Origin of the sequence: Variovorax flavidus (assembly GCF_030317145.1) — a bacterium.
Classification (GTDB): Bacteria; Pseudomonadota; Gammaproteobacteria; order Burkholderiales; family Burkholderiaceae_C; genus Variovorax; species Variovorax flavidus.
In genome coordinates this window covers 1-48172 of record NZ_JASZYE010000017.1, presented here as the reverse complement: position 1 = coordinate 48172, position 48172 = coordinate 1, and the positions used below count along the sequence as shown (strand labels likewise).

Genomic DNA, 48172 nt, shown 5'->3' with positions numbered 1-48172 from the left:
CGTCTTCCAGTCCGCGCCGTTCACCGGGCGACGAACTCAGGGAAACGGCGGCGAGATCCGGGAGCCGTCACTCGCCCCCGAAACCATCAGTCGATGGGCTCGGAATCTAGGAACCCGGTAGCTCTGATGAAAGGGAAAACCAAATGAGCAAAGCAGTGAGATTCACGTCGACGGAAGACCCGCGCTACTGCGTGGAGGGGCGGACTCATGACCCGCGAACGGCGCAGGGGAGCGGCGGGGATTGCGTAACCGACTACCAGCCGGTTCAAGCCAAGGGCGAGGCGGAGCGTCTGGCGCGGGAATACCACCGTCGCGGTCTGTGGGTGGAGATCTACAGCCAGGTCACAAAGGAGCTTCTGGCCGGGCCATTCGATCCGGATGAGCCGATGCCTTCTTATGTCATCGGCGGTTGAGCAATTCGAACAGGGAGAAAACAATCATGTGTGAACAAAACGAGCTCGTCACCGCCTCTCTGGTGGCCGACGACAGCCGCCTCGATTTCCTGCCTTTCCACTTTGGCACCCGTCACATGTTGCGCGGTGAGGCCATGGTCTACGGCTGGATGCGGCTTCTGTGCAAGGCCTATGACGGCGGGTACTGGAACTTCTATACGTTGAGCAATGGCGGCTTCTACATGGCCCCGGATTTCAAGGGCCCGATGCGGTTGGAGGTCGATGGAAACGGCTTTCGGGGCAATGTGTCTGCGGATGCGGCCGGCGTGATCGTGACGTTGTTTGCGCTGTGCTACCTCGCTGAGGAACTCTACGGCACGGATGGCGCGGATGCGGTTGTCGAGAACTACCATCGTCTGCGTGAGTTCGTGGACGGTCATCGAGAGGCCCGGGCGATCTTCCGCGCGATCGACTGATCCATCGCTTCCCCGCCTGCTGCGGCAGGCTGCCCGGCCGCTGTAATGACTTCGGCCGGGCACCGCGCCGCATGGGGCCGTACGGCGCGGCATCGTGCGGGCATCTGAAGTGCGCCGCGGCCTTGCCGCGGCGAGTCCTCGCAGTCTCGATACCTTCGAGACTACGGGCTTGAACCGACCGACGCCTGCTAGCACTGCGCTGAGTCTTTGAGACCACGTCGAAAGCAAGGCTTAGGTAGCGGTCGGTTGCCAAAGCCGCAGAATGAACAGGCGATGGTCCAGATTTGGCAGGGCTGGCCGTGCGGGCCGTCCTAGGGCGGAGTCGCCGGAGCAGACGATTCCACGGAGGCTTGAATCTGCACGGGCGACGGGATCACCTGAGGAGCAACGAGATGGCCGAGCCAACAAGCAACTCCCGCACGGCCATTCTGGTCGCCATCATTGGAGTTCTAGGGGTGCTGGGGTCCGCTCTCATAGCGAACTGGGAGAAGATATTTCCTTCCTCTCGCGGGCGCGAGAGCGCGGCTGTGTCGCCACGGGAGGCCAATGTTGTCCTCCTCGGCGCACCCGTCCCGGTGGAACCGAAATGCGGCGAGGTCATTGCCGCTCCGAAGGACGACAACCTTCTTTCCTTGCGATGGTCCAAGGTGGAGAAGGCCTCGACCTATAGCGTGGAGGTCGATTGCTTCGGCTGCGGCGGACGCCAGTGGTTCAGCGCTTCTGGAGTTCCGTGGCACGTTCGCGATGGGCTCGGTTTGCGCATCCCGCTTTACTCCAGCAGCATCTACAAGGAACTGCGCAAAGAAGGGGGAAGCGCTCTCCGTTGGCGCGTCTGGGGCGTAGACCAGGACGGCAAACCTGGACGGAAGAGCGACTGGTGCCAGATCGCATTCACCGGCGGGCAGGCGGCGGTTCGTCCCTAAGCCAGGTCAAAGGCTTCCGGTCCGCCTCGCTTGGGCAGTTCGAGAAGAGGGTGAGCGCTCGGCCCTTGGGAGCCGAGAAGGTGCAAGACGTTCCATCGGCACGCGATGATGCCTCGCTGACTTCGCGTGGTGCCGCTACGAACTTCCCCCTGTCTTTCCACGCCGGCGAACAGCTGCGCCGTAGCCGCCGAATCCGTCGGCTTCGCGGATGGCCTGAACGGACCGGGTTGTTCGCTCCAGGCCTTTCCAGTCCGCCATCGACATGCCTGCGACGCCATCGGACGGCGGGCGGAGGCCTTCAGCTTCCGTGGATGCCATCGTGGCCTCGGAGTAGCAATCGCGGTGGATCGGCTGCACCTGAAAAAGCGGCTTCATCCTCGATAGAACGATGTCGTGGTCCGTTGCCAGCAACTTGATATTGACGAAGAGCGGGCAGGGCTTGAATTGGTCAGTCTCGACCAGCCCCTCGTAGACCATGTAGGAGCTCGGCGGATCCACGTTGGCAAGCGGACGTGCCAGAACGCTCCAGTTCTCGGCGGTGCTGACGAATATTCCGGACCACACTTGCACGATGCCTGGCACGAACAATGAAGACATGAAGGGGATCCTCCAGCCCTTCATCGGTTCCGGAGCGTGTTCATCCCAATAGTCGGCGAACTCATCGCCCAGGTAGACGCTGGAGAGAGGATGCCATCTGCCGGAGTCATCCATGTACAGGGCCTCGTGGCCGTCCCATCGGAGGGTCGCATCGATCGGAGGAAAGATATACCAGCCGAAGGAGGCTGCCGACCGCATGGCCTCGCAATACTGGAACGCTGCTGTTGGAAGGGCGCCCAGACCCGTTTTGTCGCCGCGCATGGGAGGGAGCGTTGGCGTGAAGGCCCGGTGGAAGGTAACGATCTTCGCTGCATCAGTGACTGCGGGGGTGCCGGTGACGTCCTCCATCCGTTTGCTCCTCGGTTCTGAAACGAAGCAGGCCGCAGCGGTCGCTGCGGCCCGGACGATCTGATCTGACTTACCTTGACGTGGTGCCACGCGCCATGTGACGCAAAACACTGGGCGATATGGCGCCGCCGCCGAACTGGCGGGTCGGCTTCGCGGTCGAAGCACTCTTGCGTTGGTGGGCGACGACGCTGGGAGCGATGGATCCGCCTCCGAACTGTCGTGATGGACGCGGGATCGCTGGTGGCTGCGATTTGCGCACGTGAGCAAGGACGCTGGGAGAGATATAGCCGCCGCCGAATTGCTTGGTAAGCATCATGTGGACCTCGTGGCTCGAGACACGGGAGCGGCCAATCCAACGAACCACTCTCAGGTTGACCGCTGGTATGTGGCACGCCGCCACATCGAGGCAGTGTGCGACTCGATCCTCAGCGCTGTCAACCGTCCGCCGTAGCCGCTTGTGTGGGAGGTGCGGTGCGACTCTTCCGCATCAGGTACCAGATCAACGGCACCAGTGCGCTAAGGCAGGAGTACGCAATGAAGATGGCTCCGCGACTCGCCTGAATCGCAGCTCCGTGAACCACAGGTCCGGTTGCTGCACCGAGCATGATGGCTGCTGTCAGCCAAGGTCCCGCGACTTGGGGCGCGACGATCACGACCTCGGCTTGGAACCTCGCGCTCATGACGTTGAGTGACACTTCCCAAACGATGATGCCGGCAAAGAATACAACGACGCTGGGTGCGTTGAACACGACGGCGATGGCGGCTGCGCATCCGGCTCCCCCGAGGGCCAGCAATGCTGTCGCCGGCTTCTTGCTCGGCGGCTTGCTCGAGATATGGAAGAGCAGGATTCCCGACGCGAGCTTCGCCAAAGCGATCGCCCACACGATCCCGCCGATCGCGAGCCCTTTCTGGACCGCGATGAACATGGTGTATGCCCAGAATCCTGGCTGTCCCACGAAAAGCAGGAAGGTGGCCGCGAGCCCTGAGGCGGCCCGCTGCATCGAGGATCGATCGCGGCCGGGGGTGCCCACCGCCTTGCGTGGGACTGCCGGAGCGGTTCGAATGAGCGCCAAGCCACATCCGCACACTGCGAGAAAGGTAATGCCGAGTACGAGTACCAGCGAGTGGTATGAGATGGCCGAAGGAAAGAGCTGCAGCGAGACGATCGTGATTGTCGCGAGCCAAAGGATGCATGCGAGCCTGAGGGAGAAGGCGGCTCGCGGATCGGTCGCGTTGGCGCTTGCCGTTGCGCCCAGGAATGCGAAGGACCCACACGCCAGGCCGATGGCGAACCAGCTCGGAAGAATTGCCGCTGCCACGCCGAGCGAGGCGATTCCCAATGCGCAAAGCACGAGGACGACGGCGATCAACGCCTGGCGCCCGCTGAGCCCGAGCAAGCCGAGGGCCGGCAGCGCGAGGGACGAGACCAATTGTCCGCAAAGGAATGCGGCACCCACCCAACCTACGGCGGCGGGTCCCATGACACCATCGGCCGACAGGGTAGCCACCAGAACGGGGAGGACGTGCAGGGGGAGGCTGCCAGCAGCGGAGAGGAGGCTCGCTCCGACGATGTGGGGTTGAACGCGAGGCATCGTGAGATCTCCCTGGACCGCCGTGGCGACGAGTGGTGATGTCGGCTTTCCTGTTCCCTGGCCCAGCGCATCTATACGCTCAACGCCTGTCCGTGTCATCCCCGTTCCGGGTTCTTGCGGCGGTTTCGGACGAATGAGTTGTAGGGCCGGCCTTGCAATGGGATGGCTGCTGCGCTCGGAGGCAGTTCGGAAGCGCGGAGCGTTTGAGTCGGGCGATGGCTTCGCAACTGCGGACGGCCACCGACCAGGGCGTCTCCCGTGCCGGGCCGCGCTGTCGTGATTCGCATCGAGCCCTTCGGTCTCGCCCCTGCGGGCTTCCATCGCTGACGCCTCCGCGCCGATGGCGCTGCGCCCTTCGGTTGCCTGCGCGCTGCGCTTGCTCTGGCTAGGCGGCCTGCGGCCGCTGGGGCGCTCGCCGCGCGGCGGTTTCGGGTGCGTGTGACGGATGCGCCGTGCTCTCCGTTTCCCTGAGGGGGATCGACGCCTTGTCGCCCGAGGTGCCGTAGTCGAGGTTGACCTTGGTCATGTCGAAAGCCATCTCGGTCTGGCCGGATCCGGCCCGCGTCGAGTTGGCACCGCCGCCATACATGTGGCCGGCGACAAGGACGTCACCGGCAAGACCTACACGGTCAATCAGGCGGTGGCGATGGTCAAGCAGGCCTCAGGCGCGGTGGACGGCGAGGGCTACAAGACCGTCGCACTGGCCCCCTATGGCAACCAGGTCAAGGCGCTCCGGAACGAAGGCTTGGAAGCGCATACCTTGGCGAGCTTTTTGAACATCAAGGACAAGCTGATCGACGACCGGACCATCATCGTGCTGGACGAATCGGGCGGGGGCTCTTTGCCTCCCTTGTTGTCTTCTTGAGTGGAATGGCGAGACTGATCTGTTGGTCCCTGTTCTTTTGATTCATTAAAATTCCCTGGTGTTATTGGTTTGGTGGTTTCAAAGTGATGATGATTTCTTTGGCGTTCGGACAACTCTCCTGTATGAAGTGAACGACGAGATCCAGTCGCTTCCAGAACTTGGTTTCTCCGAGGTAGGTGACGATTCGGTAGACCTTTTTCTGCGTCGGAACCCGAATCTGCATAGACCACCAACGGCGGTTCGACCTCGTGGCTGCGACCAGATGGACTGCGTATTCGAGCGGGGTTTCGCCTATCCGCGTCAGTTCTTTCTTGGTCAGGGTGAGCATATTCACTTGGTTGAGGCGCAGGTGATCGGCCGAGCAAACTGTGTTGAGGTGACTAGTTGGTTTTGCCGATCAATTAATTGATGAGCGACACGCGATTCGGCTTGGATGAGACCATGCGTCAGACGTCCGCTCAACTGAAATTGCAATCAATTTCCATTGACGTGGCTTTTGACCAAAGTTCACTATTCAAATTAATTGGCACTAAAAGCGTTTCATAAAAGGGGCGGTTCAAAAGGGTTGAGTGCTTTAGGCGACCGGGAGACGGCGCGCCTGAAGCGCTCGTCGTCGATCGGGCGCTGCCCGTGTGCATGCGTCGACATGGGACTTCCGGCTCTGTGCGATCGTCCTGGCCGTGGTGGACCTGGTCGCTTCTGGTCCACCGAGCGGGCGGCACTACTCCGTGAGGCGCACCGCAAGGATCCGGCGTCGCCCGCGGATGCACTCCGCTTCCGCAGCTGAAGTCCAGTCTGGGGCGACGCCAAGTGAATACCTGTGGTCGGCGCGTACGGAGTCAAAACGGCGGGCGGGCACAAAGTGCTCGCGATGCGACGAACAGGTCAGCGGTTCCAGAAAGACGAGCAGCTCACCCGCCGACTCTGTCGCTCAGAAGTCGAGCCGTGGGTTGAAGCAACATGGTCGAGATTGCCACCGACGGAAATCGAGAGTGGTCGCAACGATGAATTGTCCGAGCGGTACGACAAGTCGGCGCAACCCGGCGATCAACGTGAAATCAAACGCCTCAATCGGCTCATTGCAAATGAGCGAGGAGGGCGGCCCCTTGAACGCGAATGGCCGCGAGGCCTCAAAACTCAAGGAGCAGGAAGTTCGCCAGTCTGGCTGCGGATGGATGCATCGGCGCCCCCTTCGACCAACGCGAGCCACATCGCCGCTCTCGCGCTTTCGGTCGGGCGGGGGCAGCATCGGGCCGTAGCTCGCGAGGCGGATGTCGTGCAGCGGCGTCCGCCCTACGCCATCACGAATGTTGGGATCTGCACCCGCGGCCAGCAATGCCTTGACTGCGGATCGACTGAAGGAACGAACCGCGCTGTGCAGCGCAGTCCTACCGGCCCCGTCGCGCGCATTCAGATCAACGCCGTTGGATCGGAGGAATTGCAAGTCTTCTCCGCTTGCGCGTTCGGCTGCGCAAATGGTCCACGCCTGCTGCTCGGGCGATCGAAGGGTTGGCAAGATCTGGCGGATGGGAATCTTCTGCAGAATTTCCTTCCGTGCGATCTCCGACATCTTCCACGCGGAGACGCACCATGCGCGGGACGCAAAGCTGCGCACCCGCGGATCGTTGGCGTCCAGCTGGGTACGTGCTGTTTCGAATACCGCCTTCGCGAAAGGCGTGCCAAACGCGGAAGCCAATAGCGCCGAGGACGCATCTGCAGACAGGGCCGCGGGGTCTTCCAGCTTCAGGAGGGCGCCCAGCAGGTCATCGTCCCTTTGGCGAACGGCGACCATCCGATACTGCTGCAGAAAACGCGCGCGCAAAGCCCCGTCCACCACGGACGGCAGAAACTGGAGCGGCGTCATCGTGTCCCATTGATCGGGACGCTCTCTCAATCGGGGCGGCTTTGCGTTGGGCAAGGAATCCAGGTGCCACGTCCACATCGGATTGAACCCGTGGCCCTCCAATGGCTGCGAAGGGAGGCCCATGTAGTACACCTCCACGCGTCGCTGCTGGCCGTCACTTAGGCTGGCATCAGGCTGGGTTGATCCTTTGCCTTCGATGGCGATTCGCGTCGGTGAAACTCCCAGTTGAATCAGGTGAAATCTCACGGCCGCGGCACGCTGCTCGCCGAGCGCCCCCGCCTCGGACTCGCTTGAATGGGCATGTCCCGTCACCATGACCGCTTGCAGCTCGCTATCGCCAACACTGTCGACCAGTTGGCGCAGCCTTTGGAGTTCCTGCGCCGTGACGACCGTGCTGTTACTGGCGAAGTGAATATCCGCCCATTCTGTCCGATTGATGGTGAAGGCAAATGCTATGCCGCAAGCGTTGCTTGCGATGACCAAAGAGGCCAGCACTCGCATCAATCGATTCAGTCGCGTACGGGACGGAGCACTTTGTAGAAGCGAAGTGACCGGCAAAAGGTTCTCGGGCAGCCGCAGCAGTTGCATGAGCGTGGGGGACGCAAAGACGGAAAACGCCGATTTCAGTTGATGGCGTGCCTTGGATCTTCGCTGGTGGTGCCGCGTCTCGCTTCTATCGGAGCAGATAAGCCTGCGGCCGGCCGAAAACTCCTGCCAGAAAGCCCGGAGAACGGCCGCAAGTCTTCGGCTCAGGCTTTTTTCGCGAGATCCTGAAGGGTCTTGCCGCTGTCGATGGCGGCCTTGAGCCACCGTGGCTTCGGGCCGCGACCGGTCCACGAGTTGCCCGCGCCGTCGCTGTAGATGACCTTCGAAGGTGCGCGCTTGGCTTTCTTGGCCGCAGCCGATTTCGACTTGATGCTCGAACCAGCTCGGAACTCGTCGATCGAGCGTCCTGCACCCAGGGCGTCGCGCAGCCAACGCGGACGCGGCCCGCGGCCCGACCACACATTGCCGGCGCCATCGCTGAACTGTGCAGAGGATTTTGCAGGCTTCTTTCCTGTGCCTTTGCTCGATACGGAGTCGAGGCCCAGATGGGCGGCGGTCAGGCCGTAGTGCGCAATCGCGACCTTGATGCGGTCGACGACTCCTTTGATCTCGCTATTGCGCAACGCATCAGCCTGGCGTTGGAGTTGCTCGATCTGCTTTTGAAGTTGCTTGTAGGTTTGTGCCATTGCTTGCGTTCTTTTCAGTTGAGATTGAAGGAGGTCTGCGCCTCCTTGGGGCCTGATTCTGCCAGTCCGGATGTGAAAAAGGATGATTTGACAAGAAGTCCGCTCATTGGCTTTCCAAATATCCCCTTGCAACGCTACTGTTACTGACAATCTTCACAAGTTCGTCACGCGCCCTCAGGCAACGTCCATTGGGCTGGCCACGACGTGCTTGTAGCGATCCATCACCGCCACCTCGACGCCTAACCAGCGAGCCACTTCGGTCGGCGCGGTTCCGCGTCGCAGTTGCCGCAGCGCGAAAGTGTGTCGAAGCTTGAAGGTTCCTCCTTCGCTGCCATCGAGACCTGCATCCGCGAGTAGCTGCCTTGTTGCCGCGTAATGGGACTGCTTGCTCCAGGGCTTGCCCGTCGCCGTAGACGGGAAGAGCATGTCGCCTGGAATCTTTCGCTCCGAGCGCACCTGGAGCCAGTGCTGCAGAAGTTCGCCGGCCCAAGGCGCAATCGGCGTCTCGCGCGCCGGCGAGTTACCGCTGGCGGGTATCGAAATTTTCCAGGGTAGGTTGCGCATGCGGCCACCACGCGAGATCGGCGAACTCAAAGTCAGCGCGCGCACCTCTGCGGGTGTCAGCCCGCCACCCAGATGCAGTGCCACCGCAACACGATTCCGAAGCTCCTGCCACGTGAATGCTGTGTGCGCATCGCGACGTGCGCCGGTGACACCCGGGCGAGGGCGCGCGTTGGACAGGAACGCAATCAGGGTTTTGGCCTCGGCCACTGAAAGAAATTCCGGCAACGGGTCGCCGCTGGCTGCTTCCGAATAACGTACATGGGGGTTCTCGGCAAGCCAATCCGAGGCTGCCGTATTCGGTTGTTCGTCCGACTGCGCTGCGTGGTGGCGCAGTACTCGGTCGATCATTCGCAACAGTCGAAGGGCGTGTCGGGGGGTGAGGGAGAGGTCCGCGCTTTTCATGCCGAAGCGGGCAGCCTGAAACGCCTGCAGATCCTGCACGTCAAGCGACTCCAGCGTGACAGGTGGTGATTGGGCAAGGCACCAGCCCATGAAGCCGCGCCACATCTCTCGATACACCTCGATCGATCCCGGTTGCCGCAGAGCGCCGGTCCCGCGCTGGTCGGCGAGCCACGCATCGAAGGCATCACGCAGATCTTGCTGCGCAGGGATTTCGTCAAAAAGGGAGAGGGTCGTAGACATCAATAAATATACTAACGGACGAGGTGGCCGTTTTCAAGTCTCCCTTTGCTATGCGAATTTTGATCGGGCGAGACGGGTACCGGTGCGTCTAGCGAATATGTTTCCCGTTAGTATATTTATTGGGTTGGCGGTCAAGGCACCGCGCGGGCAGTGCGGCTGCAAAGAGGGAGCGCGCGCGTAGTTTTCGAGAAGACAAGCCGCGGAGACTTCGCGTTCTGGAGACGCCCTCCGATTGCCTAGACAGGGACACGCGCAACCAAAGAACTAGAGAGGTGAGCCTGAGCACTCACCCTATGAGATTCGGGACAGGCCTCAGTCGGCAATAGATGTGGCGGTAGCCAGTCTTCCAGATCTTGTCCAGCAGACCAGCGTGCCCGCACGCTGTCTGGAGAGTTGGATACCGTCAGGTGTCACCGATGGTCTCTGTCGTCATGTCCGCGGCCGGGGCCATCACGATCATCCTGGTGGTCCCAGTCATTGTTGCGCACCGATGCGCAGACGAAATTGGCGGCATCTTCGATGCTGCCGTGCCCCACATAGCGCGTCTGGGTGGGATATGCGCAGATCGGCCGCGTGCGCGCTGGCCACGGCGTATCGGCGGGAGCGGTGCCGATCAGAGCTGTCGGACCGTGTCCGTGCTCAACCCATTTGACAAGTGCACCAAAGGCGTCGAATTGCGACGTGGCATAGCCGCCGCCGCAGTGGTTCATGCCAGGGACCACGAACAGGCGAGCGAACTGCTGCGTCTCGCGCACTCCGTCGAAGCGGTCGATCAGGTCGCGGTACCAACCGACGTGGTATTTGGACGAAAAGACCGGGTCAGCTTGGCCGCTGTAGACGATCAGCTTGCTCCCGCTGGCGCGGAAGCGGCGGTAATCGGTCGAACCGGTGCCCATGAAATCCATGGCCGACCGAGAAAAGATGCCGCTGCGGGCGTAGATCTTCGAGGCGTCTACATCCATGTTGAAACTGAGCAGCCACGGCATGAACGCGTCATTGAGGCCCGGCAGGCCCGGCACCGGCCCTGCGGTCGTGATGACCGTGCCTGGATAGCCAGGATTGCCGGCGGTCTGCGAATTGGGTGGCGTGGTGAAGACGAACGGCAATGCCGAGCCGCCCAGTGTCGTATTGAGCGACGTATTGCCGGGGCCCGGAAAGACTGGGCCGATCTTCCAGGCACGCCACCCGGGTGCGGCGATGCCTGGATCCCAGAACCAACCGGCGTAGAGCGCTCGGCCCTTCGAGTCCTTGGCACCGCCAAACACCTTCTTCAGCGCAGTGACCTGAGGGCCGGAAAGGAATCCCGAACCCTGCGGACCGAGCGTCTGAGGATCGAAGCGGCAAGCCTCGGGGTTGGACACGATGCCATCGACGAGCCCGTCCTTCGCGTCGCATTCCTTGAGGATCGCATCGCTGACCGCACTCAACTCCGCAGGGGTGAATGACGTTGCAAGGTCGGGATTGCCGAAGGGCGTCAGCGCGCGCGCTGCACCGGCAAATGCCTGAGTGTCCCAAGCCTCGGCAACCGCAGCCTTGGGCAGATCCATGCCGGGGTTGCCGGCGATGATGCCGTCGAAGATGTCGGGATAGCGTTGCGAGAACATCAACCCCTCGCGCCCGCCCTCCGAGCAGCCTTCGAAGTAGGAGTACCTGATCTTCTGACGATAGTACGCACGCGTGATCGCCTTGGCGGCCTGCGCAACTCGCCCAGGTCCGTCGTAGCCGTAGTCGATGCGCGCCTGTGGATCGAATCCGAACTCGGCATTGCCAGCGACTGCGGAGATGTTTGTTGCGTTGTCATGCCCGCTGTCTGTGGAAACGACGGCATAGCCTTGACCGAGTTGCGGCGCATCGGCGCCTCCCAGGTTGCCGTCAAGTCCACCACCACCTTGGTAGTAGAAGCGCTCATTCCACGTCGTGGGCATGCGCAGATGAAATTTGACTGCGTAGGTCTGGCCGTCGGCCCCGGTGTGCTGGCCGATGCTGCCGAGCACCTCGCAGTGCTCAGGCAAGGTTGAGGTTGCCTGGTTGATCACGGCGCTCGAGATCGTCGCGCCTTCAATCGACTGATTGAGCAAGGCGTTGCACGCGATGGGCGTGGCCGCATGACTGTACGCAGTAGCTCCCAGCAGGAGCAGGGCGAGGGGCGCCGGGAGTCGATCTTTGAGCTTCATCCACGTCTCCTGTTGTTGTATTGGAGAAATGCGCACGCAGTTCTTTTTTATAACCATATCGCGCTTCCCCGCAAGTGGTGTTTCCGATCTTGCTGCGGACGCCTTGAAAGGGCCGGCAAGCCTCTGCCCAATCGCGCTTGTTCGCCATCCTCGGAAACCGAGGATGCACATACACGTTTCTTCTTTGGCCCAACCTGGCGTCGCTCCTACGATTTCAGGTTGATCCACTGCTTGGCTCCCCAATGGTCACGGCCTGCGCCTTTGCCTCTCCTTCTCATACTGAAACTCCAGCTGGTTGGATGTCGCACTTGCGGCGTGGATTGGTGCTTCTGACCGCGGCATTGGTGGTGCTCCTGACGGCCAACCCCGCCGCCGCAGAAGGCCGCGTACGCATCGTCGACCAGTTTGGCTTGACATCGCTCCTCTGGCACGTTGCGCGCGCCGAGGGCTTCATTCAGAAACAAGGCCGCGCGCAGGGCTTGGAGATCGCTGTCGAATGGTCACGGCTGTCCGGCGGCAGTGCAGTCAATGAGGCCTTGTTGTCGGGTGCGGTCGACGTGGCGCACATCGGCGTCGGCCCCACCCTGCTGCTGTGGGACCGCACGCTGGGAAAACAGAACTTCAAGGCCTTCGCCGCGCTCGGCACGATGCCGCAGTATTTGCTGAGCAACCGAGCCGATGTGAAGAGCATCCGCGATCTCGGCGAAAAGGACCGCATCGCTGTGGTGTCCACTTCTTCGCAGCAGGCGCGCACGCTACAGATGGCTGCCGCACAGACCTTCGGCTTCGAGCAGTTTGCGCGCTTCGACAACTTGCTGGTGACGCTGCCGCACACCGAAGCTATGGCAGTACTGGCCTCCGGCAAGGGCGGCGTTACCGCACATTTCTCGAACGCACCCTTCCAGTATCAACAGCGCAAGACCCCTGGCGTGCACGTGATCCTCAACTCCTATGACGTGATGGGGGGACCATCGTCGTCCGTGTTGGCGGTGACGTCGGAGAAGTTCCGGCGTGACAACCCGAAAACCTATACCGCGGTGAAGGCCGCGCTGGCCGACGCGGCTCAGTTCGTGCGCGCGAACAAGCGCCGTGCAGCCGAAATCTACCTCGAGGCCGAGGATTCCAAAGTGCCACTGGCCGACATCCTGGCCTTCCTGGACGATCCCGAGATCGCCTACGACGTCGTGCCGCAGAACACCGAGCGACTCGGGCACTTCCTGCACAAGGTCAAGGTGCTGAAGAACGAGCCCACGACATGGAAGAGCTACTTCTTCGATGACGTGCACCAGATGCCAGGCAGTTGAAGCTGGCAAATTGAAAGACGACTCATGAACGCAATCCTCTCGGCGCGCCCTGCAGCGTCGCTCCCCCAAGAACTGAAGGACGACATCGATCTGCGTCCGCTCACCGGCCACATCGGCGCCGAGATCCACGGGCTGGATCTGCGCCGCGCATTGGGAGCGCCTACCGTTGCCGCCATCCGTGCCGCGCTGCGCCAGTGGAAGGTGGTGTTCTTTCGGGACCAGGTGCTCACACATGCCGAGCATGTGGCCTTCGCGCGGCAGTTCGGAGAGCCCACCATCGGCCATCCGGTGTACGGCTATGTCGAGGGTCACCCGCAGGTGTATTCAGTCGGCCGCAACCGTTTCCAGTCGCGGCACGAAGGCGAGCAGCTGATTCGGCCGTGGACGGGCTGGCACACGGACGTCACAGCCGCCGTGAATCCACCGGCTGCGTCGATCCTGCGCGGTGTGGTGATTCCGCCCTATGGTGGAGACACGCAATGGACCAACCTGGTGCAGGCCTATTCCGGCTTGTCGCCGACCTTGCGCGCCTTTGTCGATGGTTTGCGCGGCATCCACCGCTTTGCACCGCCTGAAGGCCAGAACGCGACCGACGAATTCTTGCGCAAGAACAGGTCTCGCCCCTTGGTCAGCGAGCATCCGCTCGTACGCGTGCATCCCGAGAGTGGTGAACGGGCGCTGTACGTGAGTCCGCTCTTTTTGCAGACAGTCACCGGGTTGACGCCACGCGAAAGCCGCCAACTGCTCGAGCTGCTGTTCGAGCATGTGGTGCGGCCCGAGTACACCGTGCGCTTCCGCTGGCAGGAGGGAAGCCTCGCATTCTGGGACAACAACAGCACGGCTCACTTGGCGCCCCGTGACATCTACGACCTGGAGTTCGACCGCCAGCTTTACCGCGTGACGCTCAAGGGCGAGATTCCATTCGGTGTAGACGGCACTCGCTCCACCGCGATCGAAGGCGAGCCACTGGAGGCCTACGAGTAAAGCCTGAGCGCCCTCATGAGTGGCACACCAGTCCATCCTTGAGTTGCGCGATCTCCAGGCGCAGATTGCCTCCACGTGCAATGCGCGCGCGGTCCAGCGTGCCATCGGCTTCCCAGCGACGAAGCGCGGCCGAGAGGTAGTCGCGAGAGGCGGCGTCACCCTCCGGCAACCGTGCGCCGGCAGCGTCGGCGGCTTCGAGAGAAGTCACCAGCGGCCGATAGAAGCGCCACTCCTCGTCTCGCAGCAGGCGATCCAGCACCTCGACGTCTTCCACCAGCGCCGCGCATTCCCCAGCCATGAATGCCGATACCGCATGCACCCCCGAGGGATACCGCCGAGGAATCGCGCCGTAGCGCGATTCCACCGTGCGGGCATAGCTCGAGCCTTCGCTGGCGCACACCGTGGTGCCCCGCAGCGCGGCCTTGTCCTGGATACGGCCCTTGCGCAGCGTCACGACCATACCGTTGCCCGGGCTGTAGTCGCCCGGTGCGACGGCCACGCCGTCCACGTCCTGAAACTCCGGCACGCCGGCGAAGAGCACGTCAACGTCGCCCTGGCGCAATGCGGGCGCCTGCGCCTCCGGCGCCAGGCCTACGACCTCCAGCCGGACGCCCAGCGATGCCGCAAGCGCAGCGGCCAGAGTCGCATCGAAACTGTCGGGCTCGGGGGGTGTAGGCGCTTCCGGCGGTGCAGGCCGCGGATAGCGGCGGACGCCCACGCGCAGCACGCCACGCGCGACCGCTCGATCCAGGACAGGGCCATGCGGCAAAGCGGAGAGAGGCGGCTCACTCCGCAAGGCCGCCGCCCCCGCCGCTGCGGCTACCAGCGCCGCGACCGCAAGACTGGCGTGCGGCAGCCAGCGTCTCTTGTTCAGCCCGGGCGTTGTGCGCTTCGATGCCGTCTCAATCATCGAGGCTCAATCCCTTGCGCCAGCGCAGCAGCCGGGCTTCCAGCAAGGCCAGCAGGTAGTTGAGCAGCAGGCCCAGCACTGCCAGCAACAGGATGCCGCTGTACATGGTTGGGATCTGGAAGGTCTCTTGTGAGTTCAGGGTCAGGAAGCCCAGACCCGAATGCGCCCCGATCATCTCGGCCGCCACGAGCGCAGTAATGCAGTACGCACCCGCCAGCCGCACGCCGGTGAAGATGGACGGCAGCGCCGCGGGCAGCACCACCTTGAAGAAGATGAAGCGCTGCGAAGCGCCCATCGACAGGGCCGAGTTGACCAGCAGCCGGTCGACCTGCTTGACGCCACTGATCGTGCTCAGCAGCACCGGCCAGAAAGAGGCCCAGAAGATGATTGCGACCTTGGACAGTTCGCCGATGCCCAGGAACAGGATGAACACCGGGAACAGCGCGAAGGCCGAGGTCTGACGGAACAACTGGAGGACCGGGTCGACGATGTTCTCGAGCCTCCGCCATCCGCCCATCAGCAGTCCGAGCGTCACCCCGGCAGCGATGGCGAGCAACAGGCCCCAAAGGGAGCGTTGGAGGCTCGCGGCGATGTGTTTCCAGAGCTGCCCGTCGAGGCCGAGTTGGACGATGGTCTTCAGCACGGCGGAGGGCGGGCTCAGATACGCATCGCTCACCAGGCCCAAGCGGGGCAGTGCTTCCCACAACGCGAGGAAGATCAGGATGCCAAGTCCCCGCTCGACGACGCGGCCGAAGCGCAGCCGGCGGGCGAGAGCAGTGATGGGTGACCGTGCAGGGAGACTCCGTGACGGCGCAACGGCCTCGAGCGTCCCTTGGTCATGGATGGGGTCGACGGCGCTCACACAACCCCCTGCAGTGCGCGAACAGGAGCTGGTGTTGTCGAGCGCGCGGGAGCGGGCTGCACGCCGAACTGCACTTCGTCCTTCAGCACCTCCCACGCACGCTGGCGCAGCGCGACGAATTCTGCAGAGTTGCGGATCTCGTTCGACCGCGGCCGCGCGAGCGAAACGTCGATGATGTCCTTGATCCGACCGGGGCGCTGCGTCATGACGGCGACACGGTCCGAAAGATAGATGGCCTCGTCGAGGCTGTGCGTGATGAAGACGATGGTCTTGCGATCCTGTTCCCAGATGCGCAGCAATTCGGTCTGCAGGATCTCTCGGGTTTGAGCGTCGAGCGCGGCGAAAGGCTCGTCCATCAGCAGCACGTCCGGCTGGTAGGCCAGCGAGCGCGCAATCGCCACGCGCTGCTTCATACCGCCAGAGAGCTCGTGCGGAAAGCTGTGGCCGAAGCCCTGCAGGCCGACGCGCTCCAGGTATTCCTGCGCGGTTCGACGCCGTTCCTCGCGGCCGACGCCGCGAATCTCCAGTCCGACTGCAATGTTGTCGAGCACGGTGCGCCACGGGAACAGCGCGTAGCCTTGGAACACAACGCCCTGGTTCTGGTTGATGCCCGCGAGTTCCTTTCCGCCGATCCTGATGCGTCCACCGGTGCGCGCCGTCAGTCCTGCCAGGATGCTCAGGAAGGTCGACTTGCCGCAACCCGACGGGCCGAGCACCGAGAGGAACTCGCCTTCTCGAACATCGAGGTCGAAACCCCGCAATACCGACACACGCTCCTGCGAGCCGCGCGCGGGAAAATCCATTCGCACGTCCCGCGCCGAGATCTTGACCGTCATCGTCGGCTCTCGGGTCAAGCCTTCGCCGGCTTGGCGACGAAGGGGTTGAACTCGTTGGTATAGACGTCCTTGATCGCGACCTTGCCCTCGGGAATCTTGCCCTCGGACTGCAGGATGTCGATGTAGTACTGGATCGGTGGCTCCGTCACGACCAGGTCCTCCACGTAGGCATAGCGGTCGACGTTCTCGATCGCCATGTTGATGCGCTTGGACACCAGCCTGCGTGCCTCTTCCGGATTCGCATTGACCCAGTTGCCGGCCTTGGCCAGGGCCACGACGACATCGCGCACCGCCTCGGGGTGCTCCCGGATGAACTTGCCATGCGCGCTGTACGGTGCCATGCCGCCCAAGCCGCCGTCGAGGTCGTAGTCGCTCCACAACCGCACCAACTGCTCGGCATGATCGGCGCGGCCGGAGAAGGGTGCATGGATGATCGCCAGATCGGTATTGCCCGTGACCAGCGTTTGCTCGGCCTGCTCGTCCGGGATGACGAGGAAGTTGATCTTGTTCACGTCCACGCCCTTTTCGCGCAGGTACTTCTTGGTCACGAACTCCGCGCACGCGCCGAAGCTGTTGAAGCCGATCGTCTTGCCCTCCAGATCCTTGGGTGTGCGGATGCCGGAGTCCTTGCGCACGAAGTACTTCATGTGCGGCGCTTCCTCGAGCGTCTTGCCGCCGGCCGCAACGACCTTCAGGTCGGCGCCCGACGCGATCGCGGAGATCACCAGCGGCACCATGCGCGAGCCGAAGTCGATCTCGCCGGTGCCCACCAGCGGGATGATCTGAGGCGCGGCGATCTTGCCGACGTATTCGGGCCGCGTGTTCGTGCCTTCGAAGTAGCCGAGCTCATCGGCCAGGTAGATGAGGTCGAATGAGGGGTTGTTGGGATACTTGAATGCCACCTTGTCGCCGGTCTTCCCGACAACCGCGGGGCCGCCCGCGGCGGAAGCGCTCGTGCTCTCCGTGCGCGAGCAGGCGGCGAGTGCGAGGCCGCCGGCGCCGACGGCAACCAGCGACGCCAGCGATCCCAGGGCGCGACGGCGCGACGTCAGCGCGGCCAAAGAGGAGAGGTTCGTGTTTTGTAGAGCCATGAAGAATCCTTGGTGGCGACTGCGCCAATGACGAAGTCGGCGATCGTAGGAACCACCCGGGTCATCGACAACGAAGGATTCCGAACATCGATATGTGGCGAATCGCGACGCCGCCGCATCAGGCGTCGTTCACGCGCCAGCTGTCCAGGCTGAAATCGCGATCGATCAGTTTCTCGGCCAACAGGAAACTCTTGACTTCAGCGAGCAGCGCTATGCCTTCGGCCGGATACGCGGCCTCGGGAAACTGCGAGAGGGGATGCGAGACCTTGACCACATCGAGCGGAAAGCCGGTGGCTTCGGCATGGAAGGCGTAGTAGGCCTCCTTGTCGCGCTGGATGTCCGCGAGCGCCGAGCGGCGCGCTCGGGTCCACGCCGCGGCCAGTCCAGGCCTTGCTTGCAGCACCTTGTCCGAAGCGACGATCACCGAAGTCCCACGCAGCGAAGGATGCTGAGCGGCCTGGTCGATGACCGGATAGCCGCGCGAGGCCAGCAGTGGGCCGACATCGATCTGCGCGGCGAACGCGGCGATGGAACCACGGTCGAGCGCGGCCTCCCCATCGCGCGGAAACATGTGGATCACCTTGACCGATTTCTGCAAGCCGTGCTCCTTGAGCAGACCAAGCACATAGCGGTGCATGTACGAGCCGCGCGCCACGCCGATCGACTGGCCCTCGAGTTCCTTGACGCTGCGCGCGCCGCCGCGCGGCGTCAGCAACCACACGTTCATGCCTACTGCATCGAAGCCGATCAGGCGACTATCGAGCCCGCGCGAGTGCGCGACGATTGCCGGCGTGTCGCCGTAGATGCCGACGTCCAGCGCGCCGGATACGAAGGCTTCGTTGAGATCGGGGCCGTTGGGGAAATTGCGTGTCGAGATGTCCTTGATGCCAAGTGCCGCGACCTCGCGCAACAGCAAGCCCTGGCGCAACGCCCAGCCGGTGGCGGCAGCCGGCCTCTTGCCGGGACCGATGTAGCCGAGTCGCAGCACGGTGTCGGCGCCCTGGGCATTGGAGAGGACGGGGAGGGCGCTCGCGATGGCTGCGCCGACGGCGCCGCGAAGAACGCGCCGGCGGGACGCAAGGGGTGAAATCGAATGGTTCATTGGATTCGAGAGGAGAGCCTCGGCGCGCGTCAGTGCGCGCGCCTGAGCAATTCAAAGCTGGCATCGGCCGATGCGGTGGATTGGCGTCCCCGGCCCCAGCCGATGGCGCGGCGGTAACTGCCCACCAGTTCCTCCGTCGCGGGCTCCCGTTCATCGGCGGTGGCGCAGCGGTCCGCGATGGGCGCGACATAGAGCGCGTCCTCGGGGCAGTACAACTCGCACATGAAGCAGGTCTGGCAGTCATCCTGCCGCGCGATGCGCGGTGGACCACCGGCGACCGCCTCGAACACATTGGTCGGGCAGGCGTTGACGCAGATGTTGCAGGCAGTGCAGCGTTCGGCGCTGATGAGTTCGATCATGCGGGGATGGCTTCCGTGATGGGTTGTGCGCGGACCCAGACTTCGTCGAGTCCACCGCTGAGGAGACGATGCCGCTGCTTTGGATCGAGCGCCTCGTGTTCGCGACGTCGGTGCATGCCGCGGGTTTCGGTGCGTTGCAATGCGCTGCGGTACATCCAGCGCGCGGTCGCGAGCATGGCAGCCGCCTCGCGGGCGCGCACCGCATCGCTGCCAGTGGCCGCCGGCGCGCTGTGGCGTAGGCGCGCCCAGAGTGCGTCGAGCCGGGCCAGCGATTCCTCCAGTACGTGGCCTTCGCGGAACCAGTTGCGTTCGTACGGGAAGACCTCGGCCTGTACCGCGCCCACCACCGCCTGGCTGTCATAGACCTCGGCACCACGACTGGCGAGTGCTACGCCACCCGCGCGTCGCACCGTTCGCGACGTGCGGCTGCGTGCGTCCTTGCCGAAGGCCGCCGCGCCTGCGCCGGCCCAGAAGCCGGATGACAGGGCCCATGCCGCGTTGTGGCTGCCGCCGCCCGTGAAGCCGCCACAGATCAGCTCTCGCGTCGCGGCGTCGCCCGCCGCATACAGGCCTGCGACCGAGGTGGCGCAAGTGCTGTCGACCAGGTTCAGCCCGCCGGTGCCGCGCACCGTGCCCTCCAGGCGCAGCGTGACAGGGAAGTGCTGGGTGAAGGGGTCGATGCCTTGGCGATCGAACGAGACGAAGAAGTTGGGCTGCGCCGTGCGCATCCAGGCCCGAATCTGCGCGTCAGCGCGGTCGATGCAGGCATAGACCGGGTGCGTCTGCAGGTTCTGCGCGATCACGCTGCGACCGCGCGAGGAGCCCGCGCCTTCGATGGCCTTGCCATCGCGGTCGTAGAAGGTGGCCCAGTTGTAGAACAGCGACTTGGTGACCGACGAGAAAGCCGGGCCGAGCCCATAGGCGTTGGAGAACTCCATGCCCGACATCGCCGCACCGACCTCGGCCGCCATCAACTGGCCGTCGCCGGTCAGCACGTTGCAGCCCAGCGCCTTGCTCAGAAAAGCGCAGCCGCCTGTCGCGATGACCACCGCGCCCGCGCGTACCACCCAGGTGTCGCCGGTCTGGCGGTTCACACCGGTAGCGCCGCTGACCGTGCCGTGTTCATCGACGAGCAGTTCGAGCGCCGGGCTGTGATCGAGGATGCGCGCGCCCGATTCCTTCACCCGCTTGCGCATCAGCCGCATGTACTCCGGACCTTGCAGCGAGGTGCAGCGAAGCTGGCCCTCGTCGTCGGTCGGAAAGGGATAGCCCCAGTCCTTGAGGCGTTCGACGTTGTCCCAGGTCTGCGCAAGTACGCGATCCATCCAGGCGTGTTCGGCAAGGTGGCCTCCCATTGCAAGGCGGCTGGCCTTGGCATCTGCGCGTGCGCTTCCCTCGGGCGAGACGTGCCACAAGCCGGTGCCGGAGGGTGCCGTCGCGCCCGACGTGCCGCAGAAGCCCTTGTCGGCGAGGATCACGCGCGCGCCTTGCGCCGCCGCGCTGATGGCAGCCCAGGTGCCTGCGGGCCCGCCGCCGATGACAAGAACGTCCGCCTCGTGGCGGTGGCCGCCATCGGCATTTGAGAGTGCCTGGCCTTCGAAATCCCTTGCGCCCATATGTGATCCGCCGTGTGTTGGTGAGGCTGGAACCCTAACCAGCAGAGGACTGGATGCAAAGAAGGAATCCGCTCAACCATATGCGTTCTGCGGTGCAAGGCCATATGCGTTTTTCGAAGAAGGTCCCGCTGATTTCTTCGTTCCCGGCGCCACCGGTCTATCGAAGAATCGTGGACTTTGCCTGGAGCGCACTCGACGACCGAGCCGAGACGCTTCGGCTGGCCGTCCATGAACGCTCGCATTCCCATTCCACCTGCTTCCTCCGTCGACGACCTCGATGGGCTGATAGACACCTTGCATGCCAGCGCGCCGGAGCGCGACCGAAAGGGCGGGCACGCCGCGGAGGAGAAGGCGCTGATCCGGGCGCAGGGCTTGCTGTTCGACGCCGTGCCACGCGCTTTCGGTGGCCGGGGCCGTTCATGGAGCGACGTGTTCTCCACGGTGCGGCGCATCGCCGCGGTCGACAGTTCGCTCGCTCACGTGCTGGCCTTCCATCACCTGCAGGTTGCGACCGTGCTCATCTACGGCAGCGAGGAGCAGCAGGCACGCTGGCTTTCGGCGACGGTGCGCGAGCAGGGCTGGTGGGGCAATGGGATGAACCCGCTCGATCGGCGGCTGCAGGCGCGCGCGGTGGATGGCGGCTTTGTGCTCGATGGGACCAAGAGCTTCTGCTCCGGCACCCGCGGCTCCAGCTACATGACGTTCTCCGCCGAGCAGGTTGGGAGCGGTGGCGCGATGTTGCTCGGCATCGTGCCCACGCAACAGCCCGGCATCGCCGTGCTTGACGATTGGGACCCGATCGGCCAGCGCCAGACCGACAGCAATTCGGTGGCGTTCTCCGAGGTGGAATTGCCGGCGCGGGACGTCATCCGCGCCGCCGATGCAGTGCCCACACCTTTCCATACGTTGCGCACCTGCATCGGCCAGTTGGTGCTGGTCAATCTCTATCTCGGGATCGCGATCGGTGCACAGCGCGAGGCACGGCACTATGCGCGGACCGGTGCGCGGCCCTGGATAGCTTCGGGTGTGGCCGATGCCACGGACGACCCTTTCATGCTCAACCGCTTCGGCGAGTTGCGGGTGCAGATCGCGGCGTCGAACGCCCTGGCCGAACGCGCTGCGTATGCACTGGATGCAGCCTTCGCCCAAGGGAACTCGCTGAGCGCTATGGGGCGCGCGGAAGTCTCCGTAACCATCGCGGAAGCCAAGGTGGTAGCCCATCGCGCCGGGCTCTACGCGAGCCAGGAACTTTTCGAGGTGGTGGGCGCGCGCGGCACCCGAGCGGCGCTGGGCTTCGATCGCTTCTGGCGCAACGTCCGCACGCATACGCTCCATGACCCGCTGGATTACAAGCTCAATATGCTCGGGCGCTGGGCGCTTAAGGACGAAGCTCCCACGCCGTCGCTTTACAACTGAGCGCCCATCCTGGGACAGGGAATTGAGTTCCTATCCCGAGATGCGGAGCGCAACTCAATCCACGCGCTTCGCGGTGCGTTGAAACACGTTGTTGGCTGGGTTTGTCTGAATCATCCAGATCGTTTCGGCCCGTTGACGCTCTCGCGTTAACCCACCTGCGTCCACCACCCTGACGCCGCAGGGTGGATTTCCTGGGCAATAGCTGGCAAGGTCCGCCTGCTGAATAAAAAGATGGAGACGCCATGACGACCTCAAGTCCCACCCGTGCCGCCGCGGTTCCTACTGCGGTGTCGCTGGCCGTCAAGCTGTGCGGCACCGATCAGAGCGACGCCACGGGACGTGTGCTGAGCGCCGGCCCGCTATCGGTCGAGTTGGAGAGCGGCAATCTGCGTTACTTGTGTGTAGGCGGCGTGGAGGTGTTGCGTGGGCTGGCTTTTCTCGTCCGCGATGAAAACTGGGGAACCTCTGTCCCCAAACTGGCTGATCTCGTCGTGGAGCAGCGCCCAGACAGCTTCAGCGTCAGCTATCGTGCTGAATACCGCGGCGCAGGCTCCCAGTTGCTCTGCCTCGATGCGCGCATCGAGGGGCACAGCGACGGCAGCCTCGAGTTCAACGCGACGGCCACGCCGGCAACGGACTTCCTGACGGCGCGCACCGGGTTCGTGGTGCTTCACCCACTGAAGGGCATCGTCGGGCATGCACTCGAGGTCGAGCACGTCGACGGGACGCTGAGGGCATTGACCTTCCCTGCGCTGGTCGATCCGGTGCAGCCACTTCTCAACTTGCGATCGCTCACCCATGAAGTGATGCCAGGTCTGAAGGCCGTGGTCCGCATGGAAGGCGACACCTTCGAGATGGAGGATCACCGCAACTGGACCGATGCTTCGTTCAAGACTTATGTCCGGCCGCTGGCCTTGCCCTGGCCTTATGTGCTGAAAGCGGGCAAGGCGGTCAGGCAGTCAGTCCGCCTGAACCTCCTGGGTACCGTACCCAAATCGGCAAAGGGGTCGGCCGCGAGGACTGTCTCCATCACCCTCGGCCGGCAGACCTCCGTGCACATGCCAGCCATCGGCCTGGGAATGCCGGCACAGGAGATCGAGGCATCGCTCGCGGCGGTGAGACAGCTGCAATATGCCGCGCCGCGGCTGCTGATCTGCGAGTTCGACGCACGCAAGAAGCATGGTCCCGATCTGCTCGACAGCTATCGTCGGCTGTGCGAACTCACCGGCGCGGAGTGCGAACTCGAAGTCGTGGTCGAGAGCCTTGACGGCTTCCGCGCCGAGTTGGCAAAGCTGGCCTCGATGGCGCGCGAGAGCGGGCTGGCACTCTCGGCCCTGGCGGTGTGCCCCGTCGGCGACCTCAAGTCCGTCCTGCCCGGCAGCCAACGACCACCTGCCCCCCCGCTCGCGCAGCTGTACGACGCAGCGCGAGCGGCCTTTCCTGGCGTGCGCCTGGGCGGCGGCATGTTTTCGTTCTTTGCCGAACTCAATCGCAAGCGGCCGCCGGCGGATCTGCTTGATTTCGTGCACAACAGCACCTGTCCCACCGTTCATGCGGCCGACGACCGCTCGGTCATGGAGACACATGAGGCCCTGTCCCATCAGGTGAAGACTGCGCGCAGCTTCATCGGCGATACGGCCTACCGCATCGGCCCGAGCTCGATCGGCTGCCGCGACAATCCTTACGGCAAGACTTTCACGCCGAATCCGGACAACGAGCGTCTTTGCCTGGCCAATGCCGATCCACGGCAGCGCGGTCTGTTCGGCGCCGCATGGACGCTCAGCTATGTGGCCAGCCTGGCCGCGACCGGCGTCGAGACGGTGTGCTTCGGAGCGCCCACCGGCCCGCTCGGCATCATTCATCGGCCGGGCGACCGCCCGGTGCCGTACTTTGATGCGCTCGGATGCCCTGCGGTGTATCCCGCCTATCACGTCGTCGCCGGGCTGACGCGCGCGGCAGGCGCAAACCTCGTTGCCGCAGCATCGTCGGATGACGCGCGTGTGCGCTGCCTGGCCTATCGCGCAGCCGGCTCGACCCTGCTGTGGATCGCCAACCCGACGGCGATCGACCAGACCGTGCATGTGGTGCACGACGGCGCCGCCGCATTCGGCATCGTGCTGGACGAGACCAGCTTCGGGTTCGCCACCAGCGATCCGGCGTCCTTCGCGTCGGACACCGGGCCGCTCGCCCTGGACGCATTGACGCTGCGCGCCTACGCCGTGGTCCTGGCCTGCATCGCCGATCGTTGAGCACCTGGCATCACGGCAGCGTCGAGCGCGCGTGCGCCTCCCGCGCGGCCTTCAACCCGTGCTCGATGGTCCCCTTCGCATGTCGCGCGAGATCGGCGCCGTCTTCCCACAGGTTGCGCCAGATGCCAAGGATGCCTTGCAACTGCTTGTTGACCACTGCCGACGAGAACGATTCGAAGGTGATCGGCCCCTCATAGCCCGCCTTGACGAGCCCGCGAAAGACGCGGTCGAAATCGATGTTTCCGGCGCCGAGGTAGCCGCGGCCGGACTCGCCGATGTGGAAGTAGCCAAGCATCTCGCCCGTATCGATCAACGCCGATTCGAGGTCGGACTCCTCGATATTCATGTGATAGGTGTCCAGGTGCACCTTGACGTTCGGCAAGCCCACGCGCCGAGCAAACGCGACCGCCTGTGCCGCCGTGTTGAGCACGTTGCTCTCATAACGGTTGACCACCTCCAGTCCGATGGTGATGCCGTGCTGCGCCGCCTTCTCGCCGACGCGACGCAGCACCTCAACCGAGCCCGCGATGCCGGTCGGGGTAGGTGGTTCGAAATACTTCTGAAACGCGGAGTACAGGATGCCGCACACGTGGGTGGCGCCAATGTCTCCCGCCACCCGGAGCACCTCCATCAAGCGTGCCTCGCCGCGCGCCTGCTTTGCGGGGTCGCCACTGGAGATGTCAGTGGAGTCATCGAGGCCCAGCGACAGCGTCGTGCCCAAGTGGTAGCGATCCAGCATCCGGCGCGTGAACGTGGTGTCGATGGACGAGGGGTCAAGCGCCGGTATCTCGATCAGGTCGAAGCCGAGCTCCGCCGTCTGCGCGATCGCGCGCTCGCATTCGTCGTGGCTCCAGCCACCGACCCACACCAACGCATGGACGCCGAGCTTGTTCGTCATGGTGTTCCCATCCTTCGGTGAGGTCGTGCCAGGCAGGGTTCTACTGCGCCCTTGCGTCCAGCACAACTGTCGCTATGCTCAGGCCCGCAATCACTCTGACGAGGAGACGGCATGAAGTCCCGCACCTTCAAGACCCGCAATGGGACGGACCTGGCGTTCTCGGTCATCGGACTGGGCACGGCGCCGATGGGTGACCTCTACCAGCTGCTCGACGAGAAAACGTGCATCGCCACCGTCGAGCGCGCCTTCGAATGCGGTGTCCGTGTGTTTGACACATCGCCGCACTATGGCAATGGGCTGTCCGAGTCCCGCATCGGCGCGGGCTTGCGATACGCGCCGCGAAACGAACTCATCGTCTCGACCAAGATCGGGCGGGTGATGGACCCCTTCACCAAGCCGCCGCCGCGAAACCCGGACGTGTATTCGCCCGGATTCGCCGGCGGCTATCCGCACGCCGCGCGCTTTGACTACTCTTACGACGGCACGATGCGCTCGGTCGAGCAGTCGCTGCTGCGCATGGGCCTGGACCGGCTGGATGTGCTGCTCATCCACGACTGCGATGTATGGACGCACGGCAAGGACGCGGAGCGTCGCTTCGCGGAGGCCATGGACGGCGCATACCGTGCACTCGACAAGTTGCGCAGCGAAAAGACTGTCGCCGCGATCGGATTCGGCATCAACGAGGCCGACACCTGCGTGAGGTTCGCGCGCGCCGGCGATTTCGATCTCGCCATGATGGCTGGCCGCTATTCGCTCCTCATCCAGAATGGGCTCAGCGAGTTTCTGCCACTCGCGCTGGAGAAGAAGATGGGCGTCATGCTGGCGGGCGTTTTCAATTCCGGCATCCTGGCCACAGGCGCCATCCAGGGCGCGAAATTCGAGTACGCCCCGGCGCCGGAAGACATCCTGGAGCGCGTGCGAAAGATCGAAGCGATCTGCGCGGCCCACGGGACTTCGATCCGGCGCGCCGCTCTTCAGTTCGCGCTGGCCCACCCCGCTGTGGTGTCGGTAGTGCTGGGCGGCGTGGAGCCCGCGGAGGTCGAGGCCAACGCAACCGATGCCGACCGGACCGTCCCGGCTGGCCTCTGGCACGACCTCAAGTCCGCCGGGCTGCTCGATTCCGCTGCGCCGACCGACTGAGCCGTCCGCTCGGCCCCACTCACGTTGTCATTTCGCGGTCAGCGGATTAGCATCGGCCAGCTTCGCGTTCTACCTGGGAGGACAACAGAATCCGCCACGAGCGGGACAACATGGAGACATCCAGTGAACAGACGCAAGACTCTCAAGGCATTGGGGAGCGTGGCCATGGCTGGTGCAACCGGCCTGCCAAGCGGCTTCGTTTTTGCCGCGAACCCGACGATGGTCACGGTGGTCAAGATCGCCGGCATCCCCTGGTTCAACGCCGTTGAAAAAGGCATCCTGAAAGGCGCGAAGGACTTCAGTGTCGACGCCACCATGGTCGGCCCGGCCAACGTCGATCCGGCGCAGCAGGTGAAGCTGCTCGAAGACCAGATCGCGAAGAAGGTGACCGTCATCGGGCTTGTGCCGCTCGACGTCAAGGTTTGCGAGCCGGTGCTCAAGCGTGCGCAGGCTGCGGGCATCAAGGTCATCACGCACGAGGGCCCCGAGCAGGAGGGGCGCGACTGGAACGTTGAACTCATCGACTCGGTTGTGTTCGGCGAGGTGCAGATGCAGCGCCTTGCCAAGGACATGGGTGAATCGGGTCAGTACGTGGTCTACGTCGGCACGCTGACCACGCCGCTTCACAACAAGTGGGCCGACGCGGCGATCGAATACCAGAAGAAGCACTATCCGAAGATGAAGCTTGCGGCCGACCGGTTCCCCGGTGCGGACGAGATCGACAGTGCGTACAAGACCACGCTCGACGTGATCAAGGCCTATCCGAATCTGGGTGGAATCCTCGGCTTCGGCTCCAATGGCCCCATCGGCGCAGGCAATGCGGTGCGCGAGAAACGGCTCGGCAAGAAGATCGCCGTTGTCGGCACCGTGCTGCCGTCGCAGGCCAAGGATCTGATCGCCGACGGCATCATTCGCGAGGGATTCCTATGGAACCCGACGGATGCCGGCTATGCGATGGTCGCCGTGGCGCGGCTGATGCTCGACGGCAAGCCGATCAAGGACGGCGTCGAGATCCCTGGCCTGGGCAAGGCGGCAGTCGACGTGCCCGGCAAGCTGATCAAGGTCGACAAGATCATGCGCATCAACAACGAGACCATCGCGGGCCTGATGGCGGGCGGGCTCTGAGGCTTGGCGAACTTCCTCGAACTGCAGGCGATTTCCAGGCACTTCGGCGGGGTCGTCGCGCTGCGCAATGTCGACCTGACATTGCGCGCCGGCGAGGTGCACTGCCTGGTCGGTGAAAACGGATCGGGCAAGTCGACACTGATCAAGATCATCTCGGGCGTGCTTCGTCCCGAGCCGGGTGGCCGCATCGTCATCGAAGGACGCGAATATCCGCACTTGAACCCGGTCCAGTCGACGGCCAACGGCATCCAGGTGATCTATCAGGATCTGTCGCTGTTCCCGAACTTGACGGTGGCCGAAAACATCGCCATTGCCAGCCACCTGGGCGCGCCACAGATGGTGAACTGGCACCGCCTGCGCAGCACCGCCCAGGCGGCGATCGCGCGCATCGGCGCATCGCTCGACATCGATGCGCGCGTGGAAGACCTGTCGATTGCGAACCGGCAACTGGTTGCGATCTGTCGCGCGATGGCGGCCGACGCCAGGCTCGTCATCATGGACGAGCCGACCGCCTCGCTGTCTCGCCACGAGGTCGAAGCGCTCGTGCGGCTCGTCGCTGACCTGAAGCGGGCCGGCATTTGCATCGTCTTCGTCTCGCACCGTCTGAATGAGGTGATGGAGATCGCGGAGCGCGTCACGGTGCTGCGCGATGGCGCCAAGGTCGGCGAGTTTCCGGCAGCCGAGATGGACGATCGCAAGCTCGCCACCCTGATGACCGGAAAGGCGTTTGCGTACAGAACGTCCGCGACGGATTCCAACCGCTCGGAAAAAGTGCTCTCCGTGCGCCACCTGTCACGCGCCGGGCAGTACCACGACATCAACCTCGACATCCGTGCCGGCGAGATCGTCGGACTCACGGGCCTGCTGGGTTCCGGTCGAACCGAGTTCGCGCTGTCGCTGTTCGGGATGAATCAACCGACGGCCGGCGAGATCCGCCTCCACGACAAGCCGCTCGCGCTCAAGACCAACGCGCAGGCCATCGAGGAAGGCATCGCGTACGTCTCCGAAGACCGGCTCAACCTTGGCCTGGTGCTGGAGCAGCCGATTTCCGCCAACATCCTCATCACCGTTCTGGGCAAGCTGACCAACGGATTCGGTCTTGTGCCCGAAGCAAGGCGCCAGCGCACGACTCGGCAATGGATCGATGAGCTGGCGATCAAGGCGCCCAGTCCGGAGAACGCCGTGCGCACCCTGTCTGGCGGCAACCAGCAGCGCGTGGTGCTGGCCAAGTGGATGGCGACGCGGCCGAAGCTGTTGATCCTCGACAGCCCGACCGTCGGTGTCGACATAGCGGCCAAGGACGGCATCTACGAGGTTGTGCGCGCGCTCGCCGCCCAAGGCGTCGCGATCCTGCTGATCTCGGATGAGATCCCCGAAGTGTTCTATCACGCGCACCGTGTGCTGGTCATGCGCCGCGGCCGGTTGGCCGGCGAGTGCGTGCCGCACGAATCGACGGAAGAGGCGTTGCAGGCGGTGGTCGATGCCTAGCGCGGCGCTGCGGCGCTTTCGACACAGCCACGAGTTCTGGCTGCTGGCAGTGATTGTGGTGTTGTCGGCCGCGCTGTCCGTGGCCACCGACAGCTTCCTCACCGCGCAGAACCTCTTCGACCTGCTCACTTCCAACGCCTTCGTCGGCATCATGGCGGCCGGGCTGCTGGTGGTGCTCATCTCCGGCGGCATCGACATCTCGTTCACCGCGACCGCCTCGGTCGCGCAGTACGTTGCGCTGACAGTGGGCATCCGCTATGGCCTCGGGTGGATCGCGCTGTTCGTCATTGCCGGCGCTGTCGGCGTCGGCTGCGGGCTCATCAATGCCATCTTCATCACCAAGCTGCGGATCTCTTCCATCATCGTGTCGATCGCGACGCTGAACATCTTCTACGGCCTCCTGATCTTTTCCACCGGCGGGAAATACATCACTTCCTTGCCGAAGTTCTTTCGCGACGGCATCTCCTGGTTCGAGTACGAGGACTCCAGTGGCGTGCCCTACGCGCTCACATTGCAGATCCTGATGCTGGCAGTGGCCTTCGGCGTCACGTGGATCCTTCTCAATCGAACCAACATCGGGCGGCAGATCTACGCCATGGGGGGCAACAAGGACGCGGCACAGCGGCTCGGATTCCATGTCTTTCGCCTCAACTTGCTGGTCTACGGCTACCTCGGCTTCGTCGCCGGGCTTGCCTCTCTGGTTCAGGCGCAGCTTGCGCAATCGGTGACGCCGACGGTGCTGGTTGGCAAGGAGCTCGACGTGCTGGCGGCGGTGGTGCTCGGGGGCGCGAGTCTCACGGGCGGCGTGGGCACCGTGATGGGTGCGATCCTGGGCGTGGCTTTGCTGGCAATCCTGCAGAACGGACTTGTGCTGGTAGGGGTGTCGTCTTACTGGAGCCAGTGGTTCGTGGGCCTCACGATTCTTGTCGCAGTGTCGATGACGGCGTGGTCCGAACGCAGGCGCCGAACCGCAAAGGCCATCAATTGACGCTGCTGCTGCATCGCCTCCTGCGCGGCGGCACAGTGCCGATGCTGTCGCTCGTGCTGCTGGCGATGGTCGGCGTCTTCTGGCTCTCGCTGGGGGACCGCTTCTTCGCCGTGGGTGCATTGCAGTCGATGGCGTTCCAGCTGCCAGAGCTGGGCATCCTGTCCCTGGCCATGATGGTCGCTCTGCTGTCGGGCGGCCTCAACCTGTCGATCATCGCGACGGCCAATCTCTGCGCGCTGACGATGGCCTGGGTGCTGACCACGCAGGTGCCCGGTGCGCACGGATTCATGTGGGGCGGGTGGCAGGTGATTGCTATCGTCGCGGGCGTCGGCGTCGCGCTCGTCGTCGGCCTGATCAACGGCTTCGTCATCGCTTATCTCGGCGTGTCGCCGATCCTTGCCACGCTCGGCACCATGACGATGTGCAAGGGCCTTTCCATCGGGCTCACGCGCGGCAACGTCATCTCCGGCTTTCCCGAGCCGATCGTCTTCATTGGCAATGGCACCCTCGCCGGCATCCCGGTGGCGCTGCTCGTCTTCCTCGCGCTGTGCGTGCCGATTGCGGTGCTGCTCAACAAGAGCCCGTTCGGCTACAAGGTCTACATGATCGGTTCGAGCGAGAAGGCAACGCGCTATTCCGGTGTGGATACCCGGCGCGTTCTGCTGGGTGTGTATGTGCTGTCGAGCCTGCTGGCGTTCGTGGCCGCGCTGGTGATGATGGCTCGTTTCAATTCTGCCAACGCCGCGTATGGGGAGAGCTACCTTCTGGTGACCATTCTTGCGGCTGTGCTTGGTGGCATTGACCCGCTCGGCGGCGCCGGCAGGGTGGGCGGGCTGCTGATGGCGCTGATCCTGCTGCAAGTGATTTCGTCGGCCTTCAACCTGCTGGACTTCAGCCCCTTTCTCACGCTTGCAATCTGGGGCGTCCTCATCATCGTGGTCACCGCGCTGGGCGTGGCGACGGAACAGCTGCGGAACTCGTCGCGGTAGAGCCCGCGCAGGTCAGCTCCAGAACCGAGTCATCCTTCCCAACGGCGTCGATCTCCGATGAACCAACCGACAGGCGCAATCCCGAACCGCTATGTGATCGGCGTCGACGTGGGAACCGGCAGCGCCCGGGCAGGCGTCTTCGACCTGGCCGGGCGCATGCTGGCATCCGCGAAGCAGGAAATCACCTTGTTCCATGCCCCCGGTTCGATCGTCGAACAGTCGAGCGACGAGATCTGGACCGCGGTCTGCACGGCCGTCCATCGCGCCGTGGCACAGGCGGCCATCCTGCCCGAGCAGGTCGTCGCCATCGGCTTCGACGCGACCTGCTCGCTGGTCGTGCTCGGCGACGGCGGGCGGCCACTGCCGGTCGGGCCGAGCGGAGAGACCGCGCGCAACATCGTGGTCTGGATGGACCACCGTGCCGTGGCGCAAGCCGACCGGATCAACGCCACAGGGCACGACGTGCTGAAGTATGTCGGCGGCCGCATCTCACCGGAAATGGAGACACCGAAGCTGCTTTGGCTGCTCGAGAACAGGCCCCAGGTCTTTGCGGATGCATGGCAATTCATGGACCTGACCGATTTCCTCACCTGGCGCGCCAGCGGCGATCTGTCCCGCTCGACTTGCACGGTCACCTGCAAATGGACTTACCTCGCGCATGAGGCGCGATGGGATCCCACCTTTTTCCGCGCCGTCGGACTCGACATCCTGGCCGACGAAGGATTCAAGCGCATCGGCCAGAACGTCGTGGCACCGGGCACGCCGCTCGGCAGTGGCCTGACGGAGCACGCCGCGGCTGAACTGGGCCTGCGGGCGGGCACAGCCGTCGCCGCCGGCGTCATCGATGCGCATGCGGGCGGCATCGGCACCGTGGGCGTCGACGGCGACCCTTTCACATCGCTGGCCTATGTCTTCGGCACCTCCTCCTGCACGATGACGACAACCCGTCAGCCGGTGTTCGTGCCAGGCGTGTGGGGTCCGTATTTCTCGGCGATGGTGCCGCAGACATGGCTGAACGAGGGCGGTCAATCGGTCGCCGGTGCCGCCATCGACCAGCTGCTCTCCATGCATCCTCTGGCCGCCGAAGCTGGCCAGCAAGCCCTGGATGAAGGCCAGTCCTTGCCAGCCATGTTGGCCGGGCTTGCCGCACGACGAAGCGAGTCGCTTTCGCACGTCGTCAATCTGGCCGAGGGCCTTCACGTCGTTCCCGAGTTCCTCGGAAATCGCGCTCCCATGGCGGATCCGCAGGCGAGAGCGGTGATCGCGGGCCTCGGCATGGACAACGACCTGGACAGCCTGGTCGCCCTCTACATCGCTGGCGTCTGCGGTATCGCCTATGGGCTTCGCCAGATCATCGATGCTCAGAAGGCGGCCGGCGCGCCGATCGAGCGGATCATGATCAGCGGCGGGGCAGGGCGGCTCGACCTGGTGCGCCAACTGCTCGCCGATGCAACCGGCAAGGCGGTGCTGGCCACAGACGCCGAAGAGCCGGTGCTCCTCGGCGCGGCCATGCTCGGCAGCGTGGCGGCCGGCGCCTACGCGAGCGTCGGGGAGGCGATGGCAGGGATGTCGCGGGTCGGGAGGACCTTTCACCCTCAAGACGGAACGATCGCCGCAGTGCACCGCTGCCGATTTGGCGCGTTCGAGCAATTGCAAGCACTTGCGAGGCAGCTCAGGACACCGCCCTCCTTGTGAAGTGTCGTGTCGGGCGCGTTCACAGGAAATGGCGGATCAGGGGAACATGCGGTCGTCAAACTCGAACGGATTGCGCTCGATCGTGACCACCACCTGCCGGAACATCGGGTGATCGGGGTTCAGGATGATGTTGCTCTCGCTCGGCTCGACGGCCGATGGAACCCAAAGGCCGAGCGACTCTCCTGCCTTTCGCCAGGCAACGCCGATGGATTGGGTGCGCGCCTCCTGGGCGATCCAGTCCGCGGGGAGAGAGAAGCCCTCGCGAACGTTCGCCAGGACTGCGCCGTCGGGCAGATCGAGGCGGATCAGGGCTTGGCCGTTCGGCTTCACGCCATTGCAGTGGACACGCTTCTCCAACTGGCAAATCGCCCGACTGCCGCCGGCGTAGACCACGGGCTGGCCGGCCGGTGGCGGCAGGTGCCACCGCCCCGGCGATAGCGTCGAGCCGAAGCTGAGTTGATCGCGCCCCAAGCCCTTGGTCGTGCAGATGCGCCAGACCGACAGGGTCAAACAACGCCCCCGTATTCGATCGCGTTCAGAATCGCGCGGACCTTCTCGCCGCCGTATTCGTTCGTTGCGAATTCGATGGGCGTCTTCCCCTCGAGCAGGGGATGAGGCTTGGTCATCCAGGTCGAGCCCTGATCGCCAAACACTTCGGCCGCGCGCACCAACAGATCCGACTGGCGGAACAGCCGCTCGGTGACGCCGGGCTCCAGGGGCGTCTCGGGGCGCGTGCGCGAAAGCGTCGATGCGTTCACGCAGAGGGCTGTCAGGAGGTCCTTTTTTCGGGGAAGGCGGGAAGCCTCGAACCACTCGTCCAGGAAGCGCGCAGGGATACTCCAGGACGCGTAGTGCGCAGCCACGCCGCGATTCAGCCCCCAGGCCGTTTCGCTAACGTGGAAGAACCGCGTTCCGACTCCCCGGGGATCGCCCTCCCCGTTGGAGAAGGCATGGACGAACACGCCTTCGAAGGCCTTGGCCATGACGCTGGCGACGGACGTTGCGACAGGATGGGCAGTGGTCATATGCACAACATATCACAGTTGCAATTGCAATGCTAGCAGCATGCAAATGCATCAACCCACACAAGCGGCGAACACTTCGTTCACTTGCCAAACAACTTGGTCACGCGCTGCCACGTGCGCAGCATGAACCCTGCGCGCTCCACGTCGGCCTGCGCGATCAGCGGCGTTTCTCCTACCGGCTTGCCGTTCGACTCCGCGATCACCTTGCCGATCACCGCACCCTTGGTCACCGGCGCCTCCAGGTCTGGCTTGACCTGCACGGAGGTGCGCACTTGCTGGCCCCGTGGCACCGTCACCGTCCATGGCGCCCCCAGGCCCGCGGCAACAGTATCGACCTTGCCAAAGTTGACCTTGGCCGTCGTGACGACTGTGTTCGGCTGAATGGGGGTGGCCTTCTCGAAGTTGCCGAAGCCCCACCCGAGCAACGTACGCGTCTGGTCGGCACGGGCCTGCGCGCTGTTGGTGTTGAGGATCACCGTGATCAGGCGCATCCCGTTGCGTTTGGACGAAGTGACGAGACAGTAGCCGGCCTCCTGGGTGTGGCCCGTCTTCAATCCGTCAACCGTTGGATCGGTGTAGAGCAGGGCATTGCGATTTCCCTGCTTGATGCCGTTGAACTTGAATTCGCGCTCGGCGTAGATCGGGTAGTAGTCGGAACTGTCGCGGATGATTGCACGCGCCAGAATCGCGAGATCCCGCGCAGACGCCTTGTGCTCCGGGTCGGGCAGGCCCGTGGCGTTCACAAAATTCGTGTGCGTCATCCCGAGGCGCTTGGCTTCGGCATTCATGAGCTTGGCAAAGCCCTCTTCGGAGCCGGCCATATGCTCGGCGATTGCCTTGGACGCGTCATTGCCCGACTGGACGATGATGCCGCGCAGGATGTCGACCACCGTGGCCTGGCTGTTCAGCGGCAGGTACATGCATGACTCGGTGCTCGAGCCACGGCACCAGGCGTTCTGACTGACCGAGACAAGGTCGTCCTTCTTGAGCTTGCCCGAACGGAGTGCCTGTTCGACCAGGAAACTGGTCATCATCTTGGTCAGCGACGCCGGCGGCAGCGGTTCGTCGGGGTTGGCCGAGGCGAGCACCTCGCCAGAGTCGAAGTCCATCAGCAACCATGCCTTGGCAGCGATCGCCGGCGCCCCGCCGGCAACAGCGGTCTGTCCAGCGAGCGGCGCGGGGGCAGGCGCGTCGGCCGTGGGCTTCTTTTGGGTTGCATGCTTGCTGGCGGGGGAGGCCGCGAAGGACACCGAATGGGGAACCAGAGCGCCCGCGGCGATTGCGAAGACGACCGGAAGGATGGAGAAGGTCTTGGGTTGCATGGGTGTTCAGGGGGTCAGAGATGGTGACTGACCGAGCTTTGGTTTTCGGTCGGCATAGAGATTCGAAGATCGCAGTGCAAGTTCAGTTTGATTTCAGGCGCAGTGCCCGAGCAGCAGAGTGATGGGAACCTGCTTGCTTTGTGGCTTGCGTGCAGCAAGGTCTTCAGCAGGCAGTCTACGGCGTTCTGGGCTCGACTCACGCCGGCCCCGGAGGGCACGTTGGAGGCGGACCATGCCTTCGAATGTCGAAACGAGATCCCCGACACGTGTGGCGGAACAGCACCAGTTCGAACGAAGCGATCCAAGACCCCCTTGGCAACCTCGCACGATTTGTAAAGAATTGCGGCTTGTGTAGCACAAAAGTGCACAACTTGGAGGAGGCGGGGCCCCGTAAGGGGTCCTGCGCACAGCGCTCACCAATGCGACCGGCCACGAATGCCGGCGCGCCCCGGAGGGAACCACCGATGAGTGACCAGGCTAAGGAGGTCGAGGCCATTTTTGGCCTCTATCAGGCTGCGGTGAATCCAGAGCGCTGGCGTGAGGCGCTCTCGGCCATCATGCCGCTCGTGAATGCTGACTCATTCCATTTCCTGGGGTGGAACAAGGCCCGTTTTCAAACCGATTTCAACCTGTTCTCGAATCCGGATTTCGTCAAGGAAGGCGAAAAATACTCCGCTTACTACGGCAGCATCGACCCACGAAGAGAATTCGCAGAAACCGCCCCGGTCGGACAGCTATTCCTGTGTCAGGAACTGTTCCCAGATGCGTACGTTACGCGTAGCGAGTTCTACCAGGACTTCCTGATCCCAAGCGGGCACAGGTATCTGATGGGGACGAAGACCCTGAGCAACCACGATCATGAGACCGCCCTCGCGCTTCTGCGAAGCACGGATCGCCCTGGTGCCTTCTCCGAGGAGGACGTCAAAACCGCTCGCCGCGTCATGGCCCACGCCAGCAAGGCTTGCGATCTGTGGGCTCACACGGAATTCCTGCGACTGGGCGCGCACCTCTCCGACTCCTCGGTCTTTGCGCTCATCGGCCTGGATTCCTTCAGGCGAATCGTCCACATGAATCCGGCTGCCGAAGCACTTCTCGCGCGGCGCGATTCATTGACGCTCGAACACGGGGTTCTAACCGCCCGCCTCCCAGACAATGCGAACACGTTGCGCCTTGCGATCAAGCGGGTGATGGATACCGGCTGCGCGGAACACCTCGCGTTGTCGGGTCAGCTCAGTGGACAAGACGCCTGCCTCCTCAGGATCGTCAGGTTGGAGCGACCTTCGGGGCTTGGCATCTATCTCGCCAGTGCGGACATCCTGATCACTGCCCAGATGCGCGATGCGCCGGTGGATCTCACCCCGAGGATCCTTCATGAAACCTTCGGCCTGTCTGCAAGGGAAGCCGCGGTGGCCATCGCAATGGCTGAAGGCAGAAGCCCGGAGGAGTATGCGGCGCAAGTGGGAGTCTCGATGGCCACCGTGCGATCGCAGTTGCGCACGGTATTCGAGAAGACCCAGACGCATCGACAGGCCGAACTTGTCAGGTTGCTTCTGCAGATCCCGTCGAGATGAGGCTTTCGGTCGTAGGCCTTCCATCCCAGTCCAGCCACCGGTGAGCGCGATAGTCGTAGAGCCTGCAGAGTTTCAGGACGCGCACAACATGAAGAAATGTTCCTCGCTCGACCAGCGCGTGCTCAGGAAAACCCTCCTGCAGCTTATGTTGCGCAACATCGAGCCGATACATTGGAATTCTCTTGTCCGCGTGGTGTGCCGGGTGCGAGAAGATCCACAGAAACGCAACGCTGAACCACTTCGGCCAGGACACATGGACCGTGCTCGTGAATTGCCGTGGCGCCTTGAGCCATTCTTCTTCGCTGTCGAACCACCTGATCCTGGGATGCGTGTGGTGCAGTATGGTGACGAATGCCATCACCCAGCACCAGACGTAAAACGGCAATGCGATGCATAGCAAGGCCTCGGCGGCGAAGGCGCCCAGGCCACGGGAGGACCATGCCCCATATGCCACGACCACGGCCACCTGCAAGCCAAGAAACGCCGCTATCAACACGCACTCGAGCGCATAGCTCGGCATGCTGCGAATCTGGTCACGCCGGGTCGGATTGATCCGGATACCGCCTTCCCACCAGAGAGCGATGTAGGCCAATCCAATGCCAGGAAGCGTGAAACTTGCACGACGCCAGATTCGCTGCCAAGGATTGAGCTGACGATACTGTTCCGGCGAGAGCGGGACATATCCCGGGTCCTTGGTCGTGAGGTTCGTCCAGCTGTGGTGCTGGCGATTGTGCTCGCTGTCCCAAGTCTCATTCGGCATCGCGCTCGGCAGGAAGGCCAGCCGTGCAAGCCAGCGATTGGCGACTTCACTACGGGTCAGGCTGCCGTGAGAGGCATCGTGCCCGGCCACGAAGAGGACGCCGATAGAAGAGCCGGTGACAACGGCGAGGAATAGCTTGAGCCAGACGTTCTCGGCAGTCACCAAGGCGGCAAACGCGACGCAATAGCTCGCGAAGCATGCCAGGAGGATGCCTGCACCCACGACTGAAACCCTCCCGCTGTCGACCGGCAATGCTCCTCGCAGATCGCGAAGCGAGATCATCGTGGCACCTGCGCAAGGATCCGCATGACGCCACTTGCGCTCGGCCAGAAGAGGCCGGTCTCTGCGGCGAACTCGGCATAGTCGTCGCAGAGCTCGCTACGCCTGAAAGCCGCTTCCTCGCGGAACGCCGCCGTCACGTAGACAGAAGTCATCAACAGGAAGACGGTCAGCGTTGCGAGGTTTGGTGCGGCGATTGCGCCGGCCAGCCATCCTGCGATGTAGGAGGAATAGAACGGGTGTCGGATCGCGTTGTATGGCCCGGCACGCGTAAGGCCCATCGGCGAACGTCCGGAGAAGGCGAAATCGAATGGCGTCGATCTGTTCGTAAGGTAGGTCCACCAGAACATCAGCAGCGCATAGGCATAGAACGTCAGCGCGACGACAGTCGACCAGAGTGGCCAATCGCTCTCCTGCAGGAACGCCGCGATCGTCGTTCCCATCGCGGTGGCGCCCACGATCGAAATGAATCGCTTCCCCCTCCGCGCTTGCACGTCATCGACGTTGAAGAAGAACAGGGAAACCAGCCCCATCGAGAAGAAGAACGCGCACGCGCTCAGGAGGATCACGGCGAAGCGGAGTAGTTCGGGATCGCTCACCCCATCCAACGCAATCATCGTCATGGCCGCCGTCCCGCGAAGAAGCGACGTTGCACCCTGGACCGCTCGATGATCCAAGTCGCAAGCGGTGCCAGTGCGGACCCGGCCGCGCAGCGAACAACCAGCAGACCGCGCTTCCAGGCAGGCTCCCAGGAAAGAAGCTCACCCTTCAGCAGACCAATGAGCCCAAGGCGCGCCCACAGGCTGGACCAAACGAGCAAGGTGATGCCACGGCCCGTCAGTCCGTAGTGATAGTCGCAGACGAACATGTGGTGGAGCTTCGGGCCGAGGTCGGCGTGAAGGATGGCGTCGTCGGTGAACGCCAATGAGAACATCCTGTCGTACCCGCTTCTGAGTTCGCTGGTGCAGCACCCAACGAAGTAGCGTCGCCCCACCGGACCGAGCGCTCGGATGATTCCATGGAACACGGCCTGAAGCGTTCGCCAGGACCGGTCGTGGGCGCGACAGCACAGCCTGGAGATCTCCACAAGATCCTCCTTTGGCGGGTACTTCGCCCCCCACTCGACGAAGCGGTCGTGCTCCCACTCCTGTCCGGGCGTGCGCGCAAGAACTCGAACGCAGGCGATCAGCCGGTCGCCATCGCGCACGCCGATGAGAATCGCGCCAGCATCGAAGGCGTCCTCCATCGGGCTGTCTGCCTGGTGCTTGCCAACACCGCGGTACACCGCAGTGCGCAACTCGATCAACTGCCGCCTGTCCTCCGCAGTGATGGCCAACCGCACAGAGAGGCCGCGCACGGTCCACGCGCGCGCGCTTGCGACCAGTGTTCCGGCTTCCTCTTGTCCAGGTGCCAGTGCAATGCCTGGCCCCCCGATGGCCGACGTGCTGACGCTATAGGTTGTTGGTTTCATTTTCCACCCATCTTCTTGTTCGACACCGGAGACTCCGTCTTCTCCGCGGGCACTCTAGTAGTCGATGGCGTGGTGTTCTTCATCCATTTGGATGAAGTGGAGTGGAAAGGGCGGGCCCTCATGGCCCCCGGGGGCTCCACGACAGCGGCTGCCGAGGCCCTGGCGGCCAGCGCGCCTGCCCGGTCCGACGCCGAAGGGCGTCAACATTCAGCGCCGACGAGGGAATGCCGTGCGCCAGACCTTGTCGAACGCTGTACAGAAATGCTGCTGCACGACTGACATCGGACGGTAGCGATTGCGGATCACCCGGACTTCCAGTCGCTCTTCATTGACGAAGGGCTTGACCGCCAGGCCCGAGAACGATGTGCCCGCAACAGCCGCGGTATCCACGAGCGCGATTCCGGCGCCCGACTGCGCGAACCAGCATGCAGCGGTCGATGAACGCACCTCCAGGTCGAGTTTCAGGCGGCCCGCGGCTTCTCCGTAGGCCCTTCGCAGGCTCTGGCCATAGGGCGTGCTCGCAGAAGAACTGATGACCCGGTGATCGGCGAGATCGGCAGGGCGGATGCCTCGCTTTCGCGCCAGCGGGTGGTCCTTGCGCATGACGCAGACCAGCCCGCAGTCGTACTTCTTCACCGTCACAAGGTTGGGATGCTCGTTGGGCAACACCGCGACACCCACGTCGGCCGAGTGGTCCAGAAGCGCATCCACCATGATCGGCGCCACCAGGATTTCCACATGAACCTGGAGGCTCGGGAACTGCTCGTAGAGACGAGCCACGGCTTGCGGTGCGAGGTAGGGCGCAATGCTGGCCGTCACGGCGAGGCGCAAGGTGCCCGCTTCAGGATTGACAAGACTTCGGGAGAGTTCCTTCACCCGTTCGACGCTTCTCCAGGCGGTTTCGATTTCGGTGTAGAGGGTGTGTGCTTCGGGCGTCGGCATCAGCCTGCCCTTGACTCGCTCGAAGAGCGCAAGCCCTGACAGGCGCGCAGCCTGCGCGAGCATCTTGCTGATGGCGGGCTGGGAGACGTGCAGCAACTCGGCGGCCCCGTTGACGCTGCCCGTCAGCATCACGGCCCGGAATACTTCCATGTGCCGGAGGTTCATGGGTTAATCCTTGGATCGAGGACATAACCAAAGGTTAATGGATGATTGTGTCTTTTCATTTGTCTCCCCCGTTGATACCCCGAACAATCAGGTCCTGGCAGCGCGAACAAAGACAGGAGACACCAATGAGACTCGCCCCGTCGCCATTCACGCGACGATCCGTGTTGAAGGCGGTCACCGCATTGGCAGGCAACCTTGTTGTGGGCAGCGCATGGGCCGATGCGTTCCCGAGCAGGCCGGTGAAAATCCTCTTGCCGCAGCCACCGGGCGGCGCGGCGGACCGCCTGGCGCGCATCTTCGGTGAGCACCTTCAGGCAGGTTGGAAGCAACCGGTGGTGATCGAGAACCGTCCCGGAGGCGGCGTGGTCATCGGCACGCTGGCGACCGCAAGAGCGGCACCAGATGGCTACACGCTCGGCCTGCTGGGCAGTTCGCTCACGATCAATGCGGTCCAGCGCAAGGATCTGCCCTACGACACCCTCAAGGATCTCCAGCCCGTGGCGCGCGTCGGCTACTACACCGTGGCCCTGGTCGCAGAAAGCAGCTTTCCGGCGAACGACGTCAAGGAACTCATCGCCCTCGCGAAGCCGCATCCGGGCAAGTTCCAGTTCGGGTCGAACGGCATCGGCACCTCCGCGCAGCTTGCTGGCGAGATGCTCAACCACATGGCCGGCATTCAGCTGACGCACGTTCCGTACAACGGCGCGTCCAAGATGTACACGGACATCATCGGAGGCCAGCTCCCGCTGGGCTTCTCCGTGGCAAGTTCGGCCGAGACCTTCGTCAAGTCCGGCCAGCTCAAGGTGCTCGGCGTCACCAGCCGGCGCCGGAGCGACCTGTACCCGCAGTGGCCCGCCATCGCGGAGACCCTGCCGGGCTATGAGGCGGTCAACTGGGCCGGCTTCGCTGCGCCCGCCGGGTTGCCGCACAGGTTGCTGGACCAGATCGCAGCCGACCTGCTCGCCGTGCTGTCGGCACCCGAGGTCGCCAAGGCGATGGCGGAGATGGGGATCGACGTGTCTCCCATGGGACCGGCCGAGTTCAGGACATTCATCCAGGACGAGATGAAGCGCTTCGCCGAGATCACGAAGCCGCTCACCCGATCCGGCAACTGAGTTCGCTCCCCCAAACGCAACAACTGGATTTCTTGATGACGTATTCACTGAACCGCCAGATCCCTTCTGGCGACGAGTTCGACTTGATCGTGGCGGGCGGCGGACCGGCCGGCACCGCGGCCGCGGTGTGCGGTGCGCGCCTCGGCCTGAAGACCTTGCTGGTCGAAGCCACCGGATGCCTGGGCGGGATGGGAACTTCCGGTCTGGTCGCGTCGTTCGGCCCCGTCTCGGACGGCGAGCGGATGCTGGTCGGGGGAGTCATGAAGGAACTGCTGGACACGATGTGGTCGCAGGGTGCGTTCGGGCCGCATGTGGTGCAGGAGTTTCTGCACAACCAGCTCAACCGGTGGGTGCCTTTCAAGCCCGAGCACCTCAAGCGCATCCTCGATGACCTGGCGCTGTCCGCTGGCGTCGAGCTGCGCTTCTTCACGCGGGTGATCGATGCGGATGTGAGTGCGGGCCGGGTGAACGGGGTGGTGCTGAGCAACGTCGAGGGGCTCAGCTATGTGAAGGGGAGGGCCTTCGTCGACGCCACCGGCGATGCGGCGCTCTGCGCGCTCGCCGGCGTCGAGTGCAAGGTCGTCCTGCGCGACACCGATACGGTGGCTCCGAGCACCTTGTGCTCTCTGGTGGGCGGCATGCACTGGTCGCACCCGGCGTATGGAAGCGACTGGCGCGGCATCGACGCGGTGAAGAATCGAACCAAGTCCGAGTGGCTTCCGCGCGCGATCGAGGACGAGCAGTTCTCGCAGCCGGACAGATTCATGCCGGGCATGAACAAGATCGGGGAGCGAACTGCGACGCTCAACGCGGGTCACGTGTTCAATCTGAATCCATTGTCGAACCGCAGCCTGTCGGATGGCATGGTGCAGGGCCGCAGGCTGGCTGTGGAGTACCTGGAGTTCTATCGCAAGTATGTCCCCGGCTGCGAGGATCTTGAGTTGCTCACGACGGCATCGGTGATGGGTGTGCGCGATTCGCGGCGCATCGTCGGCGAATTCGAACTCACCATCGACGACTTCCGCGCTCGAAAGCAGTTTCCGGATCAGATCGCGGTTTACAACCGGCCGACCGACGTGCATCCCACCGATACGTCGGTGCAGGAATACGAAAGATTCATGAAGGACTTTCACGGTGAGGACAATCTCGGCCGGGGTGCCAGCGTCGGTATTCCCTACAGCATCATCGTTCCGCGCCAGTCGCAGAACTTGTGGGTGGCCGGCCGCTGTCATTCGAGCGATACCAAGGTGCACGGCTCGATCCGGGCGCAGAGCGCCGCCTACATGATGGGGCAGGCCGCGGGAACAGCCGCCGCCCAGGCACTGGAAACCGGGCAGCCGGCTTGCGACCTCGACACGGAGAACTTGGTACTGCGCCTGCGCGCGGCCGGCGCCTACCTGCCACAGAAGACTCTATCGCGCGTCATGACTCGCTAAAGGCGAAACCGAAGGGCCCGAACGTCCGCTGCCGGCCGCTGTGGCGGGCCTTCAGCCGATTGCCTGCCGGTCTTCGATTCGACCTTCAGGAGCCGGATCACTGGCTGGGGCGTGTCCAGCCCCAGCGACCCAGTCCTAATGGAGATAAGTGCCGACCCAGTCGGCCGCGACCTTGTGCGTGATGCCGAGCGCATCCAACTCAGAGAGCATCTGCGGCGAATAGATCTCCGCGAAAACATCCGCGGGAACGACCGTTCCGCCCTTGCCCGTTGCAATGGTCGAATGCGGGTACGCGCGCACCAGCACCGACTCCGCCCGAGTCCAGAGCACCTGCATGAATGCGAGCGTATCGGGTTGTCCTTGAATGGCCGAGTAGGTCAGCGGACTACTGGACTTCGCTGCCAGCAGGTAGTGCTGCATGAACAGCATGAAATCAACCATGCCACCGATGTTTTCGTCGGACATGACATTCTCTTGGTAGAGATAGGCCATTTCAGGGTTGCTACGCACCGCCGCTTCCAGAGCGGCAGCGCCTGCATGGGCATTGAGTTCTTCCAGCAGCGAAGAAAAGTCGTTGCGCGAGTTGCCAGCTGACTCCGTGATGTAGGCGCCGAAGCGCACAGAGCGCGAGACCTTCAACGCCGCCGGATACGTGCTGTCCACGATCACGCGATTTTCGGTGTCGCCCATCCGCGTGCCGGTCAGATGAACTTGCCCATCAAGAAGGAATCGCGAGTACCTGTCTCCGCTGCAGATGGACGACAAGGCGAAATCGATGACGTGATTCGTTTCATGGACGCCGGTTCCGAGCGTGCCAAGCGTCACCGCCCTTCCAGAGCTTCGCACCGACCACATCACGTCGGCAGGTGAGCGCTTGAACAGGTCGTAGCTGTGTGCGGCATCCTGGCTCAGAAGAACGTCGTTGACTTCCTGCATGTCAGCGCCGGTGATCGCAGGCGAGGGGACCGGATTGCCGGTGATCCGTGCGCAATCCGTCAGTGTCAGCGTCACGCCGGCGCCGGCGGCCTCCGTGGGGACAGGGCTTTTTGCAGTCGTCGGCGACTCTTGCACGGCGCCCGATTCAGTCGTGGTCGTCTTCGCCGGGACGGCGCCTCCTTCGCCACCTCCGCCCCCGCCTCCGCAGCCGACAAGGGCAAAGGTTGCCAGGATGGCGGCGATGGAGTTCGCAAGTACCAATCTTTTCATGTTCTTTCGGTCCAGTTCTCTCATTTGGTGGAGGGGTGATGTCAGGTGGCGACCTTGACATCGAGCCCCGATTGACTCTCAGCCTCTCAGGCGCTGGTTCATTTGTAGAACCAGTGCGCCGGCACCGTCACCAGTTCCGGCACCATCACCATCGCGAACATCACGATGAACAGCACCAGCATGAACGGCATCACGCCGCGCGTGACCGAGTCCATGCTGACCTTGCCGACGCCAGCCACCGTATTCAGCACGACGCCCACCGGCGGCGTGATGAGGCCGATGGCGTTGTTGATGATGAACAGCACGCCGAAGTAGACCGGATCGATGCCCGCGGCATTGATCAGCGGCATCAGCACCGGGCTCAGGATCAGGATCGTGGGCGTCATGTCGAGAGCCGTGCCGACGATCATGACGATCACCATGACGCAGGCCATCAGCAGGCGCGGGCTGTCGAGTAGCGGGCTCAGCAGCCCCACCACCTGCCCCGGGATGTTGGCGACGGTGATCAGCCACGCGCTCACGGCCGACGCGGCGATGATGAACATGATCAGCGCAGTCGTGCGCGCAGCCGAAATGAACACCTCGAGCAACTGCGAGAACTTGAACTCGCGATACACGAAGGTCGACACGATCACGGCGTAGACCGCCGCCACGACGCCCGCCTCGGTCGGCGTGAACACGCCCATGCGCAGCCCGATGATGATGATGAAAGGCATCACCAGTGCCCAAGCCGCTTCGCGGATGGCGCGCAGGCGCTCTCCCCAGCTGGCCTTGGGCGGCGGCTCGATCTTCTCGTGACGTGCCAGCCAGCCCCACGTGATCCAAAGCGAAGCGGCCAGCATCAGGCCCGGGAAGATCCCGGCGAAGAACAGCTTGGCGATCGAGACGTTGGCGATGACGCCGAAGACCACCAGGCCGATGCTCGGCGGGAACACCGGTGCGATGCTGCCCGCCGCGGCGATCAGGCCGGCCGAGCGCGCCTTGTCGTGGCCGGCGGCCATCATCATGGGCAGCAGCAGGTACGACAGCGCCGCCGCATCGGCGATCGCGGAGCCCGAGAGTGCAGCCAGCAAACAGGCGGCGACGATCGACACGTAGCCGAGGCCACCACGCACATGCCCCACCATGACCATGGCCACGTTGACGATGCGCTTGGACAGGCCGCCCACGTTCATCACCTCGCCGGCCAGCAGGAAGAAGGGCACGGCCAGCAGTGGGTAGCTGTTGGCGCCGTTGATCACGTTCTGCGCGAGGATCTGCGGATCCAGCATGTGCAGGTACGCCATCAGCGCGCCTCCGCAGACCAGGAGGGCGAAGGAAATCGGGATGCCTACCGCCATGGCGGCGAGCAGGGAGCCGACAAAAACCAGCAAAGTCATTTCAGCCTTCCGATTCCTTGATGATGATCAGGTCGTCGTCGCTGACGCGACCCGTGAGCAGCTTGAAGAGGTCGGCCGCGAGGATGACCGCGGCGGACAGGCTGAAGACCAGGCCCACGCCATAGACCCAGGCCATGGACCAACCAGTGGTGGGCGCGGAGACGTCCCAGTTGATGACCGTCTGCGTCCACGAGCCGCTGAACAGTTGCCAGCAGACCATGAACATCAGCGCATAGCCGATCACAAGGCAGACCTTGCGCCCGGCCGGGCCGAGGCGCCCGACCAGCACCTCGGTGCCCAGGTGGGCGTGCCGGTGCATGCCCACCACGGCGCCGAGGAAGGTGAGCCAGACGAACAACCAGCGCGAAAGTTCTTCCGCGATGTCGAGGCCCGAATTGAACACGTAGCGCAGGATCACGTTGGTGAAGACCAGCGCCACCATGCCCGCGAGGCAGGCGGCGATCGCGTACTCGAGGAATCGGCAGTAGCGGCGCAGGACGCGGTCGAACCAGAGTTCGTCGGCACCGCGCTCTTCAGGCGAAAGCGGCGCGAGAGTGGATGTCATGGGAGAAAGTACTTTGGGATAGAAAAGGGTGGGACAGGATGCCCACCCCAAGTCATTCAGTGAAGCGGGACACCCGCACCCGCTCAGGCTGGGCCTGGTCGTTGCTGGGCGCCGCGCTTCAACACGCTCGGCGTGAGCGTTGAGCGGTTACTTGGCGCTGGCGCGGATGCGAGCCAGCTCGTCGTTGTAGAGCTTCACGATCGCGGGGTCGTAGCTGGCCGCGAACTTGTCAGTCACCGGCTTGACGAGTGAGCGCATGCGGTCCGTCTCGGCCGGCGCGACATCGTTGTAGGCCATGCCCTTGGTCTTGAGGTTCGCCAGCGACTTCTGCGCCGCTTCGCGGCTGACGGTGCGCTGGTAGCCGCGCGCTTCATCGGCGGCTTCCTTCATGATGCGCTGCTCGGTCGGCGTCAGGCCGTCCCAGAACTTCTTGCTCACCAGCAGGATGTTGGCGGCGTAGACGTGGTTGGTCCCGCTCAGGTACTTCTGCACTTCGAAGAACTTGTTCGACTCGATGACCGAGAAGGGGTTTTCCTGGCCATCCACCGCCCTCGACTCCAGCGCGTTGTAGAGCTCGGCGAAGGGCAGCGGCACCGGGTTGGCCTTGAAGGCCTTGAAGGCTTCGAGGAACACCGGGTTGGGGATCACGCGCAGCTTGAGGCCTTCGAAGTCTTCGACCTTGGTGATGGGGCGCTTGCTGTTGGTCGCGTTGCGGAAGCCCAGGTCCCAGTAGCCGAGCGCGACCAGGCCCTTCTCGGGCAGCTTGGCGATCAGCGCCTGGCCGAGCGGGCCGTCGAGCAGCGCGTCGGCCTGCTCGAAGCTGGACACCGCGAACGGGAAGTCGATCAGGCCGAACTCCTTCACGATGCCGGCCAGCGACGTCGTCGCCGGCGTGCTCATTTCCTGCACACCACCCTGCAGCGCCGACTGCTGCTGGAACTCGTTGCCGAGCTGTGACGCCGGGTACTCCTGCACCTTGAGCTTGCCGCCGCTCTTGGCGGCCAGCAGCTCGGCGAACTTGTGTTCACCCAGGCTCACGGGGTGGTCGGTGTTGTTGATGTGGCCGAACTTGATCGTCCGTTCCTTGATGTCCTGAGCGTTGGCCGCTGCGGCGCCGAAGGCGAGCAGGGCGGCGCACAGGGTGGTGCGGAAGAACAGGTTTTTCATGAAAGCTCCTCTGAAGGCGATGGACCGCTGGGTGGATGAATGGATGTCTTGCTCCGTGAACGGGGCGCCTGATTTCAGGTGCTCCGCTTCGTTCCGCTCAGCATAACCATGTTCTGATTTCATGCGCACGAGGGAAAACCCCTCGTGGACTCCGGATCGTCCCCGTTGACGTAAGCGGGCACGTCCCGTAAGTTCGCGTTTCATTTTTGAAACTATGTTCTGACTGAGAGAACGACTGTAGAACGCTTGTGAGATCGACCATGCCCCTTTTGAATCTGCGCAAATCCCTCCTGCTCCTGGCCTTGTGCCTGCCCATCGCCGTATTCGCACAGCACGCCCACGATGAAGAAGACATCAACGGCGACGAGGGCGACAGAGAAGCTCCCTCCCATGGCAGCGACAGAAAGGACGACGCGCCCGTGTTCGCCGGCGTGTGGAATGTCCGCTTCGACCAAGGTGGCAGCGCCGTGCTGGACCTGCGTGACTGGGACGGCTTCTGGACCGAGAAGGGCCGTTCCAAGATGCCCGCCGTCTGCCAGGGCAAGAAGCTGCCGCTGACGGTGCAACTCACCCACCCGGACTTCGGCCTTTCGTTCACCGTCTTCGCCTCGACGGTGGATCCCAAGTGCCCCAACATCAGCTACCGTTTCAATCCGATCGATGCCACCGCCAAATCGATGAAGGCCACGACCAAGGGCAACGGTCCGGCGACGATGAAGCTGGTGCGCAGGCAGAAGCCGCTGGCCATTCCCATGGCGCTTCATTCATGAGAAGGAGCGTCTTCTCAAGCGCCTGCCTGCTGGCTATCACTTCATTCGCGGTCCATGCGCAGACGGCCGCGCCGACCCTGGGCGAAGTCACGGTCACGACGCCGCGTGGTGTGGAGCCGGTGTTCGACGTGGCGGGCTCGGTGGACCGGGTGGAAGGCTCGGACATTCGCGACATGCGGCTGCAGGCGCAGCTCTCCGAAGGCCTGAGCGCGGTGCCGGGCCTGCAGATCCAGAACCGCCAGAACCTCGCGCAGGACCTGCAGATCTCGATCCGCGGC

The 48172-nt window shown here is 63.6% G+C and carries 45 protein-coding genes and 1 pseudogene; 19 read left to right on the top strand and 27 right to left on the bottom strand.

The features are described 5' to 3' along the window. Positions 1–143: 143 nt before the first annotated feature. The 3 genes from QTH90_RS30805 (at position 144) to QTH90_RS30795 (ending at position 1791) form a co-directional block, all read left to right on the top strand. Positions 144–413, top strand: coding sequence for a hypothetical protein (locus QTH90_RS30805; RefSeq protein ID WP_286668396.1), 270 nt, complete (start codon positions 144–146; stop codon positions 411–413). Positions 414–439: 26 nt separating this feature from the next. Further along, positions 440–868: an antirestriction protein gene (locus tag QTH90_RS30800; RefSeq protein ID WP_286668395.1), complete on the top strand. Its 429-nt coding sequence runs from the start codon at positions 440–442 to the stop codon at positions 866–868. Between the two features lie 392 nt (positions 869–1260). Further along, a complete protein-coding gene (locus QTH90_RS30795; protein ID WP_286668394.1) occupies positions 1261–1791 on the top strand; it encodes a hypothetical protein in 531 nt (176 codons plus the stop codon). 135 nt (positions 1792–1926) lie between these two features. Here QTH90_RS30795 and QTH90_RS30790 read toward each other — a convergent pair whose 3' ends face one another. The 3 genes from QTH90_RS30790 to QTH90_RS30780 all read right to left on the bottom strand — a co-directional run bounded on the left by QTH90_RS30790 (position 1927) and on the right by QTH90_RS30780 (position 4866). Then, a complete protein-coding gene (locus QTH90_RS30790) occupies positions 1927–2736 on the bottom strand; it encodes a hypothetical protein (protein ID WP_286668393.1) in 810 nt (269 codons plus the stop codon). A 434-nt stretch (positions 2737–3170) separates the two neighbouring features. Further along, positions 3171–4328: a hypothetical protein gene (locus QTH90_RS30785; RefSeq protein ID WP_286668392.1), complete on the bottom strand. Its 1158-nt coding sequence runs from the start codon at positions 4326–4328 to the stop codon at positions 3171–3173. Positions 4329–4713: 385 nt separating this feature from the next. Then, entirely contained in the window at positions 4714–4866 is a 153-nt protein-coding gene (locus QTH90_RS30780) for a hypothetical protein (RefSeq protein WP_286668391.1), read from the bottom strand. 51 nt (positions 4867–4917) lie between these two features. Here QTH90_RS30780 and QTH90_RS30775 point away from each other — a divergent pair, with 51 nt between their 5' ends. Continuing rightward, complete coding sequence (locus tag QTH90_RS30775) at positions 4918–5193, top strand: AAA family ATPase (protein ID WP_286668390.1); 276 nt, start codon at positions 4918–4920, stop codon at positions 5191–5193. A 61-nt stretch (positions 5194–5254) separates the two neighbouring features. Here QTH90_RS30775 and QTH90_RS30770 read toward each other — a convergent pair whose 3' ends face one another. From QTH90_RS30770 to QTH90_RS30750, 5 genes are all read right to left on the bottom strand, one after another. Next, positions 5255–5521 carry a hypothetical protein gene (locus QTH90_RS30770; RefSeq protein ID WP_286668389.1) on the bottom strand — a complete coding sequence of 89 codons (267 nt, stop codon included), beginning with the start codon at positions 5519–5521 and terminating at the stop codon, positions 5255–5257. A 603-nt stretch (positions 5522–6124) separates the two neighbouring features. Next, entirely contained in the window at positions 6125–7558 is a 1434-nt protein-coding gene (locus tag QTH90_RS30765; RefSeq protein WP_286668388.1) for an OmpA family protein, read from the bottom strand. Positions 7559–7806: 248 nt separating this feature from the next. Beyond that, on the bottom strand, positions 7807–8289 hold the full coding sequence (locus tag QTH90_RS30760) for an H-NS family nucleoid-associated regulatory protein (RefSeq protein ID WP_286668387.1): 483 nt from the start codon (positions 8287–8289) through the stop codon (positions 7807–7809). A gap of 174 nt (positions 8290–8463) precedes the next feature. After that, complete coding sequence (locus QTH90_RS30755; RefSeq protein WP_286668386.1) at positions 8464–9495, bottom strand: tyrosine-type recombinase/integrase; 1032 nt, start codon at positions 9493–9495, stop codon at positions 8464–8466. A 410-nt stretch (positions 9496–9905) separates the two neighbouring features. Further along, entirely contained in the window at positions 9906–11669 is a 1764-nt protein-coding gene (locus QTH90_RS30750) for a tannase/feruloyl esterase family alpha/beta hydrolase (protein ID WP_286668385.1), read from the bottom strand. A gap of 242 nt (positions 11670–11911) precedes the next feature. Between QTH90_RS30750 and QTH90_RS30745 the strand changes: the two genes are divergently transcribed. Beyond that, complete coding sequence (locus QTH90_RS30745; protein WP_286668384.1) at positions 11912–12973, top strand: ABC transporter substrate-binding protein; 1062 nt, start codon at positions 11912–11914, stop codon at positions 12971–12973. A 24-nt stretch (positions 12974–12997) separates the two neighbouring features. Next, positions 12998–13957, top strand: a complete 960-nt coding sequence (locus tag QTH90_RS30740; RefSeq protein ID WP_286668383.1) for a TauD/TfdA dioxygenase family protein — start codon at positions 12998–13000, stop codon at positions 13955–13957. Between the two features lie 13 nt (positions 13958–13970). Here the strand turns inward: QTH90_RS30740 and QTH90_RS30735 are convergent, their stop codons facing one another. The 7 genes from QTH90_RS30735 to QTH90_RS30705 all read right to left on the bottom strand — a co-directional run bounded on the left by QTH90_RS30735 (position 13971) and on the right by QTH90_RS30705 (position 20733). Then, positions 13971–14867 carry a transporter substrate-binding domain-containing protein gene (locus QTH90_RS30735; RefSeq protein ID WP_286668382.1) on the bottom strand — a complete coding sequence of 299 codons (897 nt, stop codon included), beginning with the start codon at positions 14865–14867 and terminating at the stop codon, positions 13971–13973. Further along, positions 14860–15648, bottom strand: coding sequence for an ABC transporter permease (locus QTH90_RS30730; protein ID WP_286668397.1), 789 nt, complete (start codon positions 15646–15648; stop codon positions 14860–14862). Before QTH90_RS30730 ends, QTH90_RS30735 begins: the two co-directional genes overlap by 8 nt. Before the next feature lie 77 nt (positions 15649–15725). After that, positions 15726–16565: an ABC transporter ATP-binding protein gene (locus tag QTH90_RS30725; RefSeq protein ID WP_286668380.1), complete on the bottom strand. Its 840-nt coding sequence runs from the start codon at positions 16563–16565 to the stop codon at positions 15726–15728. A gap of 14 nt (positions 16566–16579) precedes the next feature. Continuing rightward, complete coding sequence (locus QTH90_RS30720) at positions 16580–17656, bottom strand: ABC transporter substrate-binding protein (protein ID WP_286668379.1); 1077 nt, start codon at positions 17654–17656, stop codon at positions 16580–16582. A gap of 118 nt (positions 17657–17774) precedes the next feature. Continuing rightward, positions 17775–18758, bottom strand: coding sequence for an ABC transporter substrate-binding protein (locus tag QTH90_RS30715; protein ID WP_286668377.1), 984 nt, complete (start codon positions 18756–18758; stop codon positions 17775–17777). Between the two features lie 29 nt (positions 18759–18787). Continuing rightward, complete coding sequence (locus QTH90_RS30710; RefSeq protein WP_286668376.1) at positions 18788–19117, bottom strand: 4Fe-4S dicluster domain-containing protein; 330 nt, start codon at positions 19115–19117, stop codon at positions 18788–18790. Then, positions 19114–20733 carry an FAD-dependent oxidoreductase gene (locus QTH90_RS30705; protein WP_286668375.1) on the bottom strand — a complete coding sequence of 540 codons (1620 nt, stop codon included), beginning with the start codon at positions 20731–20733 and terminating at the stop codon, positions 19114–19116. The genes QTH90_RS30710 and QTH90_RS30705 overlap by 4 nt, the downstream gene beginning before the upstream one ends. A 228-nt stretch (positions 20734–20961) precedes the next feature. On the opposite strand from QTH90_RS30705, the gene QTH90_RS30700 reads away from it, so the two are divergent. Further along, the gene (locus QTH90_RS30700) at positions 20962–22149 is read left to right on the top strand and encodes an acyl-CoA dehydrogenase family protein (RefSeq protein WP_286668374.1); all 1188 of its coding nucleotides are present in this window, start codon (positions 20962–20964) and stop codon (positions 22147–22149) included. Positions 22150–22391: 242 nt separating this feature from the next. Further along, positions 22392–24398: a D-apionate lactonase family protein gene (locus tag QTH90_RS30695; protein WP_286668373.1), complete on the top strand. Its 2007-nt coding sequence runs from the start codon at positions 22392–22394 to the stop codon at positions 24396–24398. A 10-nt stretch (positions 24399–24408) separates the two neighbouring features. Here the strand turns inward: QTH90_RS30695 and QTH90_RS30690 are convergent, their stop codons facing one another. After that, complete coding sequence (locus tag QTH90_RS30690) at positions 24409–25296, bottom strand: sugar phosphate isomerase/epimerase family protein (protein WP_286668372.1); 888 nt, start codon at positions 25294–25296, stop codon at positions 24409–24411. Positions 25297–25407: 111 nt separating this feature from the next. Here QTH90_RS30690 and QTH90_RS30685 point away from each other — a divergent pair, with 111 nt between their 5' ends. The 6 genes from QTH90_RS30685 to QTH90_RS30660 all read left to right on the top strand — a co-directional run bounded on the left by QTH90_RS30685 (position 25408) and on the right by QTH90_RS30660 (position 32721). Beyond that, positions 25408–26436 (top strand): aldo/keto reductase, encoded by a 1029-nt coding sequence (locus QTH90_RS30685; RefSeq protein WP_286668371.1) that lies wholly within the window; start codon positions 25408–25410, stop codon positions 26434–26436. A 123-nt stretch (positions 26437–26559) separates the two neighbouring features. After that, complete coding sequence (locus QTH90_RS30680) at positions 26560–27561, top strand: autoinducer 2 ABC transporter substrate-binding protein (RefSeq protein ID WP_286668370.1); 1002 nt, start codon at positions 26560–26562, stop codon at positions 27559–27561. A gap of 3 nt (positions 27562–27564) precedes the next feature. Beyond that, the gene (locus QTH90_RS30675; protein ID WP_286668369.1) at positions 27565–29049 is read left to right on the top strand and encodes a sugar ABC transporter ATP-binding protein; all 1485 of its coding nucleotides are present in this window, start codon (positions 27565–27567) and stop codon (positions 29047–29049) included. After that, positions 29042–30037, top strand: coding sequence for an ABC transporter permease (locus QTH90_RS30670; RefSeq protein ID WP_286668368.1), 996 nt, complete (start codon positions 29042–29044; stop codon positions 30035–30037). The genes QTH90_RS30675 and QTH90_RS30670 overlap by 8 nt, the downstream gene beginning before the upstream one ends. Further along, positions 30034–31026 carry an ABC transporter permease gene (locus tag QTH90_RS30665; RefSeq protein ID WP_286668367.1) on the top strand — a complete coding sequence of 331 codons (993 nt, stop codon included), beginning with the start codon at positions 30034–30036 and terminating at the stop codon, positions 31024–31026. Before QTH90_RS30670 ends, QTH90_RS30665 begins: the two co-directional genes overlap by 4 nt. 57 nt (positions 31027–31083) lie before the next feature. Next, complete coding sequence (locus QTH90_RS30660) at positions 31084–32721, top strand: FGGY-family carbohydrate kinase (protein WP_286668362.1); 1638 nt, start codon at positions 31084–31086, stop codon at positions 32719–32721. Between the two features lie 36 nt (positions 32722–32757). On the opposite strand, the gene QTH90_RS30655 is transcribed toward QTH90_RS30660, so the two are convergent. The 3 genes from QTH90_RS30655 to QTH90_RS30645 form a co-directional block, all read right to left on the bottom strand. Next, entirely contained in the window at positions 32758–33231 is a 474-nt protein-coding gene (locus tag QTH90_RS30655; RefSeq protein WP_286668361.1) for an RES family NAD+ phosphorylase, read from the bottom strand. Next, a complete protein-coding gene (locus QTH90_RS30650) occupies positions 33228–33746 on the bottom strand; it encodes an antitoxin Xre/MbcA/ParS toxin-binding domain-containing protein (protein WP_286668360.1) in 519 nt (172 codons plus the stop codon). The genes QTH90_RS30655 and QTH90_RS30650 overlap by 4 nt, the downstream gene beginning before the upstream one ends. 80 nt (positions 33747–33826) lie before the next feature. Continuing rightward, the gene (locus QTH90_RS30645; RefSeq protein ID WP_286668359.1) at positions 33827–35068 is read right to left on the bottom strand and encodes a D-alanyl-D-alanine carboxypeptidase family protein; all 1242 of its coding nucleotides are present in this window, start codon (positions 35066–35068) and stop codon (positions 33827–33829) included. Between the two features lie 464 nt (positions 35069–35532). Between QTH90_RS30645 and QTH90_RS30640 the strand changes: the two genes are divergently transcribed. Beyond that, the gene (locus QTH90_RS30640) at positions 35533–36639 is read left to right on the top strand and encodes a helix-turn-helix transcriptional regulator (RefSeq protein ID WP_286668358.1); all 1107 of its coding nucleotides are present in this window, start codon (positions 35533–35535) and stop codon (positions 36637–36639) included. Here the strand turns inward: QTH90_RS30640 and QTH90_RS30635 are convergent. The 4 genes from QTH90_RS30635 to QTH90_RS30620 form a co-directional block, all read right to left on the bottom strand. Further along, entirely contained in the window at positions 36608–37681 is a 1074-nt protein-coding gene (locus QTH90_RS30635) for a fatty acid desaturase (RefSeq protein ID WP_286668357.1), read from the bottom strand. The genes QTH90_RS30640 and QTH90_RS30635 overlap by 32 nt on opposite strands. After that, positions 37678–38301: a methyltransferase family protein gene (locus QTH90_RS30630; RefSeq protein ID WP_286668356.1), complete on the bottom strand. Its 624-nt coding sequence runs from the start codon at positions 38299–38301 to the stop codon at positions 37678–37680. Before QTH90_RS30630 ends, QTH90_RS30635 begins: the two co-directional genes overlap by 4 nt. After that, positions 38298–39149 (bottom strand): GNAT family N-acyltransferase, encoded by an 852-nt coding sequence (locus QTH90_RS30625; RefSeq protein ID WP_286668355.1) that lies wholly within the window; start codon positions 39147–39149, stop codon positions 38298–38300. Before QTH90_RS30625 ends, QTH90_RS30630 begins: the two co-directional genes overlap by 4 nt. Before the next feature lie 207 nt (positions 39150–39356). Then, complete coding sequence (locus QTH90_RS30620) at positions 39357–40256, bottom strand: LysR substrate-binding domain-containing protein (protein WP_286668354.1); 900 nt, start codon at positions 40254–40256, stop codon at positions 39357–39359. A gap of 125 nt (positions 40257–40381) precedes the next feature. Between QTH90_RS30620 and QTH90_RS30615 the strand changes: the two genes are divergently transcribed. Then, positions 40382–41371 carry a Bug family tripartite tricarboxylate transporter substrate binding protein gene (locus QTH90_RS30615; RefSeq protein ID WP_286668353.1) on the top strand — a complete coding sequence of 330 codons (990 nt, stop codon included), beginning with the start codon at positions 40382–40384 and terminating at the stop codon, positions 41369–41371. Between the two features lie 35 nt (positions 41372–41406). Next, positions 41407–42807 (top strand): FAD-dependent oxidoreductase, encoded by a 1401-nt coding sequence (locus QTH90_RS30610; RefSeq protein WP_286668352.1) that lies wholly within the window; start codon positions 41407–41409, stop codon positions 42805–42807. Between the two features lie 135 nt (positions 42808–42942). Here QTH90_RS30610 and QTH90_RS30605 read toward each other — a convergent pair whose 3' ends face one another. The 4 genes from QTH90_RS30605 to QTH90_RS30590 form a co-directional block, all read right to left on the bottom strand. Beyond that, positions 42943–44013: a hypothetical protein gene (locus QTH90_RS30605; protein ID WP_286668351.1), complete on the bottom strand. Its 1071-nt coding sequence runs from the start codon at positions 44011–44013 to the stop codon at positions 42943–42945. 98 nt (positions 44014–44111) lie between these two features. Continuing rightward, complete coding sequence (locus QTH90_RS30600; protein WP_286668350.1) at positions 44112–45392, bottom strand: TRAP transporter large permease; 1281 nt, start codon at positions 45390–45392, stop codon at positions 44112–44114. Between the two features lies 1 nt (position 45393). Next, positions 45394–45957, bottom strand: coding sequence for a TRAP transporter small permease (locus tag QTH90_RS30595; RefSeq protein ID WP_286668349.1), 564 nt, complete (start codon positions 45955–45957; stop codon positions 45394–45396). A gap of 147 nt (positions 45958–46104) precedes the next feature. Beyond that, positions 46105–47124, bottom strand: coding sequence for a TRAP transporter substrate-binding protein (locus QTH90_RS30590; RefSeq protein ID WP_286668348.1), 1020 nt, complete (start codon positions 47122–47124; stop codon positions 46105–46107). A 260-nt stretch (positions 47125–47384) separates the two neighbouring features. On the opposite strand from QTH90_RS30590, the gene QTH90_RS30585 reads away from it, so the two are divergent. Both QTH90_RS30585 and QTH90_RS30580 read left to right on the top strand, forming a co-directional pair. Then, entirely contained in the window at positions 47385–47894 is a 510-nt protein-coding gene (locus QTH90_RS30585; RefSeq protein ID WP_286668347.1) for a hypothetical protein, read from the top strand. Next, positions 47891–48172, top strand: a pseudogene (locus tag QTH90_RS30580) (TonB-dependent siderophore receptor); the annotation flags it as partial. The gene QTH90_RS30585 and the pseudogene QTH90_RS30580, both read left to right, overlap by 4 nt.

Bases quoted from the DNA above. Each gene is read 5' to 3' on its own strand.
- QTH90_RS30695 (WP_286668373.1), top strand. From the start codon at position 22,392: ATGACGACCTCAAGTCCCACCCGTGCCGCCGCGGTTCCTACTGCGGTG.
- QTH90_RS30635 (WP_286668357.1), bottom strand. From the start codon at position 37,681: ATGATCTCGCTTCGCGATCTGCGAGGAGCATTGCCGGTCGACAGCGGG.
- QTH90_RS30600 (WP_286668350.1), bottom strand. From the start codon at position 45,392: ATGACTTTGCTGGTTTTTGTCGGCTCCCTGCTCGCCGCCATGGCGGTA.
- QTH90_RS30765 (WP_286668388.1), bottom strand. From the start codon at position 7,558: ATGCGAGTGCTGGCCTCTTTGGTCATCGCAAGCAACGCTTGCGGCATA.
- QTH90_RS30700 (WP_286668374.1), top strand. From the start codon at position 20,962: ATGAACGCTCGCATTCCCATTCCACCTGCTTCCTCCGTCGACGACCTC.
- QTH90_RS30625 (WP_286668355.1), bottom strand. From the start codon at position 39,149: ATGAAACCAACAACCTATAGCGTCAGCACGTCGGCCATCGGGGGGCCA.
- QTH90_RS30785 (WP_286668392.1), bottom strand. From the start codon at position 4,328: ATGCCTCGCGTTCAACCCCACATCGTCGGAGCGAGCCTCCTCTCCGCT.
- QTH90_RS30795 (WP_286668394.1), top strand. From the start codon at position 1,261: ATGGCCGAGCCAACAAGCAACTCCCGCACGGCCATTCTGGTCGCCATC.
- QTH90_RS30670 (WP_286668368.1), top strand. From the start codon at position 29,042: ATGCCTAGCGCGGCGCTGCGGCGCTTTCGACACAGCCACGAGTTCTGG.
- QTH90_RS30760 (WP_286668387.1), bottom strand. From the start codon at position 8,289: ATGGCACAAACCTACAAGCAACTTCAAAAGCAGATCGAGCAACTCCAA.
- QTH90_RS30780 (WP_286668391.1), bottom strand. From the start codon at position 4,866: ATGGCTTTCGACATGACCAAGGTCAACCTCGACTACGGCACCTCGGGC.
- QTH90_RS30745 (WP_286668384.1), top strand. From the start codon at position 11,912: ATGGTCACGGCCTGCGCCTTTGCCTCTCCTTCTCATACTGAAACTCCA.
- QTH90_RS30615 (WP_286668353.1), top strand. From the start codon at position 40,382: ATGAGACTCGCCCCGTCGCCATTCACGCGACGATCCGTGTTGAAGGCG.
- QTH90_RS30710 (WP_286668376.1), bottom strand. From the start codon at position 19,117: ATGATCGAACTCATCAGCGCCGAACGCTGCACTGCCTGCAACATCTGC.
- QTH90_RS30645 (WP_286668359.1), bottom strand. From the start codon at position 35,068: ATGCAACCCAAGACCTTCTCCATCCTTCCGGTCGTCTTCGCAATCGCC.
- QTH90_RS30585 (WP_286668347.1), top strand. From the start codon at position 47,385: ATGCCCCTTTTGAATCTGCGCAAATCCCTCCTGCTCCTGGCCTTGTGC.
- QTH90_RS30705 (WP_286668375.1), bottom strand. From the start codon at position 20,733: ATGGGCGCAAGGGATTTCGAAGGCCAGGCACTCTCAAATGCCGATGGC.
- QTH90_RS30800 (WP_286668395.1), top strand. From the start codon at position 440: ATGTGTGAACAAAACGAGCTCGTCACCGCCTCTCTGGTGGCCGACGAC.
- QTH90_RS30790 (WP_286668393.1), bottom strand. From the start codon at position 2,736: ATGGAGGACGTCACCGGCACCCCCGCAGTCACTGATGCAGCGAAGATC.
- QTH90_RS30590 (WP_286668348.1), bottom strand. From the start codon at position 47,124: ATGAAAAACCTGTTCTTCCGCACCACCCTGTGCGCCGCCCTGCTCGCC.
- QTH90_RS30685 (WP_286668371.1), top strand. From the start codon at position 25,408: ATGAAGTCCCGCACCTTCAAGACCCGCAATGGGACGGACCTGGCGTTC.
- QTH90_RS30595 (WP_286668349.1), bottom strand. From the start codon at position 45,957: ATGACATCCACTCTCGCGCCGCTTTCGCCTGAAGAGCGCGGTGCCGAC.
- QTH90_RS30690 (WP_286668372.1), bottom strand. From the start codon at position 25,296: ATGACGAACAAGCTCGGCGTCCATGCGTTGGTGTGGGTCGGTGGCTGG.
- QTH90_RS30770 (WP_286668389.1), bottom strand. From the start codon at position 5,521: ATGCTCACCCTGACCAAGAAAGAACTGACGCGGATAGGCGAAACCCCG.
- QTH90_RS30725 (WP_286668380.1), bottom strand. From the start codon at position 16,565: ATGACGGTCAAGATCTCGGCGCGGGACGTGCGAATGGATTTTCCCGCG.
- QTH90_RS30750 (WP_286668385.1), bottom strand. From the start codon at position 11,669: ATGAAGCTCAAAGATCGACTCCCGGCGCCCCTCGCCCTGCTCCTGCTG.
- QTH90_RS30605 (WP_286668351.1), bottom strand. From the start codon at position 44,013: ATGAAAAGATTGGTACTTGCGAACTCCATCGCCGCCATCCTGGCAACC.
- QTH90_RS30620 (WP_286668354.1), bottom strand. From the start codon at position 40,256: ATGAACCTCCGGCACATGGAAGTATTCCGGGCCGTGATGCTGACGGGC.
- QTH90_RS30610 (WP_286668352.1), top strand. From the start codon at position 41,407: ATGACGTATTCACTGAACCGCCAGATCCCTTCTGGCGACGAGTTCGAC.
- QTH90_RS30640 (WP_286668358.1), top strand. From the start codon at position 35,533: ATGAGTGACCAGGCTAAGGAGGTCGAGGCCATTTTTGGCCTCTATCAG.
- QTH90_RS30740 (WP_286668383.1), top strand. From the start codon at position 12,998: ATGAACGCAATCCTCTCGGCGCGCCCTGCAGCGTCGCTCCCCCAAGAA.
- QTH90_RS30805 (WP_286668396.1), top strand. From the start codon at position 144: ATGAGCAAAGCAGTGAGATTCACGTCGACGGAAGACCCGCGCTACTGC.
- QTH90_RS30630 (WP_286668356.1), bottom strand. From the start codon at position 38,301: ATGACGATGATTGCGTTGGATGGGGTGAGCGATCCCGAACTACTCCGC.
- QTH90_RS30715 (WP_286668377.1), bottom strand. From the start codon at position 18,758: ATGAACCATTCGATTTCACCCCTTGCGTCCCGCCGGCGCGTTCTTCGC.
- QTH90_RS30735 (WP_286668382.1), bottom strand. From the start codon at position 14,867: ATGATTGAGACGGCATCGAAGCGCACAACGCCCGGGCTGAACAAGAGA.
- QTH90_RS30755 (WP_286668386.1), bottom strand. From the start codon at position 9,495: ATGTCTACGACCCTCTCCCTTTTTGACGAAATCCCTGCGCAGCAAGAT.
- QTH90_RS30660 (WP_286668362.1), top strand. From the start codon at position 31,084: ATGAACCAACCGACAGGCGCAATCCCGAACCGCTATGTGATCGGCGTC.
- QTH90_RS30720 (WP_286668379.1), bottom strand. From the start codon at position 17,656: ATGGCTCTACAAAACACGAACCTCTCCTCTTTGGCCGCGCTGACGTCG.
- QTH90_RS30650 (WP_286668360.1), bottom strand. From the start codon at position 33,746: ATGACCACTGCCCATCCTGTCGCAACGTCCGTCGCCAGCGTCATGGCC.